This window comes from Arcobacter caeni, from assembly GCF_003063245.1.
Lineage (GTDB): Bacteria > Campylobacterota > Campylobacteria > Campylobacterales > Arcobacteraceae > Aliarcobacter > Aliarcobacter caeni.
This window is the reverse complement of the sequence record NZ_MUXE01000005.1, coordinates 1-57,671: the sequence shown is the minus strand read 5'-3', so window position 1 is coordinate 57,671 and position 57,671 is coordinate 1. Positions and strand designations below refer to the sequence as shown.

At 26.6% G+C, this 57,671-nt stretch carries 54 protein-coding genes (1 of these 54 running past the window's edge); 31 read left to right on the top strand and 23 right to left on the bottom strand.

The features are described from left to right. Positions 1-586: the end of an endonuclease MutS2 gene (locus tag B0174_RS04835; RefSeq protein WP_108558620.1), read on the top strand. The gene continues 1,616 nt to the left of window position 1, outside the view; only the last 586 of its 2,202 coding nucleotides appear in the window; its start codon lies beyond the left edge, outside the window; it ends in the stop codon at positions 584-586. A gap of 28 nt (positions 587-614) precedes the next feature. On the opposite strand, the gene B0174_RS04830 is transcribed toward B0174_RS04835, so the two are convergent. Both B0174_RS04830 and B0174_RS04825 read right to left on the bottom strand, forming a co-directional pair. Then, on the bottom strand, positions 615-1,175 hold the full coding sequence (locus B0174_RS04830) for a hypothetical protein (protein WP_108558528.1): 561 nt from the start codon (positions 1,173-1,175) through the stop codon (positions 615-617). Between the two features lie 80 nt (positions 1,176-1,255). After that, positions 1,256-4,162, bottom strand: a complete 2,907-nt coding sequence (locus B0174_RS04825) for a DUF748 domain-containing protein (RefSeq protein ID WP_108558527.1) — start codon at positions 4,160-4,162, stop codon at positions 1,256-1,258. 110 nt (positions 4,163-4,272) lie between these two features. On the opposite strand from B0174_RS04825, the gene dapE reads away from it, so the two are divergent. The 9 genes from dapE to B0174_RS04780 all read left to right on the top strand — a co-directional run bounded on the left by dapE (position 4,273) and on the right by B0174_RS04780 (position 12,538). Next, a complete protein-coding gene (dapE, locus tag B0174_RS04820) occupies positions 4,273-5,373 on the top strand; it encodes a succinyl-diaminopimelate desuccinylase (RefSeq protein ID WP_108558526.1) in 1,101 nt (366 codons plus the stop codon). 86 nt (positions 5,374-5,459) lie between these two features. Continuing rightward, positions 5,460-6,032 carry a recombination mediator RecR gene (recR, locus tag B0174_RS04815; RefSeq protein ID WP_108558525.1) on the top strand — a complete coding sequence of 191 codons (573 nt, stop codon included), beginning with the start codon at positions 5,460-5,462 and terminating at the stop codon, positions 6,030-6,032. A gap of 15 nt (positions 6,033-6,047) precedes the next feature. Continuing rightward, positions 6,048-6,224: a uracil-DNA glycosylase gene (locus tag B0174_RS04810; protein ID WP_108558524.1), complete on the top strand. Its 177-nt coding sequence runs from the start codon at positions 6,048-6,050 to the stop codon at positions 6,222-6,224. A 5-nt stretch (positions 6,225-6,229) separates the two neighbouring features. Beyond that, a complete protein-coding gene (locus B0174_RS04805; RefSeq protein ID WP_108558523.1) occupies positions 6,230-7,717 on the top strand; it encodes a PAS domain-containing sensor histidine kinase in 1,488 nt (495 codons plus the stop codon). A gap of 9 nt (positions 7,718-7,726) precedes the next feature. Continuing rightward, on the top strand, positions 7,727-8,653 hold the full coding sequence (locus tag B0174_RS04800; RefSeq protein WP_108558522.1) for a dUTP diphosphatase: 927 nt from the start codon (positions 7,727-7,729) through the stop codon (positions 8,651-8,653). A 178-nt stretch (positions 8,654-8,831) separates the two neighbouring features. Further along, positions 8,832-9,863: a sensor histidine kinase gene (locus B0174_RS04795; RefSeq protein ID WP_108558521.1), complete on the top strand. Its 1,032-nt coding sequence runs from the start codon at positions 8,832-8,834 to the stop codon at positions 9,861-9,863. Beyond that, complete coding sequence (locus B0174_RS04790; protein ID WP_108558520.1) at positions 9,860-10,561, top strand: winged helix-turn-helix domain-containing protein; 702 nt, start codon at positions 9,860-9,862, stop codon at positions 10,559-10,561. The genes B0174_RS04795 and B0174_RS04790 overlap by 4 nt, the downstream gene beginning before the upstream one ends. Before the next feature lie 7 nt (positions 10,562-10,568). Beyond that, positions 10,569-11,894: a TrkH family potassium uptake protein gene (locus B0174_RS04785; protein ID WP_205663492.1), complete on the top strand. Its 1,326-nt coding sequence runs from the start codon at positions 10,569-10,571 to the stop codon at positions 11,892-11,894. Further along, a complete protein-coding gene (locus B0174_RS04780) occupies positions 11,891-12,538 on the top strand; it encodes a potassium channel family protein (RefSeq protein WP_108558519.1) in 648 nt (215 codons plus the stop codon). The genes B0174_RS04785 and B0174_RS04780 overlap by 4 nt, the downstream gene beginning before the upstream one ends. Positions 12,539-12,592: 54 nt before the next feature. Here B0174_RS04780 and B0174_RS04775 read toward each other — a convergent pair whose 3' ends face one another. Together B0174_RS04775 and B0174_RS04770 are read right to left on the bottom strand one after the other, a co-directional pair. Continuing rightward, positions 12,593-13,093, bottom strand: a complete 501-nt coding sequence (locus B0174_RS04775; protein ID WP_108558518.1) for a gamma carbonic anhydrase family protein — start codon at positions 13,091-13,093, stop codon at positions 12,593-12,595. Positions 13,094-13,210: 117 nt separating this feature from the next. Next, entirely contained in the window at positions 13,211-14,452 is a 1,242-nt protein-coding gene (locus B0174_RS04770; protein ID WP_108558517.1) for an argininosuccinate synthase, read from the bottom strand. A gap of 550 nt (positions 14,453-15,002) precedes the next feature. Between B0174_RS04770 and B0174_RS04765 the strand changes: the two genes are divergently transcribed. The 4 genes from B0174_RS04765 to lptB are packed head-to-tail and all read left to right on the top strand — an operon-like array spanning position 15,003 to position 17,372. Then, complete coding sequence (locus B0174_RS04765; RefSeq protein ID WP_108558516.1) at positions 15,003-15,251, top strand: S4 domain-containing protein; 249 nt, start codon at positions 15,003-15,005, stop codon at positions 15,249-15,251. After that, positions 15,252-16,235 (top strand): anthranilate phosphoribosyltransferase, encoded by a 984-nt coding sequence (gene trpD, locus B0174_RS04760; protein WP_108558515.1) that lies wholly within the window; start codon positions 15,252-15,254, stop codon positions 16,233-16,235. 8 nt (positions 16,236-16,243) lie between these two features. Then, positions 16,244-16,657, top strand: a complete 414-nt coding sequence (gene tsaE / locus B0174_RS04755; RefSeq protein ID WP_108558514.1) for a tRNA (adenosine(37)-N6)-threonylcarbamoyltransferase complex ATPase subunit type 1 TsaE — start codon at positions 16,244-16,246, stop codon at positions 16,655-16,657. Next, positions 16,650-17,372, top strand: a complete 723-nt coding sequence (gene lptB / locus B0174_RS04750; protein WP_108558513.1) for an LPS export ABC transporter ATP-binding protein — start codon at positions 16,650-16,652, stop codon at positions 17,370-17,372. The genes tsaE and lptB overlap by 8 nt, the downstream gene beginning before the upstream one ends. A 17-nt stretch (positions 17,373-17,389) precedes the next feature. On the opposite strand, the gene B0174_RS04745 is transcribed toward lptB, so the two are convergent. From B0174_RS04745 to B0174_RS04730, 4 genes are all read right to left on the bottom strand, one after another. Continuing rightward, positions 17,390-18,706 carry a GGDEF domain-containing response regulator gene (locus tag B0174_RS04745; RefSeq protein ID WP_165790395.1) on the bottom strand — a complete coding sequence of 439 codons (1,317 nt, stop codon included), beginning with the start codon at positions 18,704-18,706 and terminating at the stop codon, positions 17,390-17,392. Beyond that, positions 18,699-20,690: an EAL domain-containing protein gene (locus B0174_RS04740; RefSeq protein WP_108558511.1), complete on the bottom strand. Its 1,992-nt coding sequence runs from the start codon at positions 20,688-20,690 to the stop codon at positions 18,699-18,701. Before B0174_RS04740 ends, B0174_RS04745 begins: the two co-directional genes overlap by 8 nt. A 122-nt stretch (positions 20,691-20,812) precedes the next feature. Then, positions 20,813-21,817, bottom strand: coding sequence for an aldo/keto reductase (locus B0174_RS04735; protein WP_108558510.1), 1,005 nt, complete (start codon positions 21,815-21,817; stop codon positions 20,813-20,815). A 10-nt stretch (positions 21,818-21,827) separates the two neighbouring features. After that, the gene (locus tag B0174_RS04730; protein ID WP_123059931.1) at positions 21,828-23,009 is read right to left on the bottom strand and encodes an MFS transporter; all 1,182 of its coding nucleotides are present in this window, start codon (positions 23,007-23,009) and stop codon (positions 21,828-21,830) included. Between the two features lie 274 nt (positions 23,010-23,283). Here B0174_RS04730 and B0174_RS04725 point away from each other — a divergent pair, with 274 nt between their 5' ends. Both B0174_RS04725 and B0174_RS04720 read left to right on the top strand, forming a co-directional pair. Beyond that, positions 23,284-24,147, top strand: a complete 864-nt coding sequence (locus B0174_RS04725) for a DUF3737 family protein (protein WP_108558509.1) — start codon at positions 23,284-23,286, stop codon at positions 24,145-24,147. A 10-nt stretch (positions 24,148-24,157) separates the two neighbouring features. After that, positions 24,158-25,336, top strand: a complete 1,179-nt coding sequence (locus B0174_RS04720) for a MalY/PatB family protein (protein WP_108558508.1) — start codon at positions 24,158-24,160, stop codon at positions 25,334-25,336. Between the two features lie 94 nt (positions 25,337-25,430). On the opposite strand, the gene B0174_RS04715 is transcribed toward B0174_RS04720, so the two are convergent. The 3 genes from B0174_RS04715 to B0174_RS04705 all read right to left on the bottom strand — a co-directional run bounded on the left by B0174_RS04715 (position 25,431) and on the right by B0174_RS04705 (position 27,913). Beyond that, the gene (locus tag B0174_RS04715; protein WP_165790394.1) at positions 25,431-25,784 is read right to left on the bottom strand and encodes a cyclophilin-like fold protein; all 354 of its coding nucleotides are present in this window, start codon (positions 25,782-25,784) and stop codon (positions 25,431-25,433) included. A gap of 81 nt (positions 25,785-25,865) precedes the next feature. Continuing rightward, positions 25,866-26,906 (bottom strand): NAD(P)-dependent alcohol dehydrogenase, encoded by a 1,041-nt coding sequence (locus tag B0174_RS04710; protein ID WP_108558506.1) that lies wholly within the window; start codon positions 26,904-26,906, stop codon positions 25,866-25,868. 95 nt (positions 26,907-27,001) lie between these two features. Then, a complete protein-coding gene (locus tag B0174_RS04705; RefSeq protein WP_108558505.1) occupies positions 27,002-27,913 on the bottom strand; it encodes an AraC family transcriptional regulator in 912 nt (303 codons plus the stop codon). A 219-nt stretch (positions 27,914-28,132) separates the two neighbouring features. Here B0174_RS04705 and B0174_RS04700 point away from each other — a divergent pair, with 219 nt between their 5' ends. The 4 genes from B0174_RS04700 to B0174_RS04685 are packed head-to-tail and all read left to right on the top strand — an operon-like array spanning position 28,133 to position 32,101. Then, positions 28,133-28,585, top strand: coding sequence for a (2Fe-2S)-binding protein (locus B0174_RS04700; protein ID WP_108558504.1), 453 nt, complete (start codon positions 28,133-28,135; stop codon positions 28,583-28,585). Between the two features lie 3 nt (positions 28,586-28,588). Continuing rightward, positions 28,589-30,730, top strand: coding sequence for a xanthine dehydrogenase family protein molybdopterin-binding subunit (locus B0174_RS04695; RefSeq protein WP_108558503.1), 2,142 nt, complete (start codon positions 28,589-28,591; stop codon positions 30,728-30,730). A 5-nt stretch (positions 30,731-30,735) separates the two neighbouring features. Continuing rightward, a complete protein-coding gene (locus B0174_RS04690; protein WP_108558502.1) occupies positions 30,736-31,518 on the top strand; it encodes an XdhC family protein in 783 nt (260 codons plus the stop codon). Further along, positions 31,505-32,101, top strand: a complete 597-nt coding sequence (locus tag B0174_RS04685; RefSeq protein ID WP_108558501.1) for a nucleotidyltransferase family protein — start codon at positions 31,505-31,507, stop codon at positions 32,099-32,101. Before B0174_RS04690 ends, B0174_RS04685 begins: the two co-directional genes overlap by 14 nt. On the opposite strand, the gene kdsB is transcribed toward B0174_RS04685, so the two are convergent. Then, positions 32,072-32,794 carry a 3-deoxy-manno-octulosonate cytidylyltransferase gene (gene kdsB / locus B0174_RS04680; RefSeq protein ID WP_108558500.1) on the bottom strand — a complete coding sequence of 241 codons (723 nt, stop codon included), beginning with the start codon at positions 32,792-32,794 and terminating at the stop codon, positions 32,072-32,074. The two genes, B0174_RS04685 and kdsB, sit on opposite strands and share 30 nt — an antisense overlap. A gap of 96 nt (positions 32,795-32,890) precedes the next feature. On the opposite strand from kdsB, the gene polA reads away from it, so the two are divergent. The 4 genes from polA (at position 32,891) to B0174_RS04660 (ending at position 36,890) form a co-directional block, all read left to right on the top strand. Beyond that, on the top strand, positions 32,891-35,578 hold the full coding sequence (gene polA / locus B0174_RS04675; RefSeq protein ID WP_108558499.1) for a DNA polymerase I: 2,688 nt from the start codon (positions 32,891-32,893) through the stop codon (positions 35,576-35,578). Between the two features lie 101 nt (positions 35,579-35,679). Next, a complete protein-coding gene (locus tag B0174_RS04670) occupies positions 35,680-36,384 on the top strand; it encodes a response regulator transcription factor (RefSeq protein ID WP_108558498.1) in 705 nt (234 codons plus the stop codon). A 39-nt stretch (positions 36,385-36,423) separates the two neighbouring features. After that, positions 36,424-36,618 carry a hypothetical protein gene (locus B0174_RS04665; RefSeq protein WP_108558497.1) on the top strand — a complete coding sequence of 65 codons (195 nt, stop codon included), beginning with the start codon at positions 36,424-36,426 and terminating at the stop codon, positions 36,616-36,618. Then, positions 36,618-36,890, top strand: a complete 273-nt coding sequence (locus tag B0174_RS04660; protein ID WP_108558496.1) for a DUF2116 family Zn-ribbon domain-containing protein — start codon at positions 36,618-36,620, stop codon at positions 36,888-36,890. The genes B0174_RS04665 and B0174_RS04660 overlap by 1 nt, the downstream gene beginning before the upstream one ends. Before the next feature lie 2 nt (positions 36,891-36,892). On the opposite strand, the gene lgt is transcribed toward B0174_RS04660, so the two are convergent. From lgt to B0174_RS04645, 3 genes are all read right to left on the bottom strand, one after another. Continuing rightward, positions 36,893-37,705, bottom strand: a complete 813-nt coding sequence (gene lgt / locus B0174_RS04655) for a prolipoprotein diacylglyceryl transferase (protein WP_108558495.1) — start codon at positions 37,703-37,705, stop codon at positions 36,893-36,895. A 2-nt stretch (positions 37,706-37,707) separates the two neighbouring features. Then, entirely contained in the window at positions 37,708-38,997 is a 1,290-nt protein-coding gene (locus B0174_RS04650) for a (Fe-S)-binding protein (RefSeq protein WP_407641246.1), read from the bottom strand. A 105-nt stretch (positions 38,998-39,102) separates the two neighbouring features. Then, on the bottom strand, positions 39,103-40,086 hold the full coding sequence (locus tag B0174_RS04645; RefSeq protein WP_108558493.1) for a hypothetical protein: 984 nt from the start codon (positions 40,084-40,086) through the stop codon (positions 39,103-39,105). 114 nt (positions 40,087-40,200) lie between these two features. Between B0174_RS04645 and rraA the strand changes: the two genes are divergently transcribed. The 4 genes from rraA to ovoA are packed head-to-tail and all read left to right on the top strand — an operon-like array spanning position 40,201 to position 45,555. Continuing rightward, positions 40,201-40,680, top strand: coding sequence for a ribonuclease E activity regulator RraA (rraA, locus tag B0174_RS04640; protein WP_108558492.1), 480 nt, complete (start codon positions 40,201-40,203; stop codon positions 40,678-40,680). A 1-nt stretch (position 40,681) separates the two neighbouring features. Next, a complete protein-coding gene (locus B0174_RS04635; protein ID WP_108558491.1) occupies positions 40,682-41,242 on the top strand; it encodes a gamma-glutamylcyclotransferase in 561 nt (186 codons plus the stop codon). A gap of 1 nt (position 41,243) precedes the next feature. Further along, on the top strand, positions 41,244-43,484 hold the full coding sequence (locus tag B0174_RS04630) for a tetratricopeptide repeat protein (RefSeq protein WP_108558490.1): 2,241 nt from the start codon (positions 41,244-41,246) through the stop codon (positions 43,482-43,484). Next, complete coding sequence (ovoA, locus tag B0174_RS04625; RefSeq protein WP_108558489.1) at positions 43,465-45,555, top strand: 5-histidylcysteine sulfoxide synthase; 2,091 nt, start codon at positions 43,465-43,467, stop codon at positions 45,553-45,555. Before B0174_RS04630 ends, ovoA begins: the two co-directional genes overlap by 20 nt. 11 nt (positions 45,556-45,566) lie before the next feature. Here ovoA and B0174_RS04620 read toward each other — a convergent pair whose 3' ends face one another. Continuing rightward, entirely contained in the window at positions 45,567-46,127 is a 561-nt protein-coding gene (locus B0174_RS04620) for a hypothetical protein (RefSeq protein WP_108558488.1), read from the bottom strand. A 58-nt stretch (positions 46,128-46,185) separates the two neighbouring features. Here B0174_RS04620 and B0174_RS04615 point away from each other — a divergent pair, with 58 nt between their 5' ends. After that, positions 46,186-47,427 carry a ComEC/Rec2 family competence protein gene (locus B0174_RS04615; RefSeq protein WP_108558487.1) on the top strand — a complete coding sequence of 414 codons (1,242 nt, stop codon included), beginning with the start codon at positions 46,186-46,188 and terminating at the stop codon, positions 47,425-47,427. Here the strand turns inward: B0174_RS04615 and B0174_RS04610 are convergent. The 6 genes from B0174_RS04610 to B0174_RS04585 all read right to left on the bottom strand — a co-directional run bounded on the left by B0174_RS04610 (position 47,424) and on the right by B0174_RS04585 (position 52,760). Further along, positions 47,424-48,164 carry a 3'-5' exonuclease gene (locus B0174_RS04610; RefSeq protein ID WP_108558486.1) on the bottom strand — a complete coding sequence of 247 codons (741 nt, stop codon included), beginning with the start codon at positions 48,162-48,164 and terminating at the stop codon, positions 47,424-47,426. The genes B0174_RS04615 and B0174_RS04610 overlap by 4 nt on opposite strands. Before the next feature lie 14 nt (positions 48,165-48,178). Further along, the gene (gene queA / locus B0174_RS04605) at positions 48,179-49,201 is read right to left on the bottom strand and encodes a tRNA preQ1(34) S-adenosylmethionine ribosyltransferase-isomerase QueA (RefSeq protein ID WP_108558485.1); all 1,023 of its coding nucleotides are present in this window, start codon (positions 49,199-49,201) and stop codon (positions 48,179-48,181) included. A gap of 2 nt (positions 49,202-49,203) precedes the next feature. Next, a complete protein-coding gene (gene tatC, locus B0174_RS04600; RefSeq protein WP_108558484.1) occupies positions 49,204-49,941 on the bottom strand; it encodes a twin-arginine translocase subunit TatC in 738 nt (245 codons plus the stop codon). Continuing rightward, on the bottom strand, positions 49,941-50,351 hold the full coding sequence (gene tatB, locus B0174_RS04595; RefSeq protein WP_108558483.1) for a Sec-independent protein translocase protein TatB: 411 nt from the start codon (positions 50,349-50,351) through the stop codon (positions 49,941-49,943). Before tatB ends, tatC begins: the two co-directional genes overlap by 1 nt. 83 nt (positions 50,352-50,434) lie before the next feature. Next, positions 50,435-51,118: a response regulator transcription factor gene (locus B0174_RS04590; RefSeq protein ID WP_108558482.1), complete on the bottom strand. Its 684-nt coding sequence runs from the start codon at positions 51,116-51,118 to the stop codon at positions 50,435-50,437. A gap of 49 nt (positions 51,119-51,167) precedes the next feature. Then, entirely contained in the window at positions 51,168-52,760 is a 1,593-nt protein-coding gene (locus B0174_RS04585) for a transporter substrate-binding domain-containing protein (protein ID WP_108558481.1), read from the bottom strand. Positions 52,761-52,890: 130 nt separating this feature from the next. On the opposite strand from B0174_RS04585, the gene B0174_RS04580 reads away from it, so the two are divergent. Both B0174_RS04580 and B0174_RS04575 read left to right on the top strand, forming a co-directional pair. After that, on the top strand, positions 52,891-55,503 hold the full coding sequence (locus tag B0174_RS04580; RefSeq protein WP_108558480.1) for a two-partner secretion domain-containing protein: 2,613 nt from the start codon (positions 52,891-52,893) through the stop codon (positions 55,501-55,503). 15 nt (positions 55,504-55,518) lie between these two features. Next, the gene (locus B0174_RS04575; protein ID WP_108558479.1) at positions 55,519-57,207 is read left to right on the top strand and encodes a ShlB/FhaC/HecB family hemolysin secretion/activation protein; all 1,689 of its coding nucleotides are present in this window, start codon (positions 55,519-55,521) and stop codon (positions 57,205-57,207) included. Between the two features lie 75 nt (positions 57,208-57,282). On the opposite strand, the gene B0174_RS04570 is transcribed toward B0174_RS04575, so the two are convergent. Then, positions 57,283-57,671: transposase (locus tag B0174_RS04570; protein WP_205663491.1), on the bottom strand; the 389-nt coding region annotated here is incomplete at its 5' end.

The following is a 57,671-nucleotide window of genomic DNA, read 5'->3' as shown; positions in this document are numbered from 1 at the left end:
ATCAAAACTTCATAAAGAGTATAACGATGCTAGAGATGAAGCAAAAAAAGCAATAAAAGCAAAACTTGTGGGAGAATCTCATCAACATTTAAATGTTGCTCATAAAATGGCTGTTGAAATAAAAACTGAAAAAGTTCAAGAAGCTGTGGAATTAAGTATTGGTGATAGAGTAAAATATCGAAATACAAAAGGAACAATTGTTTCAATCAAAGGTGCAAAAGCATTTATTGAAAATGATATGGGAATGAAAGTTCAAGTTCTTTTAGCAGACATAAGTAGAAGTGGAAATCCACCTCCAAAGATTCCCACAAAAAAAGCAACTATAACTATTGAAAAACCAGAAACAGGAAATATAAAACTAGATTTACATGGACAAAGAGCCGAAGAAGCCCTTGAAAATCTTGATAAATTTCTAAGTGATGCACTTCTTGCTGGTTTTGAAGAGGTTTTAGTTTATCATGGAATTGGAACAGGGAAACTAGCATTTGCCGTAAAAGAAGCTTTAAAACAACATCCAAAAGTTAGAGGTTTTGAAGATGCCCATCCAAGTAGTGGTGGTTTTGGAGCTAAAGTAGTTAAACTATAAGTTTAGCTACTTTAGTCATTTTCTTAATTTAATTAAGAGATGTGAATGAATTAATAACACAATCCATTCTTTCTTCTAAATCACTAGCCTCTAAATTCATATAATCTGTCTGTATTTTATAAACTAATTTATTATTATATTTAAATTCAAACATTAAATATCCAGCATAAAGTTTTGCTTCTTTATTTTTTTTACCCTTATCTTCTTTGTCATTTTCATAGACATAATAATTTATTAAGACTTTTTTATCATTTTTGTTTATATTAAGATTTAAATTTAAGTCTTTATCAAGATATTTCTCAATAATTTTTTCTAGTTTTTCATCACTTTGTTCTTTTGATAAAATATTAATTAAATGACTTTTCATATATTTTGAATATTCAACATATGAACTTATTTCATAATTATTTGATTTTAAAGATTTAATAGCATCTTTTATTGGTTCTTTAAAAAATATTTCTTCAAAAGTAGTTGTATTTGTTTGACACTCTAATCTTTTTATTTTTGAACTTTTACTAACTTCTTTAAATACAGCATAAAAAATTACACTTAATAAAACTATGATGATTATAGAAACGATTCTATTCATTTATTATCCTTTGTCTTGATATTATCAAAATAAAGAATAATAAGTCAAGCTTATTTAAATATCATAAATAAATATAATAATTATTTGCTTTTTGAGATATTTAAATTAATAGATGAACTACTATTTTCGATTTTATTTGTTATAACAATTTGTTTAGAATTTATTCCTTTTTCTTTTATTAAATAGTTATTTATATTTGTTACTCTTGATTTTGCTATTTTTTCTAAGTCTGCTATTTTTATATTTTCTTTTTGAATTAATGCTTCAATTTCTTCTCTTTTTAGATTTCTATCATCATCTTTTCTTGCTAAATAGTTTGCTTTTTTAAGTGCATAAGTTTCATCATTTTCTTTATATGAAGCTGTTAATTCAATAGCTATTTCACTTTTTGATTTTAGAATTTGAGCAATTTTATCTAAAGTCTCTTTTTGAATAGGTCCAACTTCTTGCTCTAATGGAGCAAATTTTACAGTTTTTATCTCATCTTCGCTAAAGTTAAATAATGCCCCAAGAAGAGAAAAAGGCGCTGTTACAGCTTTTGTCATTAGATTTATAAATGCGTTCCAAACAATAGAACCTATTGCAAATTGCGGGTCATCCACATTTCCTGAAACAGGAAGATTTATATCAATAATACCTTGTGAATCTTTTAATAAAGTAATAGCAATATCCAAAGGTAAAGATATTGCATCAGGACTTTCCACTTTATCTCCAAGTTCTAATTTTGTGATAACTATATTGTTTTTTGCTTCAAGATTTGATTTTTCAATATTATATTTTAAATCCAAATCTAATTTCCCATCTTTTATTTCTCTACCTACAAATTTACCAGAATAAGGAGTGAAATTTTTAATTGCGATGTTATTAAAAATTAGATTTATATCTGTTAATATTTTTATATTATCTGGATGTACAATTCCGGTAATCTTCGCAACTCCATATTCATCAACTACACCTTTTACTTCTAAATCTGTAGTTCCTGATCTTGTGTTTTTAAACTCTGAAATTTTCCCATTTAGTTTTGTAACAGTTGTTTTAAAAGGAAGTGGTAAGTTTTTATCTTCAAAAGTAAATATTGCATTTGTAATATTCATAGGTCCAATATCAATTTTTGTTTTTGGTGATTTAGTTTCTTGTTTATTCTTATTTGTTTCTACTTCTGTAGTAATTTTAGGTTTTTCAACACTTTTTTCTTCTATTTTTACAAAATCTTTTTTAGCCAAAATTACAGAAATATTTGGTTTATTTAGATTCGTATTTTCTATTTTAAAACCTTTTTTAGAATTAGAAAGTTTTTTTATAACTAAATCCAAATTTTTTGCTTCTATTTTTGTTTTATCACTTGTATTTAAAAAATCAAGATTTGATTCAAGAAGTTTTATTGAACTTATTGATAAATCATCTTTGTTATTTATCAAATTATCAACTTGGAGCTGAATATCTTTTACATTTAATTCTATATTATTTATTTTATCACTCATTTTTACAGATGGTTTGATAAGTTTTACAGTTTTTACTGAAATAACTTCATTATCAAGTAAAAAAGTATTTACATTAAGATTTAAATTTGAAGCATTTATTTGCATTTTTGATTTTGTATCATCAAAGTTAAGAGTTGAGCTTTTTAAACTTATATCATCAAAAGAAGTTTTATTATTCGCAATTTTTAATTTATTAAGAGATATATTTGTATTGTTTGATGAAATAAATAAATTATTTTTATTATCATCATATGAAAGTGTTGGAGCTTTTAAAAGTAAGTTATCCAAATTTATATCTGAATTTACTATTTTTAAGTTATCTAAGTTTATATTAAAAGCTTTGCTTTGAGCTGTATTATTATTTATTTTATCAGCAAAACTAAAATCACTATTATTTAATCTAAAATTTGATAGATTTATATTCCAAGGTTTTGATATTTCTTCTGTTTTAGTGCTTTTAATAGTAGGCATTTCATCTTGTTTTTCAACTTTTGTTGTATTTTTTTCTTTAATAAGTTTTGCAAAATTTATCCCATTTTTATCTGAAATCATATTTACTTTTAAGGTATTAAAATCAATATTATCAAAATTTATATCTTGTTTTTGTAAGTCAAAGGTAAAAGTTTTAATATCAAGTTTATCAAGACTTGCTATTGAAGTTTTGTTTTGATTAAGATTTATTTTATTAAACTCAAATTTATCACTTCTTAGTTGTAAAGCTAAATCTTCAGTAGTATCAAGGTTATAATTTAGTATTAAATTTAAATTTGCTTCTTCATTTATATCAAAATTAAAGAAATCTTTTTTATAAGCTAATAACTCTTTTATTCTTAAATCTTCAATAGAAATTTTCCCATAGGCTTTAAATGGTACTAAATTAAAAGCTCCACCTATTGAAATATTTGTATGTTCATTTAGTTTAAAATTTAAATCATTTGATGAAAGAATATTTTTATAAGTTCCCAAATCATATAAAGTATAATTTATATTATTTAAGTCTAATGAATAAGGAATATCATCTTCTTTTGCATATCTTATATTGGCATTGTCAAGTACAAACTTTGAAACTAAAAAATCAATATTTGAAGAAGTAGTTGGTTTTTCTTCCTTTTTTTCATCCATTGGTAATGGTTTTATAAGTTTTGTTAAATTTATACTTCCATCTTTTTCTTCAAGAATATTTACAAAAGCATCTTTTAACACAATATCTTTGAAGCTAATATTTAGATTTTTTATTGATTTCAAAAAAGCAAACTTTACAGCAAATTCTTTAAAATATATTGTGGTTGTATCTTTCTCATCTGCTAATCTAAAATTATAAATTACTACTTTAAAGGTAAAAGGATTAAACTCAATTTTTGCAATATTTGTTTTTTGAGTTAGATTTTCATCTAAATTTTTGATTAATTCATTTTTTAAAACAACAGGAATAAGTGTAAATCCTACTATTGCATATATTGCTAATACAAAACAGAGCCAATAAAATGATTTTTCTAATTTTTTCATAAAAGACCTTTGTGATTAAATAATAATAAATAATTCTTTTTTAATAAATTTTATTATAACAAAATAAAGTTAAGTTAGCTAAAATTCCCCACAACCAAAAGGATATATAAATGACTATTATAGAATTATTTCAAAAATTATTAAGATTCAAATCATTAACTCCAAAAGATGATGGGGCATTTGATTTTATAGAAGAATATTTAGGTGACACATGGACTTGCATAAAAATTGATATGGAAGATGTAAAAAATAGATTTTATTATAAAAAATTCAACGCCAATCCACAACATCTTTGTTTTGCAGGGCATATTGATGTAGTTCCTGTTGGTGAGGGCTGGATGATTGACCCCTTCTCAGCTGATGTTGTAAATGGAGTAATAAGTGCAAGAGGTGCCCAAGATATGAAAAGTGGAGATGCTGCTTTTTTATATGCTTGTAAACACGCTCAAAATTTTGATGGAACATTAAGTATTTTAATGACAAGTGATGAAGAGGGTGAGGGAACTTATGGAACTATAAAAATGCTTGAACATTTAAAAGAAATAAATATGATTCCAAACTATGCAGTTGTTGCAGAACCCACTTGTGAAGAGGTTTTTGGTGATGCCATAAAAGTAGGACGAAGAGGAAGTATAAATGGATATTTAACAATCCAAGGAAAACAAGGACACGCAGCATATCCAGAAAAAGGAATAAATCCAGTTCATCAAATAGCCTCACTTTTAGAAAAAATTGCAGGATATGACTTGGATAATGGAGATGAATATTTTGCTCCAAGTAAACTAGTAATCACAGATATAAGAGCAGGAATGCAAGTAACAAATGTAACACCAAATAAACTAGATTTGATGTTTAATGTACGAAACTCAACAAACACAAAAAAAGAAGATGTAGAAGCCTACATAGAAAAAATATTTGGACATCTAAACTATACTTTAAGAACAACACAAGGCTCATATCCATTTGTAACAAACAAAGAATCAAAAGTGGTTCGTGCAATGGAAACTTCAATCAAAGAAGTTTTAGGAGTAACAACAAAACATAGCACAGCAGGTGGAACAAGTGATGCCAGATATTTTGGAGCATTTGGAATCGAAGCTATAGAGTTTGGAGTTATAAACGATACTATTCATAGTATTGGGGAGAGAACTACTGTTAAAGAAGTTGAGGGATTAACGGCTGTGTTTGAGGATTTGATTAAGAAGTTTTAGATGTACTTAAAAGTTTAACAATATAGCCTCAAAAGTAACATTGATATTTAATATAACTTATAAAAAATCTTAGATATAATCCGACTATGAATAAAGGATTAGAAAAATTTTACGAACTTGTTGAAGCATTTGAATCTTTACCTACTATTGGAAAAAAATCAGCTCTTAGACTTGCTTATCACATTGTTATGAATGACAATTATTGTGGAATTAAAATTGCTCACAGTATTGAAAATGCACTTAAAAATATCACGAAGTGTGTTCGTTGTGGTTCTATGAGTGAACATGAGATTTGTGAAGTTTGTTTAGATGAATCAAGAGATAATACAAAACTTTGTATTGTTCAAAGTGCTAAAGATATTTTTGTAATCGAAGATTCAAGACAATTTGATGGAAAATATTTTGTTATTGATGAGTTGGATCAAGAAGTGCTTGATTCTTTGCATAAATTTATAAATGATAATGAAGTTGAAAATATATTATTTGCTATAACTCCATCTATTGCAAATGATGCGTTTATTTTGTTTATTGAAGATAAATTAAAAAATCATAATATAAAGTTTACAAAAATTGCTCAAGGTGTACCAACAGGCGTTAGCTTAGAAAATGTAGATATTTTATCACTATCTAAAGCTATACAAAGTAAAGTCGAAATTTAAAATTAGAATAAGAATATGGAAAAAAGAATAGCTTGTCAAAAATGTGTTTATTATTTTGTTACATGGGAAGCAGGGAAACCTCATGGCTGTAAAGCTTATGGTTTTAAGTCTCAACTTATTCCCTCAATATCTGTAAAAAGAGCAAGTGGTGAAGATTGTAAATTATTTTCGTTAAAAAACATAAAACAGTAGGATATATGGAAATAAATGATTTTGTTGAAAAAATAGAAAAAGATAAAATATTAATTATTCGAACTTGGATAAGTTCACCTGCTGTTATGAAAATAATAAATGATTATTCTATTGATAAAGATTTATTTATTAAAAGATACGCTTTTGGTGTTATTGAAAACTATATTCAAGTTGTAAGAAATCAAGAAAAAGTTGAAAATTCTATTGTTATTATGGATTTTATTAAATATTTAAAAAAACAAAATATTAAATCAAGTGAATTTTTTTTGTTATATTCTTCTTTTAAAAGTGCTTTAGTTGATTTTGCTTTTAAATTAAAATTTCAATCAAAAGAGTTAATTCAAAAAATAGTTCTTTATTTTGAAGAGATTTTTTCTAGTATTTTAGATATTTATTCAAAATCAATAGCTCAAATAGAGAGTGCTTTAAATAAATCTATTGATATTGTTGATAAATATGTAATTATGTCAAGAACTGATATAAATGGAATTATAATAAGTGTTTCAAGTGCTTTTTGTCGAATTTCTGGTTTTGAATCTTTTGAATTGATTGGAAAAACACATAATGTTTTAAGAAATCCTGATATGTCAAAGAGAGTTTTTGAAAAATTATGGGATACTATAAAAACTGGTAATATGTGGCAAGGTGAGATTCAAAATTGTAAAAAAAATGGTGAAGTTTATTGGGTGAAAACTACAATTCATCCAAATTTTGATCATATTGGAAATATTATAAGTTATGATGCGATTGGAGAAGATATAAGTTCTCAGATTGAGCTGAAAAATCAACAAAATTTATTGGTAGAACAATCAAAATCAGCAGCAATGGGTGAGATGATAAGTATGATAGCTCATCAATGGCGACAACCTTTACAAGCTGTTTCTATTTTGATTCAGAAACTACCATTATTAAAAATGGTTGATGGAGAAATTTCAGATGAATTACTTGAAGATGTAGTTTGTCAAGTTGGTTCTCAGCTTGATTATATGTCAAAAACAATAGATGATTTTAGAGATTATTTTAAACCAAATAAGAAAAAAGAAGAAGTTTATATAAAAGATGTTATTGAAAAATCTATGGATTTTCTAGCATATTCATTTAAACTAAATTCTATTAAAATAAACTATGAAAATAATTCAACTTCAAGTTTGGAAATATATTTAAATGAGATAGTTCAAGTTTTTATAAATTTAGCAAAAAATTCTTCAGATGCAATGATGGAAAAAAAGATTGAAAATAGATTTATAAATATTCGTAATTATGAAAAAAATAATAGTTTATTTATCGAATTTGAAGATAATGCAGGTGGAATAAAAGAAACAGTTATTGATAGAATATTTGACCCATATTTTTCAACTAAAAATAATAAAAATGGAACAGGATTAGGATTATATATGAGCAAAACTATTATTGAAGAACATAGTGGTGGAAAAATAAATGTATATAATACAGATTTTGGAACAAAATTCGTAATAAAATTACCATTAAAATAGGAGCTAGAGTTGTTATATAAAGATTTTAAAGAGAATATTAGGTCGTTGGGTTTTGGAAGTATTGAAAATTTTATGCAGTATGCTGGTGTTACATCAGATGATGTTTTATCTTGGGAAGAAAAAAATGAAATTCCTTATTTAGTTTCATTAATTTTGCATATATTAAAAGGTGAAAAAGAGTTATTAGTAACAAATTCTGCTTTAGATAATGTAATAGAAGAGTGTTTACCACTTGCTTCACTTCTTGAAGAAGTGTCTTCTTTCCCTCATAAATTAGAAGAAATGTTTTTACTACAAAAAAAACTAAATGATTCTACAAATGGTAATAATTGGGAGTTAGGTGTAACTAAGTTTGGAAAAGAGATAAATTGGCTTAGATGTATTCATATGGAAGTTGCAGAACTTATTGAATCAACTCCTTGGAAACATTGGAAAAATATCAATTCTGAACCTGATATGAATAATATTCATGTGGAACTTGTGGATATTTGGCATTTTTTAATGTCTTATATTTTACAAGAAACAAATGTTCCAAAAGCAGTTTCTTTGGTAAATACACATTGTATTTATGAAGTAGCTCATGATATTGATGTAAAACTTATGGTAAATGAAGCTGAAAAACTATCTTATATTTCACTGGCAATTGACACAGGAAATATGCCATCTTTTAGTGGAATTGAAAGATTTATTGACCAATTTTTTAGATGTTGTAAAATTTCTGGATTATCTTTTATGTGGTTACAAAAACTTTATATTGGTAAAAACTGTTTAAATCAATTTAGACAAGATAATGGATATAAAGAAGGACATTACATCAAAGTTTGGAATGGAAATGAAGACAATGTTGTAATGGTTGATTTACTTGAAAAAATGGAAGATGTAGGTTTTGATGACTTATATGGAAAACTAAAAGAAGAATATAGTAAAAACAAATAAGCATCTTTATAAAATTTTGATATTATTTTTAAAATTTTGATTCGCTCTTTACAAAACTTCCAATATAATGGACATAATATCTCATAGGAGAATAGGGTGTCCATTTCTAATATTATTATGTTAAGTGTTTTAGGTATATTAACTTTGATTTTAATAGTTAAATTAATAAAAGCCTAATATGAAAAATCTTTTAATTAAATACAAACAATATTCTTACATACTAAAAGCTTTAGGAATGTTACTAATAATTACATTAATTAGTTATATTTTTAGAGGTTCGTTAGCTATTATAAATATTACACTAATCCATGTTATTCCTGTTATTGTTGTGGCAATTCATGGAAATGTTAAAGCAACTTTATTTATGACATTATTAAGTGTTATTTTTTTGAATTTTTTATATATTCCACCACTTTATAGTTTTTCTGTTCATAATGAACTTTATGTTTGGAGTTTTTTTATATTTGGAATTGTTGGTTGGATTATTACAATTCAAGCAAAAAATCTGAATTCTCAAACTAAACAAAATGAAATACGAGAGAGTTTATTACATATTATTTCTCACGATTTACGAACTCCACTTTCTACAATTCATGGAAGTATAAATTTAATATTATCAAATGATAATCTTGATGAAAAAAGTAAACATAATCTTTATGAAGATATAAATTATGCTTCACATAGAATGAAAAGACTAATTACAAATATTTTAGATAGTACAAGATTATCAAGTGGAAAAATTGATTTAAAACTTGAATGGTGCGATTTTGAAGATATTGTAGGAGTTGCATTAAATGAATTCTCACAAATACAAAGTGAAGAAAAACTAGATTTAAAAATAGATGAACTTAGCCTGTTTTGGGGCGATAATACTCTTTTGACACAATTGATTGTAAATTTACTTGATAATGCTTTTAAGTACTCTAAAACTGATACAAAAGTTTGTTTTGAAGTGATAAATTTAAATAATTTCATAAGAATCAAAATATTCAATGAAACGCAATATATTGATAAAAAGAAATTAAAAAATATCTTTGATAAGTTTTATAGATTTGAAGACACAAATGATATTTCAGGAAGTGGAATAGGTTTGGCAATTTGCCAAAGTATAGTTAAACTTCATAATGGTGAAATAAAAGCTATTTCTCAAAATGAAGGTATTTTAATTCAAATAGAATTACCAATGGTAAAAAGAGCAAAATTATTATGAATAAATATTTAATACACATAATTGAAGATGATTTATCCGTTAAAAAATTATTAGAAATTACTTTTAAAGAGTATGAATTTGATTATATTTCAAGTGAAAGTAAAAAAAATGCTTTAATGATGTTTTTAAGTCATAATCCGGATTTATTAATAGTAGACTTGGGATTAAGTGATGGTGATGGAAAGGATTTGATAAAACAAATAAGAGAGATTTCAAAACTTCCAATTATTGTTTTAACAGCAAGACATGATGAAAAAGAAATAGTTGCAGCTTTGGATGCTGGAGCTGATGATTATATTACAAAACCTTTTTCTGTAAATGAATTACTTGCAAGAATTAGAGCAAATTTAAGAAGAAAAATCAATAATATTAATGATGAAATGACAAGTAAATTTATTTGTAATGAATTAGAACTTGATATTACTTCAAGGGATATATTTTTAAGATCTGAAAAATTAAAACTAACTCCCATCGAGTATGAATTACTGAAATATTTTATGTTGCATACAAATAAAACTTTAACTCACAAACAAATACTTCAAGAAGTTTGGGGAACAGGTTATCAAAATGAGATGCAATATTTACGAACTTATGTAAATACACTTAGAAAAAAAATTGAAGAAAATTCTACAAGACCAAAATACATAAAAACAGAATCTGGTATTGGTTATAGATTTTCTTATAACCAAGACTCATAGGAAAATTATGGAACATAAATATGTAAGATCGATATTTTTAGGTTATGTATTAATAATCTTTATTGGAGCTATAATTTTAAGTTTACCAATTTGTCATATTGGACAACTTAAATTCATAGATGCTCTTTTTACAGCAGCAAGTGCCACAAGTGTTACTGGATTGATTGTCACAAGTACTTCTGAAAATTTTACTTTTTTAGGAGAATTTATCATTTTAGGGCTTATTCAAATCGGTGGGATTGGATATATGTCTTTGGTAATAATCTTTTTTATATTTATTAGACAAAAATTAAATATTGATGAAAAAAGAGCAATGAAACAATCTATGGATTTACCAAATCTTCATGTTGGAGGTTTTGCAAAAAGGATTTTGTTTTTTGTATTATTTATAGAATTTATTGGAGCGATCATTTTAACAATCCAATTTCTTGATAAATATGAATTTAGTAAAGCTCTTTGGTTTGGAATATTTCATAGTATAAGTGCTTTTAATAATGCAGGATTTTCACTTTTTACAGATGGATTAAGTGGATATAAAAGTGACACAATTACTTTAATTACTATTTGTTTTCTAATAATTTTAGGTGGTTTGGGATATTTTGTTTTAATTGAAATTTATGAAAATAGAAAATTCTCAAAAAGATTTACTATTCATACAAGAATTATGATTTATGGAACAATTATTTTAATCTTAGCTGGTATGGTTTTATTTTTATCAATAGAGTGGAATAATCCAAAAACTTTTGGAGAATTGAGTTTTTATGACAAAATATTAAACGCTTTTTTTCTCTCAGTAAACTTTAGAACAGCTGGATTTAATAGTATAGATCTTTCTTCATTAAAAGACTCGTCGTTGTTTTTCTCAACCTTATTTATGATGACAGGAGCTGGACAGGGAAGTACAGCTGGTGGTATGAAAATTACTACGGTTGCTATTTTGATAATTACCGTGGTTTATATATTAAAACAAAGTAATCAAGAACCAAGTATTTTTAAGAGAAGAATAGAGCAAAAAGTTATAAATAAGGCTTTGGCAATTATTATTTCTTCTTCATTTTTTGTACTTTTTGCTGTTTTAATTTTGGTTGAAACACAAAATTTTCCATTTATAAAAATTTTATTTGAAGTAGTTTCAGCTTTTGGAACAGTTGGAGTCTCAACTGGAAATGGTGATATTTTGAGTTTATCACAACAATTTGATACTTTTGGGAAAAGTATCATAATTATTTTAATGATAGCAGGAAGATTAGGCGTATTTGCTTTTGGATTAATTTTAGTTGGAAAAGCAAAAACAAAACATTTTAAATACCCAGTAGGAAAGATTATAATATGAAAACAGTAGCTGTTATTGGTTTAGGAAAATTTGGATTTTATATTGCAAAAAGTTTGTCAAGATTAGATGTGAAAGTAATTGCAGCTGATAATGATGAAAAAAAAGTACAAGAAATAAGTGAATATGTGGATAATGCTTACATAATTGATAGCACAAGTAAAGTAGCCTTAGAGGAAATAGGAGTTTATAATTTAGAAACAGTAATCGTAAGTATTGGTGAAAATATTGAAGCTAGTATTTTAACAGTAATGGCTTTAAAAGATTTAAATAACAAAAGAATTATTGCAAAAGCTATAAATTCAACACATGGTGAAATATTGACAAAAATAGGAGCTTTTAAAGTTATTTATCCTGAAAAAATCGCAGGAAGAATGCTTGTAAAAAAACTTATTGATAATATGACAGTTGAAGAAATAGATGTTAGTAATACTATAAAAATGTTAAAGTTTGTTGCTACTGATAATTTTATATATAAAAAAATCTCTGAAATTGAATCAGAATTTGAGAATTTAAAAATTATTTCATATAAAACAGGTGGTATTTGGAGTATGCAAATTGATCCATTTTATCAAGTAAAAAAAGATGATTTATTAGTTTTTTTAGGCGAATCAAAATATATTAAAGAGTTTTATAAACAAATCTAAAATAAGATTTAAAGAAATAATAGGATTTTAAACCTATTATTTCTTTACTAAAATTTATCTATAGTTATTTTTATATTCCACATAATGTGCAGCATGAGCAATAAGCTTATCCACATCTTCTTGTGTTAATTGTTTAACAACTTTTGCAGGACTTCCCATAATCATACTTCTTGGTGGAAATACTTTTCCAGAGGTTACAAGTGAATTTGCTCCTACGATACTTCCTTCACCAATAACCGCATCATCTAAAATAGTAGCACTCATTCCTATTAGACAATTGTCTTCGATTTTACAGCCATGAAGCATAACTTTATGACCGATTGTTACATTATCACCGATTATTGTTTTTGTGTTTGTATCTGTGTGAATACATGATAAATCTTGGATATTTGTATTTTTACCGATTCTTACTTCATTTACATCAGAACGAATCACACAACCAAACCAAACCGATGAATCTTCACCTATTTCTATATTTCCAATTAAATCAGCACTTGGTGCAATCCAAGCTGATGGGTGAATTTTTGGATAAAACTCTTTAAATTTTAAAATCATAGCTTTCTCTCCTTAGCTTTATTGAATTGATTATATCTTTTGACTAAAAAAAATGCAATAAAAAAAGGTGACTTAAAATAAGCCACCTTTTTTAGAAATAAAATAGAAAATAAAAGATTATTTTCTATTTTTATTTTTTCCAGCAATAATAAATCTTAAAGCATTTAATCTAATAAATCCTTCAGCATCTTTTTGGTTATAAACTTCATCTTTTTCAAAAGTAGAGTAGGCATCATCATATAAAGAGTTAATTGATTCTCTTCCTACAACCATAACATTACCTTTGTAAAGTTTAATTTTTACAGTTCCCTCAACATTTTTTTGAGTTGCATCAATAGCAGCTTGAAGCATTTCTCTCTCAGGTGAGAACCAATATCCTTGGTAAATTAACTTAGCATATTTTGGCATTAACTCATCTTTTAAATGTGCAGCTTCTCTATCTAAACAAATAGACTCAATAGCTCTATGTGCTTTTAACATGATAGTTCCACCTGGAGTTTCATAACAACCACGAGCTTTCATCCCAACATATCTATTTTCAACAATATCAACTCTTCCAATACCGTGTTTATTACCATATTCATTTAATTTAGTAAGTAAAGTTGCTGGTGACATTTCAACACCATTTAGTGCGATTGGATCTCCATTTTTATATGTTAAAGTTAAGTATTCAGCTTTATCAGGAGCTTTTTCTGGTGGAGTTGTCCATAACCACATAGATTCTTCTGGCTCATTTGCTGGATTTTCTAAATGTAATCCCTCATAAGAAATATGTAATAAGTTTGCATCCATAGAATATGGACTAACAGCTGGATTTCCGTCTTTATCAAGATGTTTTTGAGCGATTTCAATACCATGTTTTTTTGCGTATTCAAGTAAACTCTCTCTTGAATTTAATTCCCATTCTCTCCAAGGTGCAATAACTTTAATATCAGGTCTTAAAGCTAATGCTCCAAGTTCAAATCTTACTTGGTCATTTCCTTTTCCCGTTGCACCATGAGATACAGCCTCAGCACCTGTTTGGTTTGCAATATCAATTAATTTTTTTGCAATTAAAGGTCTAGCAATCGAAGTTCCAAGTAAATATTCACCTTCATAAATAGCATTTGCTCTAAACATAGGGAAAACATAATCTTTTACAAACTCTTCTTTAATATCTAAAATGAAAACATTTTCAGGTTTAATACCACAAGCGATTGCTTTAGTACGAGCTGGTTCAACTTCTTCACCTTGACCTAAATCAGCTGTAAAAGTAATAACTTCAGCATTGTATTCATCTTGAAGCCATTTTAAAATAATAGAAGTATCAAGCCCACCACTATAAGCTAATACAACTTTTTTAATATCTTTTTTACTCATAAATTTATCCTATATTGCTTTATTTTTAAGGTGCTTATTTTAACAAATTTTTACTATAAACAAATTTAATCTATTAAATAGTAGATGGCGTTAGTTACTGATATGTAATTTTTGATATTTTTTGTTAAAAAAATCATATTGTGTTATAATTTTCACAATATTAAAAAAAGGAGTATCAAGTGTCATTTAGAATTACTGGTAAAGGTAAAGTTATAGAATCGCCACTTCCTACTTCTCCAATCAACTTTCAAACAAGCATTAAATAGAAATATAAAACTTTATAGAGTAAAAGACAAATCAAAAGAAGTAACAGATAATTAATGAAAATAGTTTAAAAAATTTATGTTAGATTACTTTGAGTAATTGTTAAAATAAATAATAAGTAAAATAGTAAAACATAAGTATTGATTAATTTAAAAAAATTGAATTAAATTGTAAAGCAAAGTCATAGTAGTTATGGTAGAGAATGATTAATTTGAGGAGTTGATGGAATGTTATTTTAACATGAGTATAAACACTCATTTAGTTAAAATTAGTTATAATCTATCTTATGAGAATAGATAAATTTTTAAATGCCGTTAATATTACAAAACGAAGAGCTGTGGCTGAGGATATGCTTGAACATAAGGTTGTTTTTATAAATGACCAAGCTGTGAAAAAAGCAAAAGAGGTTAAAGTTGGAGACACGATTGAGATTAGGTATTTAGAAAAAACTGAAAAATTTAAAGTACTACAAATACCAAATACAAAATCAACTCCAAAATCAAAAATCGAAGAATATGTGCAAAGGATAGACTAAATGTTTAATGCAGCTAAATTAAAATTTGATGATATTTTTGAAAATAGATTATCACAAGTAGAAATTAGAGAATATTTATTAGAACTTTATGAAAGAGGTGAAACAGCTGCTGAAATTGCAGGGGCTGCAAGTGCTATGAGAGATCATCTTATACCACTTCCTATTCATGAAGATTTAAGAGCAAAAGCAATTGATGTAGTGGGAACGGGTGGAGATAAAAGTTATAGTTTTAATATTTCTAGTACAGTTTCAATTTTACTAGCAGCTTGTGGATCTTATGTGGCAAAACATGGAAATAGAAGTGTTACGAGTAAATCAGGAAGTGCTGATATGCTTGAAGTTTTAGGAATAAATTTAAATTTAAGTTTAGAAAACAATGCAAAAATGCTTGAGGAAACTGGATTTGCTTTTATGTTTGCAAATAATCATCATCCAGCAATGCAATATATTACACCTGTAAGAAAAACAATTCCCCATAGAACTATTATGAATATTTTAGGACCTTTATGTAATCCAGCTGGTGTTACTAAACAAGTAATTGGTGTATTTGATAAAAGTTATATAAATAGAATTGCAGCAGCTTTAGATATGTTAGATACAAAAAGAGCCATGATTTTATCATCAAATGACGGAATGGATGAAATTTCAGTTTCAGATATAACTTACGCCACACTTTTGATAAATGGGAAAATTACAGATATTGAAATAAATCCTGAACATTACGGTATTCCTCTTGCTTCTAAAGATGATATTATGGGTGAGGGTCCTGAATTTAATGCCAAACTTACATCTGATATTTTATCTAAAAAAATAGTTGGTGCAAAACTTGATATTGTTCTAATAAATACAGCAGCGGCTTTGATTATAGATGAAAAGGCTAGAGATTTTAAAGATGGTATTGATATGGCAAAAGCAGCAATCATTAGTGGTGCAGCAAAAGAAAAATTAGAACAAATTATAAAAGTATCTAATCGATTAAGTTAGGGTTTAGTTTGCAAAAGAAGTTTGAATTAGAATTAAATCAATTAGATATTTTAATGAAATATTTAAAAGAAATTATATATGAAGATTGTATTGTAATTTTAAGAGGTGATTTAGCAAGTGGTAAAACTACACTTGTGAAAAATTATGTAAAAGCTTGTGGTTATGATGATTTGGTTACTTCTCCTACTTTTTCACTTCAAGCTATTTATTCAAATGATATTTTTCATTATGATGTTTATAATAAAACTTTGAGTGAATTTATTTCATTAGGAATGCTTGAAGAGTTTGAAAAACATGGTGTTCATTTTGTGGAGTGGGGCGATGAAAGATTGGAAGAGATTTTAAATGATTATGGATATAAAGTGATTTTAATTGAAATAGAAAAAAAAGATAATAAAAGGCTATATAAAATAAATGCATAAATTACATATACAAGATATAACAAAAACTATCAAAAAAACGCAAATTCTTCATGGTATTTCAATAGAAGTAAAATCAGGTGAAATTGTTGGATTATTAGGTCCAAATGGAGCTGGAAAAACAACTACATTTTATACTGTTTGTGGTTTAGTAAAACCAACAAGTGGAAAAGTTTTTTTTGATGATGAAGATATTACATCACTTCCTTTACATAAAAGAGCTTTAAAGGGAATTGGTTATTTACCGCAAGAATCATCTATCTTTAAAGATTTATCAGTTGAAGATAATCTAATGTTAGCTGCTCAAATTGTTACAAAAGATAAAGATGAACAAAATAAAAGAGTAGAAGAGTTACTTGAGCTTTTTAATATTGAACCAATTCGTCAAAGAATGGGTGTTTCGCTTTCTGGTGGTGAGAGAAGAAGAACGGAAATAGCACGAGCATTAGTTTCTAAACCAAAATTTTTACTTTTAGATGAACCATTTGCAGGAGTTGATCCAATTGCTGTAAAAGATATTCAAGAAATTATTCATCAATTAACAAAAATAAATATTGGAGTTTTAATAACAGACCACAATGTAAGAGAAACTTTACAAATTTGTGATAGAGCTTATGTTATGAAATCAGGAAGTTTATTGGCAAGTGGAACAAGTGATGAGATTAAAAATGATGATAAAGTTCGAGAACACTATTTAGGTGATAATTTTAATTTTTAGCTAAAAATAAGTAATATCTATGATATTACTTTATCTTTTCCTGCTTTTTTTGCTTCATATAAAAGAGTATCGCTTCTTGAGATAAATGTAGTTTCATTATCTTCACTTAAAAGTTGACTAACACCAAAACTTGCAGTAATTTTCAAATCTTTATTACTAAAAAGGTGTTCTTTTATAGCCATTCTTATTTTTGAGGCAACTGTGGCTGCACCTGTTAGATTTGTTTCTGGTAAAAGGATTAAAAACTCTTCTCCTCCCCATCTTACATTTATATCTTGCTCTCTAACTTTGTTTAAAATAATTTTTGCAATCTCTTTTAAAACTTCATCTCCAATTTGATGACCATAATTATCATTTACTAATTTAAAATCATCTATATCAAAAATAATCATTGATAATTCGTTATTGTATCTTTTTGAGCGTTTTATCTCTTTTGTATAAACTTCATCAAATTTATTTCTATTAAATAATCCTGTTAATTTATCGTGACTTGCTTGATATTCAAAAAGATTAGATTTCTCTTTTAATTTTGTAATATCTGTTAATGAAAAGACATAATAGTCTTCTTTATTTTCATAATAATCTACATTTATTGCAAATATTTTTTCTTCATCAAAAGCATCTTTTATTTTAACAATTCTATCTATTTCATGTAATTCTTTTATATATTTAATCCAAGATTCTTGTTTACTTATTTGTTCTTTTGATATAAAACCAAAATCTTCTTTAAAAAAATCAAAAATATTTCTTTTACTTTTTATAAAGTCATTAAAATTATTTATTCCAAAAAAATCTAAGAATTTTTTATTTACATTAGTTATTTCTTCTTTGTTTGTAACAATTATAATATTATCTTGTGCATCTAAAATAGATTTTATTTTAGATATTTCTTGTTCTATTTTACTTTCAAGAGATAGATTTAATTCTACTAATTTTTTCTTTAATATTATTGGTTCCATCGCTTTTATGATACTTTCCATTAGCTGATATAAATCAATTGGTTTCATAGCATAAGTAGTAACTCCAATTTCAATAGATCTTCTTAAAAAATTTGTGTCACTATGAGCGCTTGTAATTACAAGAGGGATTTCATTATTTATTTTTCTGATAGCTTCACACATAGATAAACCATCCATTTTAGGCATATTAATATCAGAAATTATTAAATCAATATTATTTTTATTTTCTTCAAATATTTTTAAACCCTCAAGTCCATCTTGTGCAACATAAACCTTTTTTAGTAATGAATCAAGTAATTTTGCTGTAAATTCTCTAACATCATTTTCATCTTCCACATACAAAACGCAGATGTCTTTTAGAATTTCTTTATTCATGACTTTTATCTCCATTTTCATTGTATTCTTTTATATTTGGAGCTGATATTGGAGCTGAAAAAAAGTAACCTTGTGAATAATCTGCACCTAAGTTTCTAACAATATTAAATATTTCTTCATTTTCAACAAATTCTGCAATTGTTTTTAGATTTAGATTTTTTGCAAATTCAATTATAGTTTTAGTGATTTTATAAGAGTTTTCATTTGTTGCAATATTTTTAATAAGTGAAGCATCAATTTTTAGATAATCAATATTCATTTTTAAAAGATGTTCAAAGTTTGAATATCCACTTCCAAAATCATCAATTGCAACTTTACATCCCAAAGCTTTTACTTCATCTACAAATGAGATTAATAGATTGTAATTTTTTATACTTTCATCCTCTAAAATCTCAAATACAACTTTAGGTGCAATATCATATTTTTTTAATAAACCTTTTATAAAATCCAAGAAATCAGGACTTTCTATATCTTCATAAGAAATATTTACTGAAAATTCAAAAGGTAAATGTTCAAATTTTTGAAAAGATTTTTCTAAAACTATTTTTGTAAGTTTTGTATATTGATTAGATTTTTTTGAAATATCCAAGAAAAAGTAGGGTGCCACAACTTTTCCATCTTCTTCTATTAATCTTACTAAACATTCATATTTATCAACTTTTAAAGTTCTATTATTTACAAGTGGTTGAAAATACACTTCAATATTGTCATTTATAAATGCAGATTTTAATTTTTTTGTCCATAACATATTATTTTCATATTCTCTAAATTTATCCAATTCATCATAAAAAACAATATAATCTTTATGGTCTTTTTTTGCAGATTGCAAGGCAATATCCGCTGTAATTAATTTATTATTTTTATTTGAAAAAGATATTCCAGCTGTTATTCTAATATCAATTTCATATAATTCATAAATAAATACTTTTTTATAAACTGATTCAACAATATTTTTTATTAAACTTACAAAACTTTCTTGACAATCTTTTGTATTTGTAATGCAATAATTATCAGAAGGAAATTTATATAATTTAAAATGTTCACCTTCATTTTTGATTTTTTCTTGAATTAATTTTGCTACATCAATTAATATAGCATCACCAACTTTATGACCAAAAAAATCATTTACTTCTTTAAAAGAGTTGATATTTAAAAGACAAACTGCTTCTAAAACTAAATTATTATTTTGTAACTCTTCGATTAATTTTGCTCTATTTGGAAATGCAGTTAGATTATCAGTATATAAAAGTTTGTATAATTCGTGTTTATGTTCGATTTCATGGCTAATATCATGTAATATTATAATTGAAGTGTTATTATGAGTTAATGCAATTTTTTGTAATGAAAAATATTTTTTGATATTATTGCTATTAATACAAACTTTAATATTTTTATTTTCACATTTTTCAAATATTCTATTATCAAAGTTTGTAATACAGCCAATCTCTTTTTCAAAAATGTCAGCAATATTTTTATATTTTTTATTTATTTCTTCCAAAGATGCACAACTTAGAAGTTTGAAAAAGTGATCATTTGAAAAAATCACTTTTTCACTATCAATAGAAAAAATAGGATAGTCAATATTATTTATTATCGAATTTGAAAATTCTTCTTCTTTTTTTAGAACAATATTTGAATGAACTAAATTTGTATAATGTTTTATTTTTAAGATTAATTTATCTAAATCCAAAGGATAATATAAAATATCATCTTTGTTGATAATAGAGTATTTTTCTAAATGTAAATTCTCTTCAACCAAAAATATTGTGTGAATTTTCTTTTCAAGATAATCTTCTAAAGGGTTAAAATAGTTATGTACATTTATATCAATTATTAGTATATCAGTGTACTCAATAGCTTCATAAACATCATCACACTCAAAAGAGAGAGTTATGTTTATATTCTTCATTATTTTAGAAGCATATCTTTTGAAATCTTTAAATTGTTTTTGCTCATCACTTACGATTAGTACATCATAACGCATTAACTACCTTAGTGTATATTTTAATATTTTAAGTTTTACATAAAATTACTTCAACATTACTTTATCGGATACTTAATGATAATAAAGATACTAAAAAAATTATTTATTTCTAAATTTGTCTTTTATGATTTTTTAACAAACTTATTTTCTCTTGCTGAATATCTAGGTCCGACATTTGGATACATCTTTAATATATCTTCGATTTTTTCTAAATCAGATGAATCTAAATTTAAATTAACAGAACCTACATTTGATTCTAAATATTTTCTTTTTTTAGTTCCAGGAATTGGAATAATGTTGTCACTTTGAGCAATTACCCAAGCAATTGCAAGTTGTGCTGTTGTTGCATTTTTATTAATTGCCAATTCTTCTAAAGCTTGTGATAACTTCATATTATTTTCTAAATATTCACCCTTATATCTTGGAAGATTTTTTCTAAAATCATTGTTTGAAAGAGAACTAATATCCAGCTTATTTGACATTAAACCTCGCCCAAGTGGTGCAAAAGGAACAAAAGTAATTTCCAGCTTTTTCGTCAAAGGTAAAATCTCTTTTTCAACTTCTCTATATAAAAGGGAATATTCACTTTGAAGTGCTGAAATAGGGTGTATATCATGGGCTTTTTTTAATTCATCAGCCGTACATTCACTAAGACCCAAATATTTTATTTTTCCCTCTTTTACAAGTTCTGACATTGCTCCTATTGTATCTTCAAGTGGAATATTTGGGTCAATTCTGTGGGCATAATATAAATCAATAACATCAACTTTTAATCTTTTTAGACTTTTTTCAACAGCTTCTTTGATATGTTTTGGTGAACAATCTATATAAATATCTCCACTAAAAGAATTACCTGTGTCATTTGGCATTCTAAATCCAAATTTTGTGGCAATAAATATTTTGTCTCTATTATTTTTAAGAACTTGTGAAATCAACTCTTCATTTACACCCTTTCCATAAATATCTGCTGTATCCCAAAAATTAATTCCCAGTTCAATTGAACGCTCTAGTGTTGCGATACTTTCTTTGTCATCTTTATCCTCTCCATAAGCTGCACTCATTCCCATACAACCTAAACCAATTTTTGATAACTCTATATTTGTATTTGCAAATTTTGTGTATTTCATTTTTTATCCTTTACTTTTTATAAGTGTAAAAAGCCGTAATACTTGCCATTAAAGTTGCCATAGCTAATATTATTGCACTAAATACAAATGTGATTTCGTATCCATAAATATCAAAAAATATTCCCCCAAATGATGCTCCTAAAGTAATCGCTAATTGAATAATTGCAACCATCAATCCACCACCAGCTTCTGCTTCATGGGGTAAAGTTTTACTAAGCCAAGTCCACCAAGCAACAGGAGCAGAAGTTCCTAAAAATCCCCAAAGAGCCATCAAAATAAATATTGCTATTAAAGAATGTGCAAAATAAATAAGCCCAATAACAATCAACATCATTAAAAATGGTGTAATAATCAATAAACTATAAAGTCTAGTTTTTAAAATATTTCCAATAATAAAAGTTCCAATAAGTCCACCAATTCCCATAACTAATAAAATTAAAGATAATATTTCAAAATCAACTTTTGTTTGAGTTTCTAAAAAAGGGCGAAGATAAGTAAAAAGAGCAAATTGCCCCATAAAAAATAGCATAGTTGAAAACATTCCTAAAGTGACTTTCCATTGTTTTAACAGTTTAAATACACTACTTAATTTTGGTCTGTGACCATAAGTGTGTCTTGATGGTAGTGATGGCATAGTTTTATATAACCAAATAAAAGCAATAATCGCAAAGGGAACAATGCAAAAAAATGCTCCTCTCCAACCAATAATTCCTCCCAAAAAACTTCCAAGAGGTGCTGCTATCATCGTTGATAAAGCATTGCCACCATTTAAAATTGCCAATGCTTTAGGAACTAAATTTGAGGGAACAAGACGCATAATAGTTGCTGCGGACATTGACCAAAAACCGCCAATACATATTCCTAAAATAGCTCGTCCTATCATTAAAATCATCGCATTTGGAGCAAATGCCACAATAACACCTGATATTCCCATTAAAACAGTAAAAAACAGCAATACCGTTCGTCTATTTGTATGTCCAATTATTGAAGTTAAAAAAAGACTAGTTACTAATGCAAACAGACCTGAAATTGATATAGATTGCCCAGCATATCCCTCTGTTATAGTTAAATCTGTGGCAAGTGGTGTTAGTAAACTAACAGGCATGAACTCAGATGCTACCAAAACCATAGCACATAAAGACATTGCCCAAACTGCACTCCATAAGGGAGTGGTTTTTTCATTTTCTTTCATTAAATACCTTTTTTAATAATCTCTTCATATAATTTTTTTACAAATAAATTATATCAGTTGGTAATTATTATAGATAGAATAATTATAGATATTTATAGCCTAATTCTACAAATTTAATTTATTTATATTATTGTGCAATCATTTTATAATATTGTTCTATAAGCAATTTAGCATTTATTATATACTGACATAAGATTTAAGACTATATTAAAGCCTTTATAATCATTTCGACAAAGAAACTAATATTATATAAAGAAAGGTACATAAACACAAAATGAAGAATTGTACTATTAATAAAAACATACACTTATTGGAAAATAAAATTTTTGAAGGTGAAAGACCTTTATTTAAATCACACCATATCGATTTAAAAAACTGTCAATTTGTTCAAGGTGAATCTGGTTTGAAATTTGTCAATTATATTAATGCAATACAATGTGAATTTTCAAGTAAATATCTTTTTTGGCACGATACACGTGTTCATATATTTAAAAGTATTTTCAATGATGGAGCAAGAGCTAGTATTTGGTATTCTGATAGCATTTTATTAGAAAACTGTGAAGTTAATTCTGCAAAAATATTCAGAGATGCTAAAAATATTACCATAAAAAACAGCACTCTTAATACAAATGAAACTTTATGGGATTGTAATAATATTATTATTGATAAGGTTGATTTTCAAGGAGATTATTTATTATTTCACAGTAATAATATTGAGATGAATGATTTTCATTTGGAGGGCAACTACTCTTTCCAACACACACAAAATATTGTTGCAAAGAATATTAAGATTAAATCGAAAGATGCTTTTTGGAACAGTGAGAATGTAACCATATATGATTCTATTATTGAAGGCGAATATCTTGGATGGTATTCTAAAAATCTTAAATTTGTAAATTGTACAATTATTGGTACGCAACCTTTATGTTATGCAAAAAATCTTGTATTAGAAAATTGTGAAATGATTGATACAGACTTAGCTTTCGAAGATTCTACTATTAATGCAACGATTACTTCTTCTATTATGAGTGTTAAAAATCCATTGAGTGGTTATTTAAAAGCAAAAGAGATAAAAGAACTTATTTTAGATGAACAAAATGACCTTTTACAAATTGAAATTGAAAATAAAATAGACTAAGGTTTTTTAGATGAACTATAACTTTAATAAAATTATAAATAGACTCCATACCAATAGTTCAAAATGGGATACAACAGAAAATGGTGTACTTCCTATGTGGGTTGCTGATATGGATTTTAAAGCAGCAACTCCAATTATTGATTCCATATTATTTAGAGCACTTCATGGTGTATTTGGCTACACCATGATTCCAAAAGAATATTATGATGCTGAAATATACTGGTGGAAGAAAAGACATAATATCAAAATAAAAAAAGAGTGGATTGAACCCACTGTAGGTGTTATTCCATCACTAAGTGCAAGTGTACAAGCTTTTTGTAATAAAGGAGACAAAGTACTCATACAATCACCTGTTTACAACTACTTTAACAGCTCTATTACTAACAACAAATGTGAACTAATAAGCAATAATTTAATTTATGAAAAAGAAAAATATCACATTGACTTTGTTGATTTTGAAGAAAAAGTTAAAGATGAAAAAGTAAAACTTTTTATTTTATGTAATCCTCACAATCCAGTGGGACGGGTTTGGAGTAAAGAGGAATTGACAGAAATGGGAGAGTTATGTTTAAAATATAATGTCATTGTAATAAGTGATGAAATTCATAGAGACTTAGTCTTTAGTGATTCAAAATATACCCCCATGGCTTCTATTAATGATAGATTCTTACAAAATACTATTACTTGTACATCACCAAGTAAAACTTTCAATCTTGCAGGTTTAAAGACTTCAAATATTATTGTTGCAAATCAAGAGTATAAAGGCAAAATTAACCGTTCACTTAATATTAATGAATCCATTGAACCTAATGTATTTGGTATTGAAGCTTTAATCAGTGCCTATATGCGAAGTGAAGATTGGTTGGATGAACTTTTAATTTATCTGGAAAATAACAGAGATTATCTTATGGAATATATTGGACAAAACATACCTGAATTAAAAGTCATTAAATCAGAAGCAACTTATCTTATGTGGATTGATTGTTCTGCACTAAAAATAGAATCTGAAGCTTTAGTTGAACAAATCAGACAAATTGGAAAACTTCGTATTGCATCTGGAACAACCTATGGAGAAAATGCTAAAGAGTTTATCCGTATTAATATTGCTTGTCCAATGGATACACTTAAAGATGGACTAAATAGACTTTACAACTCTATTGATACTATCAAATGTAAAAAAGAATTGTAAGACAATATAAACCTTATAAACCTTTGAAAATTTATAAATTATTTATGTAAGATTAACCATACAAGAAGAGTTTTTATTCTTGTATGGTTAGAAATTATTCTAAATCAAAAGTAATTTTTATATCATCACTTCCAAGAGTTTGAGCTAACATATTGGGATTATCAATTTTTCCAACTTTTGTATATTGATAGTTAGTTGAAAAAGTTTTATAAAAAAGAACTAAACTATCATCATTCCATAACATTAAATCACCAGAATTAATCATTTCCGGACTGAACTTATCTTTGGGAAAACTTTTAGAAAAATGAAAATATTTTTCATTTTTATTCAAATCATTCATATTAAGTGTTATGGGTAACATTTTTTTAAACTCTTTGGCTGTTTCATTTTCAAACAAAGTTGCAACAAATACATTTGTTCCTATGATTACTTTTATTTCATTTGCCATTCCAATCGTAAAACTTTGTATAAATAGAAACAAGCACAAAATAATTGAATATTTAATTTTCATGTTTTATTCAAAAATCCATTAAATTGTTGCTACATCAATAACATATCTGTATCGAGCTTTTTTATTTTCTACATTTTTCCAAGCTTGATTTATCTCATCTGCTTTTATAATTTGGATTTCAGGTAATACATTGTTTTTTGCACAATAATCAATCATCTCTTGAGTTTCTTTCATTCCACCAATTAATGAAGCATTAAAATTAACTCTACTTACAGATAGTCCAAGATTATTTAGAGTAATTTGAAAATTCTCAGGCATTCCAACTTGTGTAAAAAAACCATAAGGTTTTACAACACTAGCATATGAAGCCACATCAAATTGATAAGGAATTGTAGAAATCATATAATCCATTTGTCCTTGGTATGCTAAGAATTTTTCTTTATTATCTACAACAATTACTTCTTTAGCCCCAAAAGCTTTAATATCTTCTACTTTATCAGCACTTGTAGTAAAGGCATAAACTTCTGCTCCTTTTGAAACAGCTAGTTTTACAGCCATATGTCCTAATCCTCCAATTCCAGCAACAGCAACTTTATCACCTTTTTTAATTTTGGCTTTCATAATTGGTGAATAAGTTGTAATTCCTGCACATAAAAGTGGAGCTGCTTTTTCAAAACTTAAATTATCTGGAATATGTACTGCAAAATGATTATTTACAACAATATGAGTTGAATATCCTCCTTGAGTAATTTTTGTAGGTTCTCTTTCATCAGAATATCCATAAGTAAATTTTGTACCATCTTCATATTGTTCTTCCTCACAAGTAGTGCAACCATCAACCATACAACCAACTCCTGCTCTATCACTCACTTTGAATTTTGTAACATTTTTACCAATAGCAGTTACAACTCCTACGATTTCATGTCCTGGAACTTGAGGATATTGTTGTTTTCCCCAATGACCTTTTTCTTGATGAATATCAGAATGACAAATACTTGCAAATTTGATTTCAATTAAAATATCATTATCTCCAACAGTTCTTCTTTCAAAAGTCCAAGGTTTTAATATTCCTGATTCATCAAAAGCAGCATAAGCTCTTGTTTTTACATAATTATTCATTTTTATTCCTAAAATATTTGATATTTTAATTATAATTGATTTGTTAAGATCATTGTTAGATAAATACTCTATTTTAATTGTCTAATTCTACAAATTTAAATATTTGTTTGTATTTTTAGTGATTCTGTATGAGCTTTTGGAGACATCCCAAACATTCTTGAAAATTCTCTACTAAATTGTGAAGGACTTTCATACCCAACCATAAAAGCTACTTGAGAAACTTCTATATTTCGAACAAGTAAAAGCTGCTTTGCTTCATCTAGTCTAAGTTTTTTTTGAAATTGAATTGGTGACATTGATGTTATAGTTTTAAAATTTTGATATAAAGAAGATTCACTCATTTCAATGGAATCAGCTAATTCTTTAATATTGAGTTTTTCACTAAAATTGTTTTTTATTTCACTTATGGCTTTAACAATTTTATTTGATGTTGTTCCCTCCATTGCAAATTTATTCAAGAAAAAGCCACTTTTATCATTAACCAAAACATATAAAATTTCTTTAATAATAAATGGGGATAAATAATTTATATCTTCATCTGGTTTATCCAAAAGTTTTATAAGTCTTGAAATTGGCTCATATAATCTCAGGTTTAAATCATCAAAAAAGAGACCTTTTTCAGATTTCTTTTGAAATAAAAGTTTATCTGGGTTTGTATTTTTTAAAACTTGATAAATATCTTCAATATTAAATCTAATTCTAAATGACATATAAGGTTCATTTTGTGATGCTTGGGTTATTTTTACATTTGCAGGAAGATGGGTTGAAGAAAGCAAATATTCCTTGTTATTGTAAGCATACATTTTATTTCCAAATCCCACTGCTTTACTTCCTTGTAAAATAATACATAAAGAAGGCTCATACATAATACTATTAAATTCTGATTGAATATTTGAAAAATAAAAATCTAAACAAGGTATTTTTGATTGAATAGCTCCACTTAAATCATATTTGTCTTTTAGAAAATTAATCAAATCAAATCGATATTCATCTAAATTGGTATTCATAAATTTTCCTTACATTGTATAGCTAAGTTTATTATATTATATAAAATAACTAAGAAAATTGATATAAAGATTCTCTAATTTATTTGCCTAATCCTCCAATTTTAATAAAATAAATATATTTAGAGAATTAGGCAAGTTATTTGTAATATTGTTCTATTAGAAATTTTTTTATTAATCTATAATTAAAATAGATAAAATTTTTATAGTATAGGAGAAAATATGAATAATGTAATTATAAATAATAAAAAATATGAATTAAAAGATGTGCCAGAAGATACACCGATACTTTGGGTATTAAGAGATTATTTAAATATGACAGGAACAAAATTTGGTTGTGGAGTAGGGCAATGTGGTGCCTGTACAGTACTTTTAGATGATAAAGCAATTAGAAGTTGTTCAACTTCTATTAGTGAAGCTTTTAATAAAAATATTACAACAATTGAAAATAAAGATGATAAAGAGATAAAATCTCTAAGAATTCAATGGAGAGACCATGATGTGGCACAATGTGGATATTGCCAGCCAGGTCAGATTATGAATGCAAGTGCTCTTTTAAAATCGAATAAAAATCCATCAACTGAACAAATTAAAGAAGCAATGCAAGGAAACATTTGCAGATGTGGTACTTATAATAAAATATTAAAAGCAGTTTCTGCTGTGGCAAAAGGATAAAAGATGAAAGTAGAAAGAAGAGAATTTATAAAAAATAGCACACTTTTAACATCAGCATTTGTCATTGGATTTAATTTGCCTACAAAAGGTAAAGCAGCAACTATTACACAAAAAAGTAATATTTTAGAACCAAATGCTTTTATCAAAATTGATGTAGATAATAAAATTACTTTTATTTTAGGTCAAGTTGAAATGGGACAAGGAATATATACAGGAATGGCTCAATGTATTGCAGATGAATTAGATGCAGCTTGGGATAAAATAATTTTTGAACCAGCAAAAGTAAATCCAGTTTATAATAGACCAGGAATGCCACTTATGATTACAGGTGGTTCAGGTTCTATTCAATTTCATAATGAAAGTGTTCGAAAAGTGGGAGCTGCTGTAAGATTGATGTTAAAACAAGCAGCTGCTAAAAAATGGCAAGTAAGATTATACGATGTTGAAACAAAAGATTCATATGTAATAAATAAAAGAACAAAAGAAAAACTCTCTTATGGAAGTTTAGTAAATGATATTAAAAAAATGCAAGTTCCAAGTGATGTGGATTTAAAAAATCCAAGTGAATTTAGACTTATGGGAAAAGCACTAAAAAGACATCCAATTGAAGTTGAAGAGAAAATCACAGGAAAAGGTATTTTTGGTATTGATGTAAGAGTTAAAGATATGAAATTTGCAGCACTTGTTCAACCAAAAGTATTTGGAGCAAAAATCAAAAGTTTTGATGACTCAAAAGCTAAAAATATGCCAGGTGTTTTAAAAATTAAACAACTTCCAAATGAAAAAATTGCAGTAATTGCATCTCATTGGTGGCAAGCAAAAAATGCAATGGAACAAATCACAGTTGTTTGGGATAATGGAGAATTTGAAAAAGTAAGTACCTCTGATTTAGAAAAAGAGTATAAAGATTATCTTAAAAAAGATATAAATATTATGAGAAAAGATTCAGATATAGATGAAGCATTTAAGAATGCTTATAAAATAGTAGAAGCCCAATATTCTTTTCCATTTTTAGCCCATGCTCCAATGGAACCTTTAAACTGTACAGTTCATCATAAAGGTGATAAAGCATTTATGTCAGTTGGTAGTCAAATGCAAGGTTTATTTAGAGATACTTGCGCCAAAATTTTAGGCGTAAATCCTGAAAATGTTGAGTATTACACAAACTATTTAGGAAGTAGTTTTGGAAGACGAGCACCTGCAAATCTTGATTTTGTAATTGATGCTGCTTATGTAGCAAAAGATGAGCCTTGGGCTGTTCAAACTTTATGGACAAGAGAAGATGATATTAAAACTGGAAATTACAGACCAATGACTGTAAGTAGTGCTTCTTTAAGTGTTGATGTTGATGGAAATATTACTGGATTTAAAGGTGCGGTTATAAATCAATCAATCACAAGAGGGACGTTTCTTGAGGGATTTATGTTTAAAAATGGAATTGATGATACTCAAAAAGAGGGTTTTGCAAATCATCCGTATAAAGTTGCTAGTCATGAATTAAAATCATTTTGTCCACAATCTCCTATTCCTGTTTTATGGTTACGATCAGTTGGGCATACAACATCCGCTCCATTAGTTGAAAATATTATTGACCAAGCTGCGGTTGCTTTAAATATGGACCCAATTGATTTTAGAATCAAAAACCTAGAAAATCCAAGATTTGTGAAACTTTTAGAAAATGTAGCAACTCAATCAAACTGGAAAAATAGAGAAAAAAATAGCGGTTATGGTGTGGCTATTGTTGAATCATTTGGAAGTATTGTGGCAATGGTTGTTAAAGTAAGAGTTGAAAATAAAGACTTTAAAATACAACATGTATGGAGTAGCGTTGATAGTGGATTTGCTATTAATCCACTTGGAGTTGAAAATCAAATAGAAAGTGCTGTTAACTTTACAATTGGTTATTGTAAATATGCTCAAATTACTTTAACAAATGGAGCAGTTGACCAAAATAACTTTTATGATTTTGAAGTAAATAGAATGGCAGATGCACCAGAAAGTATCAGTGTTGAAATCATAAATTCAGGTGCAAAAATAGGTGGAATAGGTGAAGTTGGAGTTCCTCCAATGTTTGCAGCAGTTATTAATGCACTTGCAGATGCCACAGGAAAAAGATATACAAGTTTTCCAATTAAATTGGGATAAACTTTATGTTTACAAATAAAGATTATTTAAAATTTATTGAAGAATCTAAAGATAAAAAACTTGATATTGTAATAACAAGTGTAGTTGAAACGAAAGGTTCAACTTATGCCAAAGTTGGAAATATGATGCTTGTAAATTCACAAAATGAATTTACAGGTGTTTTAGGAAGTAAATATTTACAAAATAAAATACTAGAATCTTCAAAAGAAGCAATGATTAGTAAAAAAACTCTTTATTTTGAATCAATTCCTGCTGATGAATCATCAGGACATGGAAATTCAAAGTTCAAAATAGAGCCTTTTTTTTATGAAAATAATTATAATAATATTTCAGAATATATTAAAAGACCTTATTCAATTTTGATTTTTGGTTCAGGCGCTCATGTTACTTCGCTTATTTCTATGGCAAATTTGATGGCTTGGGAAACAACTATTATTGATATTAAAATCAATAAAAATTATGTTAATGAAGCTGATAATTTCATTGAAATACAAAATATTGAAGATATTTTGTCTATGGATTTAAATTTATATAATGCAGCGATTATCTTAAGTCATAATCCAAAAACTGATAATACTTACTTAAAAGCACTTATAAATTCAAATATAGAATATATTGGAATGATGGGAAATAAAAAGAATATGAAAAGAATTACAGAAGAATTTAATTTAAACAATGACAAAAGATTTTATGCTCCAATTGGATTAGATATTGGTGGAAATACTCACCAAGCTATCGCTCTTTCAATTTGTGCACAAATCGAGGCAAAAAAAAATGGAAAAATCTAAAAACTTAGCAGTAATTATTTTAGCTGCAGGAAAGTCATCAAGGCTTGAGGGAAAAACGAAACAACTTTTGAAATATCAAGATGAAAGTTTAATAAAAATTGCTGTAAAAAAAGCATTAAAAATTTCTTCTGATGTTTTTGTTGTACTTGGGCATGAAAAAGAACAATGTATGAAAGAGTTAAAAGATTTTAATATTAATATCGTAATTAATGAAAATTATCACCAAGGAATGGGAACTTCTATTTCAAAAGCAATAAAATATACCCAAGATTTTGAAAATAGTATGATTATGCTTTGTGATCAGCCTTTTATCCCAACTTCTCATTATGAAGAACTTAAAAGTTCTTTAATTTCAGAAGTAATAATTGCCTCAAAATATAATAATAATTCCTTGGTTCCAGCAATCTTCCCTAAGAAATATTATGAAGAACTTTTAAAACTCAATGAAGATAAAGGAGCTAAATCTTTATTGAATAAACATTCCCATATAACTTTAGAATTATCTTCTGAAATGGCAATTGATATTGATACTTCAGAAGATGTGGATTTATATTTAAGAAAAGATTCTAATAGCGTTATCTAAATCAGCTTGTGTATCAATTCCAAAAGATTTAGAAATGACTTTTACCATAGCGATTTTTTGTCCATTATCAATGGCTCTTAATTGTTCTAATTTTTCAATATTTTCTAATTCTGATGATTTTAACTCACAAAAAGCATTTAGTGATTTTTTTGTAAATCCATAAATTCCTAGATGTCCACTATAATTTGTATTTTCATGATGATCTCTATGATATGGAACTTTTGCTCGTGAAAAATATATTGCATTTGAGTGTTCGTCTAAAACTACTTTTACATGATTTGGATCATCTGCTAATTCAGAGCTTATTTCTTTATAACAAGAAGTTATCATAATATTTTCATCGTTTTCTTTTATTTGTTTTACTCTATTAATAACTGCTTGAACCACTTCAATTTCAATAAAAGGTTCATCACCTTGAACATTTATAATTATTTCATCTTCACTTAAATTTAAAATATTTACAGCTTCATTTATTCTATCTGTTCCACTATTGTGAGAACTTGATGTCATAACTGCATCAAAGCCGTATTTTGAAGCTAAATCTATAACTTTTTGAGAATCTGTTGCAATTACTACTTTATCCAAACTGCTTACTTGCTTTGCAGTTCTAATTACCATTGGTAATCCTAAAATATCAACTAAAATTTTATTTGCAAATCTACTAGAATTTAATCTTGCAGGTATAATTATCATTTATCTTCCTTTTGGCACTTTATAATTTCAAAACCTTATTTTTAGTGACATTATTATAATATAAAATCTTTAAACAAGCATATGAAAAGAGATTTTATGAAAAAAACAATCACAGTTATTGATACATTTGGATTTTTATTTAGAAGTTATTTTGCCCTTCCACCACTTAGATCAAAAGATGGTTTTCCAACAGGTTTATTAACAGGTTTTATTAATTTTATAGCAAATATTGGAAAAGATTTTCAAACTGATTATATAGTTTTTGCACTTGATGCAAAAGGTGATACTTTTAGGAATGAACTTTATGATGGTTATAAAGGTCAACGACCTGATGTTCCTGAGGATTTATTAAAACAACTTCCAATTGCAATTTCTTGGATTGAACAAATGGGATTTAAAACAGCAATTAGAACAGGTTTTGAAGCTGATGATATTGTGGCATCAATCGCCCACGATGCAAAACTAAAAGGTTTAGAAGTAAGAATTGTGTCTCATGATAAAGATTTATATCAATTAATTGAAGATGAAAATGATATTTATTTATTTGATCCAACAAAAAAAGTTATTATAAATGAAGCAAAATGTCTTGAAAAATATGGAGTTAAAGCTTCACAATTTACAGATTATCAATCACTTTTAGGTGATAGTGCTGATAATATTCCAGGAGTAAAAGGAATAGGAGCAAAAACAGCAGAAGCATTGATTCAACAATTTGGAACTTTGGAAAATATTTATGCAAACTTAGAAAATATTGAGAAAAAAAGATGGAAAACTTTACTTGAAGATAGCCGTGAAATGGCTTTTATTTCTAAAAAACTTGTTACTTTATCAAAAGATTGTCATCTAATTGATGATTTGAATACTTTTTTATTACCAGTTGAAAATCCAATTTTAAAAATTAGCGATATTTTACACCAATATGATATGGCAAAAGTTCTTGATAGAGTAAATAAAAATGGAATGAGTTTTAAAACTGAAATTCCAGTAGAAAAAGAAAAGAATGAAGAAATAAAATATGTTTTATTAAATGATGAAAGTAAATTATCTTTTGTAATTAATACAATTCCAAGAGATGCAATAGTTGCCTTTGATACAGAAACTACAGATATAGATACACAAAAAGCGCAAATTGTAGGATTTTCTTTTGCTTATGAAGAAAATATTGCTTATTATGTTCCTATTTCTCATTTTTATTTAGGTGCTCCTGTTCAAATCTCAAAAGATGCAGCGCGTCAAGCAATAATTCAACTAAATAGACATAAATTAGTTTTACAAAATTTCAAATATGATTATGAGATTATCAAAAATAATTTTGATATAGAGTTAAAACTTTATGCTGATACTATGATTTTATCGTGGCTTTTAGATACAAATGAAAAAGTAGGGCTTGATTATCAAGTTGATAAATATTTTTCTCATAAAATGATCGCTTTTAAAGATGTTGTAAAAAAAGGTGAAAATTTCTCAAATGTAGATATTTCAAGTGCGTGTGATTATGCTGCTGAAGATGCTTTGATGACTTTGAAACTTTTTAACAAACAACTTGAAGTTTTCAAAGAAAAAAATGAAGAAGAACTTTTAAAATTGGCTTTTGAGATGGAATTTGATTTTATTTATGTATTAGCAAATATGGAAAATAATGGAATAAAAGTTGATGTAAATTTATTAAAAGAACTAAAAGAAACAAATAATAAATATATTCAAGAACTAACAGCTCAAATCTATAAAATTTCGGGTGTTGAGTTTAATATTAATTCTCCAAAACAATTAGGTGTTGTTTTATTTGAAACTTTAGGCCTTGCCACATCTAAAAAAACAAAAACAGGTTATAGCACCGATGAAGCTGTTTTAAGTGGTTTAATAAATGACCATGAAGTTATTTCTTGGTTATTAAAATATAGAGAGGCTTATAAACTTCAATCAACTTATATTGAGCCACTTTTAGAGCTTGGACTAAAAAATAGTGATAATAGAATTCACACCTCTTTTTTACATACAGGAACAGCCACAGGAAGATTAAGTTCGAAAAATCCAAATTTACAAAATATTCCAGTTCGTGCTGGAAGTGGTTCTAAAATAAGAGAAGCATTTATTCCAAAAGAGGGTTATAAACTAGTAGGAATCGATTATTCTCAAATAGAATTAAGATTATTGGCTCATTATAGTGGCGATGTTGCTTTGGTTGAAGCTTTTAGAAATGATTTAGATATTCACTACCAAACTGCTGTTAAAATTTTTGGAGAGGAACTTGCAAAAGAAAAAAGATCAATTGCAAAATCTATAAATTTTGGATTATTATATGGAATGGGAAGCAAAAAACTAGGTGATACTTTAGGAATTCCATCAAAAGAAGCAAAATTTTATATTGATTCATATTTTGAAGCATTTAAAAGTGTAAAAGATTATTTAAAATCAATTGAAGATTTTGCACATATAAATGGTTACATTAAAACATTATTAAATAGAAAAAGATTATTTGATTTTGACTCAGCAAATGCCATGATTAAAGCTGCATATTTAAGAGAAGCTGTTAATACTTTATTTCAAGGAAGTGCAGCCGATTTAATAAAATTATCAATGATAAAAATTTATGAGAAATATAAAAATAATAATAATATGAGGATGTTATTACAAATCCATGACGAACTTATCTTTGAGGTTAAAGAAGAATTTGTTGAAGAAATAACGAGTGATTTAAAAGAAATAATGGAAAATGTGTATAAATTAAATATACCTTTAAAAGTGTCTGTATCAATAGGTAATTCTTGGCAAGAATTAAAGTAACTTTAATTTAATAAAATATTTAATATTTATTAATAATATTTTGACAAATTATTAAAATTTAGTTATTATTAGAAATAAACCAATATATAAAGAGAATTATTATGTTAAAAACAGTGAAAAATATTAGAAAGTTATATAATGCAAAACTACTTTTTTTAAGTAGTGATGAGAAAATAAATGAAGAAATTGGAAAAGAATTTGACGACTATTTTAAAGAACTAAAAGTAGCTTCAACTCTGAAAGATGCCTTAGCATTGGCATGTTCAAACACTTATGATATGGTTATTATAGATACAGATATTAAAGGTGTTTCTTTTTCTGAATTATGTTCTGAATTATCAAGTTTAGCTCCAACTTTACCAAAAATTATTATCTCAGAAACAGATGATAATGAAAATATCGTTACAGCAGTTAATTCAGGTGCATATACATTTTTATCAAAACCTTTAAGAGCAAAAGATTTAAAACTAGCAGTTATTATGTGTTTGAACCAAACAAAAAGAGGCGATAAAATAGAATTTGAAAATGGTGTGTATTTTGATGAATATAGAGATCAATTTTTTAAACCAGGTGGAATATTAATTGATTTCACAAGATTAGAAAAATCTTTTTTAAAATTATTAATCACAAGACGAAATGACATAACAGATTATGATACAATAAAAGATATTGTTTGGAAAGGTAAAGATATGTCTATTTATACTATGCGAAATATAGTAAATAAAATCAGACAAAAAACTTATTATGAAATTATCAAAAACCACTCAAACAAGGGCTATACAATAGATATTCTTAAGTCAAATTAAGAATGGCTATTTGCAAAATCTTAATAAAAAAGTTATAATATGAAAGAACAGGTTGTTTCTAAAGAAGAATTAATCCAATTGTTTGAAAACCAAATCATAGAAGATACAGGACGAGGTTGGTTAAAAGAGGGTAAAGTTATTGATATAATAGCTTTACATGATATAGAACCGAAATTTCTTCAAGATGTTACTAATGCAAAGTTCTATAAACTAATAATCAAAGGTAATAAATAATGTCGCATTGCCCATTCTGCAAAAAAAAGATTGCTATGAGTAAGGCTTTTTGCTCAAGAAGCTGTAAAGAAAATTATTTTCAATTAATAGCTATTCAAGTACCAAAACCTTTTTTAAAGAGAATTTTTGTATTTTGCACTCCTGAAGAAAGAGATGCCGAAATAGATAATTTTGCAAGTAGGCATGGCTGGAGATTAGATTTACTAAAAAATAAAATAGCTGAATTGGCTATTCAAGCTGGATATACCAAAGAGATTAAAATAAATAGTTAAAATTAACTATTTATTTTTCTTGTTTTTACATATAAAATCACACAAATTCCTAAAACTACAAGAGATTGTAAAATTCCCATTGTAAGCCAATTACTATAAATAAATCCTAATTGTGTGTCTGGTTGTCTAAAGAATTCAGCAATTATTCTTGCTATTGAATATGAAATTCCGTACATTAAAGCTAATTGCCCATCAAAAGTTTTTCTTTTTCTAAGATAAACTAAAATTGCAAAAACTACTAGTCCCTCAAGAATTGCTTCATAAATCTGTGAGGGATGTCTCAATACTTGTCCTACATAAATTCCCCAAGGAACATCAGTAGCACGACCTACTAACTCTTGATTGAAGAAGTTTCCAATTCGTCCAAATACATATGCTGCACTAATTCCAATTACTGCAATATCTGTTATAAACCAAAATGATATTTTATTTTTTCTACAAAATAAGTATGAAGCCAAAATAAAACCAAAAAAAGCTCCATGATAACTCATCCCTGAAATTCCAGCATAAACACCATCTATATAAGGATTAAATATTTGCCATGGATGAGTAAGATAATACATTGTATGTGTATCATAAAATAAAATATATCCAATTCTTGCACCTAAAATTACACCAATTTCAGCCCACCAAACATAAGAGTCAAATAGTTCATTTGTAATTGGTAATTTATCTCGTTTTATAAACCATTTTGCTACATATATTGCACTAATTAATGCAAGTGCATACATAATTCCATACCAATGAACAGCAATAGGTCCTAAATTAAAAGCAACAGGGTTAAAGTGTGAATATATATTTTGCCAAAATTCCATTTTTACTCCAATGCTTCAGCGATTAGTTCAATCGGATTTTTAAATTGAACATCTACATCTGCTAAAAATAAAGAGTTTGTAATTTGCATTCTACATGCACTACATTCAGCACTTACAATTTGTGCTTTTGTCTCTTTTATCATGGCAGCTTTTGGAGCACCTGCTGCTTTTGCGAAACTATATTTTTCTGTTTGCATAGTAACTCCACCAAATCCACAACATCTATTGGGATCACTCATCTCTTTTAACACATAATTTTGTTTTAGTAATTCTCGTGGTTCTTTCCAAATACCTTGCATTTTTTTAGCATGACATGGATCATGATAAGTTACAAGTTGGTCAAATTTTTTGCCACTGTTTGCTAACATATTTTTTAAATCTGTACTATTTTCTAGCCATTTTGTGGCCATAAATATTTTTGCTGATAATTTTTCAGCTCTTTTTTTCCATTCTGGTTGATTGTGGAAATAGTGCGCCCAATCTTGATTAATCATTGCGCTACATGTAGCTTCTGGAATAATAACAGCATCAACTTCATCAATCCAAGTTTCAAAATATTCGATATTTTTTTTAGCAAGAAAATCAACTGTATCAAAATCTCCTGTAAAATATGCAGGAGCTCCACAGCAAAGTTGTTTTTTTGGAATCATAATATCAAGTTCAAGTTTTTTTAGAATCTTAACTAATGAATCTCCTGTGTTTGTGTAAGTATAATTACTCATACAACCTATAAAAATAGCAACTTTATTTTTTTTAGTTTCTTCTATTTTTTTATTAGTAGCTGGAATATTTGCTGGATATTTGTTTAGAAAACTTCTTGAATCAGCAAAGGGTAAAACTCTTCCTTTTTTTACAATTGGTAAAGAAAAGCGAGGAAGTGCAGATTGTTTTTTTTCATCTATTTTTAAAGCACATGTTTGAAATACCCAACCTAATTTTGATAATAAATCCATAGTTTTTCTATGTCTTAATAAAAAGAAAAATAATCTTTTATACCAAGCAATACCGAATTTTTTTGCAATATCGCTTCTTACTTGCTCAATTATCATATCCGTTGGTAAATCATTTGGACAAACTTCTACGCAGTTTGTACATAAAAAACATGATTCAAATATATCTTTTGCTGTTTGGTCAAGCTCTAATTCATTTCTTTCATAAGCTCCTAATAAATCAATAAATCCTCTAGGACTTGTAGCCTCATCTTGATTTATATTAAAGATTGTACAAACAGGTTTACATTTTCCACATTTTACACAGTCATCTGAGATTGCTGTGTAATTAAATTTATTCATTGACACCTTATCTAACCTTTTTTTGTTTAAAAATTTTAATATTTACAATAAAAATTTAATATACAAAAATAATGGTTAAAAGTTGGTAAATGGCTATTTTATAAGCTATGGTAATTGTGATTTGGCTTTTATTTTTTGCTCTAAATTTCTATTTGTTCTACTTATTCCATAATTAGCTAAATCTAAATATTTTGTATTTAAAGTTAACATTTTTGCTTCATTATAAAGCTCATTTGCAATTTTTAGTTGATTATATGCTTCATTTATTAGTGCTAAATTATAGATAACTTCAAAACTTTTTTGGTTAAATTCTTTATCTAAATTTTCAAGTTGTGTTTTTGCTAAATCAAGATTTTTTGTTAAAATTAATTCAACAACTTTTTCAAATCTTTTTTCTTGTTCTTTTGAAAAAACTAAAGTATCTTTATCTAATTCATCAATTATTTCAATATCATAATATACATAATGTGGTGAAATATCATCTAAAATATCACTTGAAATATCATTTGCTATTTGAGTGTTTACTCTAAATTTATCCCTTGAATCAGGATAGAAAGGATAATAAGGATGTCTATCATAACACATATCATCAAAACTTGATTTATCATATGTTTTAGAGAATATTAAGGCATTTGTTATTGGTTTGATTAGTTTTATACTTGTTGTAACATTGTATTCTCTTTTTTCACAAGGAATACTTCTTATTTGGTATTCTATACATTCTCTGGTTCTGTTTTTTTCATCATATCTATAAAATCTACATCTTGAATAATCTATTTCACTTCTATAATAAACATAACTATTTAATGATGAATTTAAAACTTCCCCTGTTAATACAGCATCTGCTCCAAAGTCATTATATTTGACTTCGAATACTCTTTGATTATCAACTATTTTATTTGCTATTTTGTTTGCTATGCTTTCAGTTTGATTTACATCGTCTCTATAAAATCTATCAATTCTTATTGTATGAATTTTTTCATTTTCAATTTTTGAGGGTTGAAGAGCTTTTATTGTTAATTTTTTTGAGCTACAACCACTAATAAATAAAATAATAAGTACTAAGAATGTATTAAAAATAAGTTTCATTTAATTCCTTTAAAAAATTGTATTGTAGCTAATTTGTCTCAATAATAAGAAGAATTTAATACTAAAATGAGATAATAATAGATTCTAATGAATTTAAATAAAAGGAATTATATTATGGGCTTTTTTACAGCAGATTTGTGTGATAACTTTAGTGATAAAACAGAAGTTTTAGGAGCTGATTTTAAATCTTTTGGTGGAAGTAAAAAATTTAAAGGTGAAGTAATAACTGTAAAACTTGATAAAAACAATAAAGATTTAGCTACATTCTTAAAGAATAATGATGGAACTGGAAAAGTTGTTATTGTTGATGTAAATATGAGATATTTTGCTGTTGTTGGCGATAATTTGATGAAATTTGCAAGTGATAATAAATTTGAGGGAATAATTGTAAATGGTTATGTAAGAGATACTGTTACAACTAAAGAGTTTGATATTGGGCTTATTGCCAAAGGAACTTGTCCTAGAAAATATATTCCTGCTCAAGATGGACAAATAAGAGTTCCTCTTGTAATTGATGATGTTGAGATTAATTCAGGTGATTTTGTTTATGTTGATTCTGATGGAATAGTAATTTGCAAAGAAAGATTGGTTTAAAATGTATTTATTTGGTTTTGGTTCTTTAATAAATTTATCATCTGCACAAAAATCTTTTAAAAGAGTTTTAAGTCAAAATGATTTAAAACCTGTAAAAATAAAAGGTTATGAACGAGTTTGGAATGCAATAGAATCTATTGCTTTTGAAGATAAGAGTGTAAATGGAGTTTTTTTAAATATTCAAAAAAATAAAAATTCTATTTTAGATGGAGTTGTAATAGAAATTTCGCAAGAAGAATTAGAAGTTTTAAAATTAAGAGAAAAAAATTATAGTTGTATAGTTATAAAATCAACTGATGTTTTAGATGAAACAATAAAAAGCGATTTAATAGCTTTTATGACAACAAAAAAAGAAAAAATTGCATTTATTGGGCAAGAAAATACATTTATTCCAGTTAAATATATAGAAACTGTAAAAGAAGCTTTGAAAAATTATGATGATAATTTTATTAAAGGTTTTCAAAAAACTTTTGAAAATTATGATTTTCCTTTAAAAAATGGTTCTTATGTATTTACAGATCCACTTCAAAATAAAATAGCGCGAGAGGGAATAAAAAACTAAAATGAATCAAACTAATTGTTTTATCCATATTTCAAAACTTTGTAATTCAAAAAGAAAAACTGTAGATGAAAGTTGTGTTATAAAGAAAAATAACGATTTATACATAACTTATTGTGAAAATGATACTTTGGATAAATTTGAATATGATATGAATTTATTAGCTGGAAGTTCATCTTTTTTTTATTTCTTAAAAAAGAAGTTTTCATCAACTTTTATTTCTGTATTTTCTGTTTTTGTTATTCTTATAGGATTTTTATCAGTTTCTATATATGAAGATTTTTTAAAAAAAATTGTTTTTGAAATACCTTTTTCTTGGGAATTTAATGATTATATAGCTTTTGCTTTTGTTATTATTTTCTTTCTTGGTTTATTGATGATGCCATCAATTTTAGAAGCAGAGGGAAATGAATTTAAAAATCTAATTTCTTCTTGGTTTAATAAAGATATTAGAAAATTAAAGAAATTAAAATTAACGCTTTTTAATTTTGATGAAAAGATAAATATTCATCTTTATAATTTTGATTTAGAAGATGCAAATCATTGGCTTTGGAAGATTTTTACAAGTACGATTTTAAATAGATTTTTAAGTGTAAATTTTTATGTTAGAAATGACAAATTACAAAATATAACTAAAAGATTAAAAAAACTCGGAGTTTTAGATATTGAGATAATCAGAAATGAAAGTAGTTCTAAAAAGTGTGATATCGAAATTTTATTATCCTCAAAAGAGCAAAAACTATACTCTTTAATGCAACTTTGCTCAACTGTTATTTTAAAACAAAGAGATAAAAAAACTTTTATATCTTTGGAGCTTTTTGAGTATTGTGGTAAAAATTTTATAAAAGAGGAACAAGATTCCAAAAATCAACTTATTTTTGGATTTCAAAACTTTATAAATAGAAGTTTTGATGACTTTAAATTTTTAGCTCAAGAAAAATCATTACAAGTTTTTTTTACTTCAAATGTTACTTTCAAAGATTTAAGTGATGAAGAAAAAAGATTAGCTTATTACCTACGAAATCATATTGAAGAGTGTGTTGCAACTTTTGAAAATCCAATATCTTTTTTGATTTTATATTATTATGTAAAAGATATTGTATTAGATCAAAGACGAACTATAAAGATTTTGGAAAAACTAATTAGTTCGATTAAAAATAAACAACAATATGAATTAATTAATTTTTATTGGTTTGAAATAGCTGGATTTATGTTTGATTTTAATGATGTGAATACTTTTGAAAGTTCAAATAACTCTTATTATAGAAAAATTTCAATAGAAGCTTTAAATGATTTAGCATTTTTATTTGAAAGAAATGGTCATTTTGAACAAGCGATATTGTTAAATCAATATTTATATGAGATAAATCCAAATAAATATGCTTTAAATATTTGTTCATTATATGAAAGAATGGGTTTGTTTGAACAAGCTTATAATAGTTTACCAAAAGAGCTTAATTTAGGAAAAGATTTTAAACCAAATGATATAGAAGTTAGATATTATCAAAGAAAAGCTGTTTGGATTATCATTTCACAAAGAAATGAGAGTTTAAAACAAGAAGGAATAGAATCTTTAAATAAGTTAGAAAGTTTACTGTTTTCTCATAGTGAAGATAATAATCCTTTATGGTTATGGCATTTTTATAATATAAAAGCAAATTTACAAGAGTGGAATGAAAATTATGATGAAGCAATAAGTTTTTATAAAAAATGTTTATCAATACCAACTTTAGGAGCTTTTGAATATGGTGGAACTTTTGTAAATATGGCTATTTCTTATAGATATAAATATATTTTACAAACTTCAAAAGATGAAAAAACTATTGATAAATCAATAAAATTTGGGCGACTTGGAATGATTTTAAAACAATCAGTTGGAGATAGGGATGAAATGCCAGTTGTTTTACATAATTTTGCATTAAATATTTTATATAAAATTTCAAATATTATGGATTTATCTTTATGTAATGAAGCTTTAGAAACTACAAATGAAGCTTTAATTATACTTGACAAAACAAAATCAATAAAAAGATTAGGAATGGTTTTAATTGAAAATTATATTGTAAAAAGTTTATTGAAAATTGATACAAAAGATATAGTTTTAAGACTTGAAAATCATTTAATAAATTTAGGGCAAAGTGAGTTAAAACAGCTATTAAATGTATACAAAGAGTTTGAAAAAACCAATAAAATAAAAAAATTAGAATTTTTAGATAAGGAATTTGATGAATTATATAAAAAATAGCGTAAACCTAACAATAGGTACGATTGAAGAAAAAAGAGAAGAGATTAAAAAGCAGTTTTTACAAACTTATGAATTGGATGAAAAGCTTTTTGATTTATTAGAAGATAAAGAATTTTTGTTCCAACAACCAAATAGATTAAGACATCCTTTGATTTTTTATTTTGGGCATACAGCAACATTTTTTATAAATAAATTAGCTCTTGCAAATGTAATAAAAAAAAGAGTTAATCCTAGATTTGAATCGATATTTGCAATAGGTGTTGATGAAATGTCTTGGGATGATTTAAATTCACGACATTATACTTGGCCAACTTATGAAGAAACAAAAGCTTATAGAAATGAAGTAAAACAAATAGTTTTAGATTTGATTGATACTTTGGCTTTTACAATGCCAATAAATTGGGATAGTTCTATGTGGATTATTTTAATGGGAATTGAACATGAAAATATACATATTGAAACAACTTCGGTTTTACTAAGAGAGTTAGATATTAAATTTCTAAAAACAGAAGAAATTTTTTCTTATAAAAATGAAGCTTCAAACACTTATCCCAAAAATGAATTATTAGAAGTAAAAGGTTCAACCGTAACTTTACAAAAGAATAGAGAAAATCCTATTTTTTATGGATGGGATAATGAATTTTCTTTTCACAAAGCTATCATAAAAGATTTTCAAGCATCAAAATATCTTGTTTCAAATGGTGAATACTTAGAGTTTGTAAAAGAGGGTGGTTATAATAAACCTGAATTTTTTTCACTTGAAGGAAAAGAGTGGTTGGATTTTACTCAAGCTAAATATCCAACTTTTTGGATAAAAAAAGATGACAGTTATTTTTTAAGAGAAATAAATAGAATTATTCCTCTTGCTTTAAATTATCCAGTTGATATAAATATTTATGAAGCAGAAGCATTTTGTAAATATAAATCTTCAAAATTAGGTTTTGAAGTAAGACTTCCAAGTGAAGATGAATATTATGCTTTATATAATCACACAAATGCCCAAGAAAAAGAGGCAAATATTGGACTTATTCAATTTAATCAAAGTAGTGTAGATAAGTATAAATTTGATGATTTTTATGATGTAATAGGAAATGTTTGGCAATGGAGTATAACTCCTATTTATCCTTTTGATGATTTTATTACACATCCTATTTATGATGATTTTACAACTCCTACATTTGATGATAGACACGCTTTAATGAAAGGTGGCTCATTTATCTCTTTAGGAAATGAAACTTTAAAAGAGGCTCGATATGCCTTTAGAAAACACTTTTTCCAACATGCTGGATTTAGATATGTAAAATCTTCAAATGAATATAGAACAAAATTAAATGACAATGTTTATGAAACAGATGAATTAATTGCTCAATATTGCGATTTTCATTATGGAAGTGAAAATTTTGGAGTTAAGAATTTCTGTTTAAATTCAGTTGAACTTTTAAAACCTTATTTAAAAGATTTAAATAAGAAAAAAGCTTTGGATTTAGGTTGTTCAGTTGGAAGATCTACTTTTGAAATAGCTAAAATATTTGATGAAGTTATGGGAATTGATTTTTCTACAAATTTTATAAATGTTGGGATTAAACTCAAAATTTATGATTCTTTAATTTATAAAGTCAAAAAAGAAGGTGAAATTTTTGAAGAAAAAACTGTTTCTTTAAAAGAATTAGGACTAGAAAAAATCAAAGATAAAGTGACATTTATGCAAGGTGATGCTTGTAATTTGAAAGATATTTATACAGGTTTTGATTTAGTATTTTGTTCAAATTTAATAGATAGATTATATTATCCTCAAAAATTCTTAGATGATATTCAATATCGAATAAATAAAGATGGATTATTAGTTCTTTTAAGTCCATATACATGGCTAGAAGATTACACACCAAAAGAAAACTGGCTTGGTGGATTTATTAAGGATAATAAAGAAGTAAAAACTTTAGATACTTTAAAACTGAATTTGATAGGTAATTTTGAGCTTTTAGAAACTATTGATGTTCCCTTTGTGATAAAAGAAACATCGCGAAAATATCAACATACAATTTCTCAAATGAGTATTTGGAAGAAAAAATAGAGTTTTAAACTCTATTTTTTAGTTTGTTTCAATTGTGATAACAATTTTAATTGTTCACCAGCACTTGCAACTAATAATTGATTCTCTTTTAACACTGAACCATCTTTTATATTATTTAGAGTTTCTTTAGAATTAGAAATTTTTATTTGGGGTTCTTGATTTATTGATAATGTATTATTTAAATTACTATTCGTATCTAAATTTTGAGCAGATCTTCCAGTTGCTTTTTCTTGAGCTTCTTTTAAATGTGCTTGAAGTTGTTTAATCTTATTTTCAATATCTATTAATGAATTAGAATTTGCTGACGATTTATCCTTATTTAAGGCTTCTAATTTTCTTAAAGTCTCTTCAATATCTTTTAATTCTTGCTCCGTAAATCCAGTTTTTAATAATGACATTAGGTCTTTTACTAGATTTTCTGTTGTTTCTTTATGAATTACTACTGATGAATCTTCTTTTTTTTCCATTAAAGAATCAAAAGAAGTTTTCTCTGCTTCATTTGTTTCTTTCGATAAAAGATTTTCACTTGAAGTATTAAATAATGATGTTTGTGTAGTTGTTGATATTTGCATAATTTATCCTTTTTGAAAATGACTTAACATTGTAACAATTTTTTGTATAATAACTACTATGATTATTAAAATAAAAAACTTAAATAAACAATACTTCGCAATTATTTCTTTACTTTTTATTTTTATAATAAATGTTTCCATTGAATATAATAAATATTTAGATTTAATTGATGAAGAGATATACGAAGTAAAAGTTGAAGTTTTAAATATTTATGAAAAACCAACAAAAAATATTTTGAGACTAAAATCAGCTAATTTTGATTTTTTCACTGATGCAGATAAAAATGAAAATATTAAAAAATCTGACTTATTAAATATGACAATAATTTCTCAAAATATTACTTTTTTAGATTATTTAAAAGGTTTTTATACCAAAGCTATTTATTTTGATTATTTAGAAAAAACTCCAAAATTTAGTGATAAAATAGCAAAAAAAATAGATTTAAATCATCAAGATGAAATGATAAAAGAGCTTTTTCAAGCTCTATTTTTAGCAACTCCAATTTCAAAAGATTTAAGAAATATTTGTACAAATTATAGTATTAGTCATTTGATTGCACTTTCTGGGTTTCATTTGGTTGTTTTATCTTTTGTGATTTATTGGTTTTTGTATTTTCCTTATTCATTTTACCATCAAAAGTATTTTTCTTTTAGAAATAAAAAATACGATTTACTTTTAGTTTCAATATTTTTACTTTTTTGTTATTTGATTTTAACAGGAATTGTAGCATCGCTTTTACGAGCTTTTGTAATGTTCGTTTTAACAATATTTTTACTTCGTTCAAATATAAAAATTGTTTCATTTATGAATCTTCTTTTTACTTTTTTAATAGTGATTTCATTATTTCCAAAATTTTTATTTTCTTTAGGATTTTGGTTTTCTATAATGGCTGTATTTTATATCTTTTTATTTATAAAATATTTTTCAAACCTAAATAAATATCTTCAAATAGTTGTTTTTAATATTTGGATGTTTTTGATTTTTAATCCGATAGTTCATTTTTATTTTCCTCAAACCTCTTATGAACAGTTTTTGTCAATAATAATTACAATATTTTTTACTTTCTTTTATCCATTTGAAATATTCGCTCATATTTTTGATTTTGCGATTTATTTTGATAGTTTTATAAAGATTTTTTTGGAGTATAAAATGTATGTTTATGAAGTTTTTACGCCTTTTTATTTTTTTGCAATTTTTTTGATATTTTCATTTCTTTCGATATTTTATAAAAAGGCTTTTTGGATTTTGAATATTTTGATGTTAGGTTTTAATTTGTATTTATATATACAAATTAATTAAGCTTTTAAAACCTTATCCAAAGTATATTTTAAATCTTCATCAAGTTCCATATTACTTCTCATCCAGTTTAAATAACTTGCATCTTCTTTTGCCACAGTTTCGACATCTTTACCTTTGTATTTTCCAAATTTAAAAGTTTGAATAAACACAGGAGTTTTTGTTAAATCTACTAATTTTTCTATTGGATTGTAATCAGGATAAAGTTCTCTACATTTTCCTACAAGTTTTGTTAAAAATAGTTTCATTACTAAAACATCACCTATTGCATCGTGAGCTTTTATAGTGATATTGTGTTTGGCTGCTTCTATTTCTTCAATTTTGTAAAGTTCAAGTGCATATCTTATATATTGAAGTCTATGGTATGGAAGCTCTGGAAATAGATGTTTTGCGCATCTTAAAGTATCAATTAATTGATAGTTATTTACAAATCCCTCTTTTTTTATCATTCCCATATCAAAAGAAATATTATGAGCTATTAGATAATTTTCATTTGAATTTAACTCTTCTAGTTTTTTGTAAAAGTTTGTTTCAACTGCTTTTGGTTTTCCTATTAATAAATCAGGAGTGATATTATGAACTTCCATAGCTTCTAGTTTTATAGCTACACTACTTGAACATAATTCATCAAAAGCTTCAACTTTTCCTGATTTGTCAACAATCATTGCTCCAAATTGGATAACTTTATCATCTTCTTGATTTCCTGTTGTTTCTGTATCAAATAAAACATAATATGCCATTTTTTATTGCCTTTTTAAATTATTAACATACCATCACCATAAGAGTAAAATCTGTAATTCTCTTTTATGGCTTCATGGTAAATTTCAAGTGTTTTTTCTAATCCTACAAATGATGCAACAAGCATGATTAATGTAGATTTTGGTAGGTGAAAGTTTGTAAGTAAATAATCAACTTTTATTGGTTTATTTGCTGGATTTAAAAACAAATCACATTCACCTTGGATTTTATTTGTTCTTTGATAATACTCAACAGTTCGTGTAACCGTAGTTCCAACTGCTAGAACTTTTGAAGCTTTATCCAAAGCTTTTTTAGCATCAATTCCTATTTCAAAATATTCGCTGTGCATTGGATGATTTAAAATATCATCCACATCAACTGGTTTAAAAGTTCCAGCTCCAACATGAAGTGTTAGATAATTTACACTATATTTTGCATTTATTTTTTCTAAAAGTTCTGGTGTAAAATGAAGTGATGCTGTAGGAGCTGCAACTGCTCCATAGTTTTTTGCAAACAAAGTTTGATAATCTTTTTCATCTTTTTCTTCATCATCTCTATTCATATAAGGAGGAAGAGGTAAATGTCCGATTTTATTTAAAATATCTACAAGAGTTAAAAAATCTAATTTCTTATCATTTTGAAAAAACTGTACAACACGACTTCCATCTTCATTTACTTCTAAAACTTCAGCGTTTAGATTTTCATCAAAAAATAGTTTTGTTCCAATTCTTACTTTTCCACCTATCATTACTAAATATCTATCCATAAATAGAGGTTTATTCAATAATAACTCTATTTTTCCACCTGTTTCTTTTGTTCCAAAAATTCTAGCTTTTATAACTTTTGTATCATTTAAAAAAATTGATAAATTTTGTGGTAAAAAATCAAGAAGATTCTTAAAAGTTGTATGAGTTATTGAGTTTGTAGTTCGATTATAAACCAAAAGCCTAGCGTTATCAGCTGGGCTTACTGGATGAGTTGCTATGAATTCTTTTGGTAAATCATAATCATAACTTGAAGTCTTTAGTGGGTCAAGCAATTTTACTCTTCCTCATCTTCTTCGTCTTCTTTTGGTGCTGGATTAAATACTTTTGCTATATAAATAGATACTCCATAAAGTAAAAGTAAAGGAGCTGCCATTAAAAGTTGACTTAAAACATCAGGAGGAGTTAATATTGCAGCAACTATAAAGATAATAACAATTGCATATCTAAAGAAATCTTTTAGCATTCTATCATCAACAAGACCAATTTTTGCAAGAAAAAAGGTAATAACAGGTAATTCAAAAGCAATACCAAATCCAAATAATAATTTAGTAAAAAAGTCAACATATCTTCCAATACTTGGTAATACAGTAACAACAGTTGAACCAAATGCAATTAAAAAATCAAAACCAATTGGCACAACTACATAATAAGCAAATGAAGCTCCAACTAAAAACATAACTGTTCCAAAGAATACAAAAGGAATAACTAGTTTTTTTTCATGGTCATAAAGCCCAGGAGCTAAAAATAACCATAATTGCCAAAATATTACAGGTAAAGAAATAATAAAACCAGCAAAAAAAGCAACTTTTAATGCCGTGAAAAATGTTTCTTGAATTTCAACTGCAACCATTTGTGAATTTTTAGGAAGTACCGCTTCAACAGGAACCATCATCCAATTTAAAATAGGTTCGTAAAAAGAAAAACATACAAAAAACATAACTACAACAGTAACTACTGATATAACTAATCTTTTTCTCAAGTCCGCAATATGCGGTTTTAAGTCTTCAAACATTAAGCATTATCCTCTTTTTTTTCATCTAATTTAACTTTGAATTTATCATCATTTTTAAAAGAAACTTTTTCTTGTTTTGGTTCTTTTGGCTCTTTTGCTTCTTCTTCAACTTTTGTAGTTTCTTTTAAATTATCTTTCATAATATCATTTAAACCTAAATCTATTTTTGAATCAACTTTTAATGAAGTTTTTGTTTCTTCAATTTGTGTTTTGAATTTAGTGGCTTCTGCTTTTAGTTCTGAAATATTAAGTTCATTATCTAAAGTCGTTTTGGCATCTGCAAGACCATTTTTTATCTTATTGATAAACTTTGCGATTTGTATCATAGTTGTAGGAAGTTTTTCAGGCCCCAACGCAATAATTGCAACCATTGCAATTAGTAAAATTTCTGTAAAACCCATTCCAAACATTTAGAACTCCATTATATAATTAAAGGATACGATTTTAACTAATAAGTTTAAAAATATTACTTAAACACATCAATTTAAATTGATTAAGATTTTATTAAATATCCTAAATCTTTCACTGTTACTATTATTTTAGAATCAAGCTTCTTTCTTAGCCTATAAACCATATTTCTAATAGTATTTTCATCCACTGGCTCTTCAAAAACATTGGTTTCAATAAGTTCTTTTGAAACCAAAAGATTTGCTTTACTTAAAAGTAATTCTAAAAATAGTATTTCATTTTTTGTTAAAAATATTTCTTCATTCATTTTTATGATTTTTTTTGTAATAAATGAATAAAAAACATCTTCATCCAATTTTATTTGAAGTAAATTATTCTCTTCTAAAGATGAAATAACACTATTAAAAACATTCATTAAATCATCATATAAAATAGGTTTTTCAATATATCTTATAAGATTTAACTCAATTGCATTTAAAAGTTTATCTTTATCTGTATATGTACTTACAAGTATTATTGGGATTTTTTTATTTATTTCTCTGATTAGTTTTGCAGTTTGATAACCGTCTAAATTAGGCATTACATAATCTAACATTAGAATATTTGGTTTATATCTTTGATAGGTTTCTATAGCTTCATTTCCATTATTTGCGATAAATACTTCTTTAAAAAACATTTTTAAAATTCTTGAAGTACTTTCTTGTATTACTAAATCATCTTCTGCGTAAAGAATCGTTAATGATTTTAAAATATCTATATTTTTTATCAATTTTTAGCCTTTAAAATAAGTTAGCAATTATATATTTCTAATATCATTTCTATATCACATTTTTGTTTTTATCATATAAAATAAATTTTGCTCCATTTTCAGAGTTTTGGATTGTCATTATCCAGTTATTTTTTCTTAATATTTCAAAAGACATTTTTAAACCTAAACCTCTTTGTTCATTATTTAAAATATTTTCTAAAACTTTGTTTTCAAAACCTTTGCAATTATCTGTAAAAATAACACTATTTTCATTTATAGTTATGTTTATTTGTGGTTTTATTATATTTTCTATTTTTGCTGATTTTATAGAATTTGTAATAAGATTCAACCAAATATGCATCCACTCATTTTTATTGGCTGTCATATTTAAAGAAAAGTTTTCTACTATTTTTACTTCTAATTTAGAGTTTTTTATTTCCACATCAATGAGTTTTAAAACTTGTTTTATATTTTCTTTTATTTTAAAGTTTGAAAAATCATCATCAATTTTATAATATCCTAAAAAAGTATTCATAGTTTCAACCATAAATTTTATAGAATTTTCTGTATCTTTTAGTCTTTGATAAAACTCTTTATTATCACTTAGTTTTTCTTTTAATTCGTACATAAATATCATTTCTAAATTTAATGATGATATTTGTGATAAACCATTTTTCCATTGGTGTGAAATATTTCCTAAAAGTTCTCCTATTTCTGCTTTTCTTTTTTGTTCTATTAAAATAAGTTGTTGTTGTTGTTTTTTTTTGATTTCTTTTTTTACTTTTTGATTAAGCATATAATTCCACAATAAAATCATAAAAAAAGCTATTAACAAAACCCATAAAACCCATAAATCAGTAATAAATTTACTAGTTTCTTCTATAATAATTGTTACATATTCATTTACAATATCATCGGTATCTTTTTGTGTAATAGTAGTAATGGCTTTATTTAAAATATCTCTTAAAATAGGTTCATCATTTCTTACACCTATTCGAAGATAATTTTCATAACCTTTTGGTTGACCTATGATTTTTAGATTAAATAGACCATTTTTTTTGATTGTATATGCTGTTATAATCATTGACCTCAAAGTTATATCAGCTTTTCGTTCTTCCACAAGCTTAAATGCTTCATCTTCACTTGATGTGGGAATTATCGTAAGATTTGGAAAATCCTTTGCAAATCTTTCACCCATTGCTGTTTGTCGTGGAAGTGCGATTGATAGATTTTCCTTTGAAATATCATCTATATAACTTTTTTCACTTCTTCCTATTAGAACATTTGGGTCTTTAAAAATAGGTTTTGTAAAAGTTAGCCACTCTTTTCTTTTAGCAGTTTCATTTAAAAAACTCAAAATATCACATTTTTTTCCTTTTGAAAAATCTATACTTTCATCCCAGTTTTTTGTAGGAATTAGTTTTATTTTAAGATTAAGTTTGTCTGAAATAAGTTTGATTAAATCAGCAGAAATTCCTTCATGTAAACCATTTTCATTTATTTTTTCAAATGGTTCCCAGTCTGGATCTACACACATAGTAATAATTTTTTTTACTTTTAAATAAGATAACTCTTCTTCATTTAGTTCTATATTATCTGCAAAAAGTGAAGATAAAAAAACAAACAAAAAAAGAAATAATAATAATAAGAAATTTTTTTTCATTTTAACTCAAATAATAAATTTTATAAGACATTTTACATAAATAATTTAAATTATTAGTAAATGTGATATTGAAATGATATTGGTTGTTTATAATTTGTATATAAAATATAAAAATAAAGGACTGGAACCAATGACACGATTTAATCATGACTTTAGCTCAAGATTTAGAATCTTAAAAGGTGGGAAAGTTAGCCTTGTAGTTTCTGCACTTCTAGGAAGTGCAATAATAGCAAGTGCAGCACCAACAGGTGGAGTTGTAACAAGTGGAACAGCGAATATTTCACAAAATGGCACAACAACCAATATAAATCAATCCACACAAAAAGCAAGTATTAATTGGAATAACTTTTCAATAGCTCAAAATGAAACTGTAAATTTCAATCAACCAAATGTAAACTCAATTACTTTAAATAGAGTAGTAGGTAATGAAAAATCAATCATAAATGGTGCTTTAAACGCAAATGGACAAGTTTGGTTATTAAACTCTAATGGTGTTTTATTTGGGAAAAATGCAAGTATAAATACATCAGGTATTCTTGCAACTACTGCACAACTAAGTGATGCTGATTTTAATGCAGGAAATTATAAATTCAAAAATGCAACTTCAAATTCAGTAGTAAATCTAGGAACAATAGAAGTATCAAATAATGGATATGTAGTATTAGCCTCAAATGAAGTAAGAAATGAAGGAACTATCGAAGCAGTTAAGGGAAAAGTACATTTAACAGGTGCTAGTGAATATACAATAAACCTAAATGGAAACTCAATAGTAAACCTAATAGTAGATAAAGGTGTTCTTGATGCAATGGTTGAAAATAAAGGAACAATTACTGCAAATGGTGGAGAAATTTATTTAACAACAAATGCTGTAAATGAACTTTTAAAAGGTGTAGTAAATAACATAGGTATTCTTGAAGCAAGTAGTTTAGATGGAGTAACAGGTAAAATTGAAGTGTTTGCTCATGGTGGAACTGCTGAAATTGGAGGAATAATAAAAGCCGAAAATGGATTTGTTGAAACCTCAGGAAAGAATTTTAACTTTTTAGGAGCAGATATAAAAGCTGGAAAATGGCTTATTGATCCTGTAAATATTATCATTGATACAACTTTAGCTGGTGCAATTCAAACAGCTTTAGGTAGTGGGAATGTAATTATTTCAACAGATAGTGGAAACACTCCTGATACAAGCTCTGGAGAAAGTGGTGCAGATGGTAATATTAATGTTAATTCAGCAATTTCATGGTCTTCTGATAATACATTGACTTTATCGGCATATAACGATATCAATATTAATGAAAATATAACTCATACAGGTACATCAACAGGTGGAGTGATTTTTCTCTATGGTCAAGGGTCTGCAAATGGTGGAATGAGTACATATACACTTGCGAATAGTAAAACAGTAACATCTCCATCTATACAATGGCGTAAAGGGAGTGATTTGGCAAGTACACGTTATGCGATTGTAGATGGAAGTGTATTTATAGGTGGTAAATATATTGAGATAGGAATTAATGATGATGCTGGAGGTAAATTTGGTACTACAAATAAACCAAGTTTATTTTTTGGTCGTCAAGGTGGACTATCTGGTATTGGAATGACTGGTGATGCTGATGGTTTTGGAATAGGTGTTGATTTAAGAATTGATTATTTTCTTCCAGGTTCTCCTTATGAAGAATTTGCTGCTGGATATACATTGTCAGGTACACAAACTCAAGGTAGCAATTTTGCAACAGGAGCAGGTATTACATTAGTTGGATTGGATTCAAATAACAAATTAATAGCGAATGTACTATCAACATTGGGTGGTAATCTTGAAGTTTCTCAACAAATTAGTTTAAGTCTTAATGACAAATATTTTAATAATTCTGTGAGTTTACATAATATTGGTGCATCAGGACTTGATAATGTAGTATTTGTAAGAGGATTTGATCCAGATAATACTAAGGATATTGGTGGTGACTTCACGACTATAAATACAATAGATCAGCTTAAATCTGCTGGTGATAGTGCAACAGTTATCAGTGCTACAAGTATATCTGGTGATGCTTACTCTACGGCAACAGGTGGTAGTCAGTCAAAAATCATATATTACACTACAAATTCAAGTGCTTCAGTCGGATTTAATGTGGGTAGAAATAATGCATATGGAATGTTGGCTGGAACAACATCACAAAATAAAGGTGATACTTCTACAAGTGATGTAGGTATCGCAATAGCATTTAATTTAGGCAGTATTGCTGCTGGAGATTCGAAAACCCTTAACTATTTGACATCACTTGATAACCGAGATATGTCAACTATTTTATCAGAACTTAATGCAGCTTCAACGCCAACACCAGCAGCAACGCCAGCAGCAATAAATACTGAAGGTGTAAATAAAGTTATTTCAGCTATCGCAAATACAGCTGCTGTAAAAATAGATATTCCAAAAATAACACCACCAGTATTTCAACCACAAGCAAGACCCGTAATTGCATCTAATATTAATCTAGGATTTGGGGAGGGCGCTAATGTAAATCTTGTTTCAAAACCATTTGATGGAGAACCCACAAAAGCAATAACATTGACTGAAATAAAAGCTATGCAACCAGAAAAGAAAGATCAAAGTGGAAATCCTATTGTTCAAGATACAAGAGTATCACTTTCTGATAATTCAGTAATAGATTTAGTAAATGGTGGAGTTAACCTACCAGATGGTGTAGAACAAGAGTTCTATGTTGTAGAAGATAAAAGAAATTAAGAAGTAGGAAGAAATATGAAACATATAAATAAAATTATCACACTATCACTTTTAACATCAAGTGTACTTCTAGGCGCAACTCCAAATATAGGAGATATAGAAAGACAAGTACAACCTCCAAAAGAAGTACAACAAAAACAAACTCCATTAATAGAAATTAATGGAGTAAAAAAATATGCTCCTACTATGAAAGATGATAAAAGTGGGAAAACAATTTTTGTAAAAAACTTTAAAATAAACGGTGCTATTCATATAGAAGAATCTAAACTTCAATCTTTAATTTCTTCTTATAATGGAAAAGATTTAACTTTTACACAATTAGAAGAAGTAACATCTGTTATTACAAAAAAGTATAGAAATCAAGGATACTTTGTAGCAAGAGCTTATATTCCAGTTCAAGATATAAATAAAAATAATGGTATTTTTATGATTGACATTATTGAGGGAAATTATGGAGAATTTAAATTAAATAATAAATCATTAGTAAAAGACTCTGTTGTTCAAGGTATGCTTGATGATGCAAAAGCTAGAGATAATGTTGTTTCAACAAATACTCTTGAAAGAAGTATGCTTATTATCAATGATACTCCAGGTGTAGTAGTAACTCAAGCTGATGTAAAACCAGGAAGTGAAGTTGGAAGCTCAGATTTTATTATTACAACTGAAAAAATAAATAGAGTAAATGGATATGTTTTAACAGATAATGTAGGAAGTAGATATACAGGTAAAAATAGATTAATGGCTGGATTAAATATTAACTCGCCATTTGATATAGGTGATAAAATTGCATTAAGTGGATTAGTATCAAATGAAACTAATTTACTAAATGGAAGAGTAGCTTATAGCGCACCATTGGCTTCAAATGGACTTTTGGGAGAAATTTCTTACTCTCAAACAAATTATGATTTAACTAAAGAATATAAAGATTTAGATGCACAAGGAACTGCAAAAACTATAGATGCAACTTTAAAATACCCAGTTATTAGAACAAGAAGTGAAAATCTATATGTTAATTTAAATGTTGCAAATAAAGATTTAGAAGATAAAGTTAATTCAACAAATGATGTTACAAAAAAAGATACTCAATCTTTAACAATAGGGACTGATTATGATAAATCTTATGTTGTAAATAATTTTGATTTTCTGTCAAAAATAAGCTTTAATGTAAAATATGGAAAATTAAACTTTGATGATGTAGCTGATAAAACAACAGATGAAAATGGCGCAGATACTAATGGTAATTACTCAAAAGTAAATTTAGATTTGTCAAATACGATAGCTTTTACAAACCAAATATCTTTAGATACAGCCTTAAAAATGCAATATGCTCTAGGAAATAAAAACCTAGATGGAAGTGAAGATATTTCTATTGGTGGAAGCTCAGGAGTTAAATTATATCCAGATAGTGAATCAAGTGCTGAAAATGGATATGTATTTAATATAGAAGCTAAATATAAACTTCCAACTTTCCAAAATATAAATAATAGTGTAGGAATATTTTATGATAGAGGAAGAGTTTGGATGGCAAATAATAATGTAGGCTTTGAAACAAAAGCACTTCAAGATGCAGGAGTAGGATATTATGCTTCGTATGATAAATATTTCGGACAAGCACAAGTTGCGTGGAATGTAAATAGTAAAGAAGTTACAAGTGAACCTGATAGAAATAGTAAAATATTATTTCAAGCTGGGATGACTTTTTAGAAGATAGATTAGTAAAAAACTCTTAATTTCGGAGACTGTAAAATAAACTGTGTAAACCCACCAGTTACCCTTTAATTACTTAGTATATTTTGACACAATTTCACTGAAAAATATACTAAGTTGAGGGTAAATTTCAAACCAATTTCTAACACTAGACATATTCCACTTTTCTTGTTGTTCCTGGATTGCTAAATATAATACTTTAAATGCTGATTCTATCGTTGGGAAAGATCCTTTTGATTTTGTCTTTCTTTTTATTGTAGCATTTAAAGATTCTATAGGATTTGTTGTATAAATTAATTTTCTAACTGTATCTGGATATTTAAAAAAAGTTGATAATTCTAACCAATGGTTAGTCCAAGACATAGTAATATTTGGATACTTTTTACCCCAAATATCATTAAATTCTGTGAGTGCTAATTGTGCATCTTCTTCATTTAAAGCTGAGTAAACAGATTTCAAAT

Bases quoted from the DNA above. Each gene is read 5' to 3' on its own strand.
- B0174_RS04830 (WP_108558528.1), bottom strand. From the start codon at position 1,175: ATGAATAGAATCGTTTCTATAATCATCATAGTTTTATTAAGTGTAATT.
- B0174_RS04825 (WP_108558527.1), bottom strand. From the start codon at position 4,162: ATGAAAAAATTAGAAAAATCATTTTATTGGCTCTGTTTTGTATTAGCA.
- dapE (WP_108558526.1), top strand. From the start codon at position 4,273: ATGACTATTATAGAATTATTTCAAAAATTATTAAGATTCAAATCATTA.
- recR (WP_108558525.1), top strand. From the start codon at position 5,460: ATGAATAAAGGATTAGAAAAATTTTACGAACTTGTTGAAGCATTTGAA.
- B0174_RS04810 (WP_108558524.1), top strand. From the start codon at position 6,048: ATGGAAAAAAGAATAGCTTGTCAAAAATGTGTTTATTATTTTGTTACA.
- B0174_RS04805 (WP_108558523.1), top strand. From the start codon at position 6,230: ATGGAAATAAATGATTTTGTTGAAAAAATAGAAAAAGATAAAATATTA.
- B0174_RS04795 (WP_108558521.1), top strand. From the start codon at position 8,832: ATGAAAAATCTTTTAATTAAATACAAACAATATTCTTACATACTAAAA.
- B0174_RS04790 (WP_108558520.1), top strand. From the start codon at position 9,860: ATGAATAAATATTTAATACACATAATTGAAGATGATTTATCCGTTAAA.
- B0174_RS04785 (WP_205663492.1), top strand. From the start codon at position 10,569: ATGGAACATAAATATGTAAGATCGATATTTTTAGGTTATGTATTAATA.
- B0174_RS04780 (WP_108558519.1), top strand. From the start codon at position 11,891: ATGAAAACAGTAGCTGTTATTGGTTTAGGAAAATTTGGATTTTATATT.
- B0174_RS04775 (WP_108558518.1), bottom strand. From the start codon at position 13,093: ATGATTTTAAAATTTAAAGAGTTTTATCCAAAAATTCACCCATCAGCT.
- B0174_RS04770 (WP_108558517.1), bottom strand. From the start codon at position 14,452: ATGAGTAAAAAAGATATTAAAAAAGTTGTATTAGCTTATAGTGGTGGG.
- B0174_RS04765 (WP_108558516.1), top strand. From the start codon at position 15,003: ATGAGAATAGATAAATTTTTAAATGCCGTTAATATTACAAAACGAAGA.
- trpD (WP_108558515.1), top strand. From the start codon at position 15,252: ATGTTTAATGCAGCTAAATTAAAATTTGATGATATTTTTGAAAATAGA.
- lptB (WP_108558513.1), top strand. From the start codon at position 16,650: ATGCATAAATTACATATACAAGATATAACAAAAACTATCAAAAAAACG.
- B0174_RS04745 (WP_165790395.1), bottom strand. From the start codon at position 18,706: ATGAATAAAGAAATTCTAAAAGACATCTGCGTTTTGTATGTGGAAGAT.
- B0174_RS04740 (WP_108558511.1), bottom strand. From the start codon at position 20,690: ATGCGTTATGATGTACTAATCGTAAGTGATGAGCAAAAACAATTTAAA.
- B0174_RS04735 (WP_108558510.1), bottom strand. From the start codon at position 21,817: ATGAAATACACAAAATTTGCAAATACAAATATAGAGTTATCAAAAATT.
- B0174_RS04730 (WP_123059931.1), bottom strand. From the start codon at position 23,009: ATGAAAGAAAATGAAAAAACCACTCCCTTATGGAGTGCAGTTTGGGCA.
- B0174_RS04725 (WP_108558509.1), top strand. From the start codon at position 23,284: ATGAAGAATTGTACTATTAATAAAAACATACACTTATTGGAAAATAAA.
- B0174_RS04720 (WP_108558508.1), top strand. From the start codon at position 24,158: ATGAACTATAACTTTAATAAAATTATAAATAGACTCCATACCAATAGT.
- B0174_RS04715 (WP_165790394.1), bottom strand. From the start codon at position 25,784: ATGGCAAATGAAATAAAAGTAATCATAGGAACAAATGTATTTGTTGCA.
- B0174_RS04710 (WP_108558506.1), bottom strand. From the start codon at position 26,906: ATGAATAATTATGTAAAAACAAGAGCTTATGCTGCTTTTGATGAATCA.
- B0174_RS04705 (WP_108558505.1), bottom strand. From the start codon at position 27,913: ATGAATACCAATTTAGATGAATATCGATTTGATTTGATTAATTTTCTA.
- B0174_RS04700 (WP_108558504.1), top strand. From the start codon at position 28,133: ATGAATAATGTAATTATAAATAATAAAAAATATGAATTAAAAGATGTG.
- B0174_RS04695 (WP_108558503.1), top strand. From the start codon at position 28,589: ATGAAAGTAGAAAGAAGAGAATTTATAAAAAATAGCACACTTTTAACA.
- B0174_RS04690 (WP_108558502.1), top strand. From the start codon at position 30,736: ATGTTTACAAATAAAGATTATTTAAAATTTATTGAAGAATCTAAAGAT.
- B0174_RS04685 (WP_108558501.1), top strand. From the start codon at position 31,505: ATGGAAAAATCTAAAAACTTAGCAGTAATTATTTTAGCTGCAGGAAAG.
- kdsB (WP_108558500.1), bottom strand. From the start codon at position 32,794: ATGATAATTATACCTGCAAGATTAAATTCTAGTAGATTTGCAAATAAA.
- polA (WP_108558499.1), top strand. From the start codon at position 32,891: ATGAAAAAAACAATCACAGTTATTGATACATTTGGATTTTTATTTAGA.
- B0174_RS04670 (WP_108558498.1), top strand. From the start codon at position 35,680: ATGTTAAAAACAGTGAAAAATATTAGAAAGTTATATAATGCAAAACTA.
- B0174_RS04665 (WP_108558497.1), top strand. From the start codon at position 36,424: ATGAAAGAACAGGTTGTTTCTAAAGAAGAATTAATCCAATTGTTTGAA.
- B0174_RS04660 (WP_108558496.1), top strand. From the start codon at position 36,618: ATGTCGCATTGCCCATTCTGCAAAAAAAAGATTGCTATGAGTAAGGCT.
- lgt (WP_108558495.1), bottom strand. From the start codon at position 37,705: ATGGAATTTTGGCAAAATATATATTCACACTTTAACCCTGTTGCTTTT.
- B0174_RS04650 (WP_407641246.1), bottom strand. From the start codon at position 38,997: ATGAATAAATTTAATTACACAGCAATCTCAGATGACTGTGTAAAATGT.
- B0174_RS04645 (WP_108558493.1), bottom strand. From the start codon at position 40,086: ATGAAACTTATTTTTAATACATTCTTAGTACTTATTATTTTATTTATT.
- rraA (WP_108558492.1), top strand. From the start codon at position 40,201: ATGGGCTTTTTTACAGCAGATTTGTGTGATAACTTTAGTGATAAAACA.
- B0174_RS04635 (WP_108558491.1), top strand. From the start codon at position 40,682: ATGTATTTATTTGGTTTTGGTTCTTTAATAAATTTATCATCTGCACAA.
- B0174_RS04630 (WP_108558490.1), top strand. From the start codon at position 41,244: ATGAATCAAACTAATTGTTTTATCCATATTTCAAAACTTTGTAATTCA.
- ovoA (WP_108558489.1), top strand. From the start codon at position 43,465: ATGAATTATATAAAAAATAGCGTAAACCTAACAATAGGTACGATTGAA.
- B0174_RS04620 (WP_108558488.1), bottom strand. From the start codon at position 46,127: ATGCAAATATCAACAACTACACAAACATCATTATTTAATACTTCAAGT.
- B0174_RS04615 (WP_108558487.1), top strand. From the start codon at position 46,186: ATGATTATTAAAATAAAAAACTTAAATAAACAATACTTCGCAATTATT.
- B0174_RS04610 (WP_108558486.1), bottom strand. From the start codon at position 48,164: ATGGCATATTATGTTTTATTTGATACAGAAACAACAGGAAATCAAGAA.
- tatC (WP_108558484.1), bottom strand. From the start codon at position 49,941: ATGTTTGAAGACTTAAAACCGCATATTGCGGACTTGAGAAAAAGATTA.
- tatB (WP_108558483.1), bottom strand. From the start codon at position 50,351: ATGTTTGGAATGGGTTTTACAGAAATTTTACTAATTGCAATGGTTGCA.
- B0174_RS04585 (WP_108558481.1), bottom strand. From the start codon at position 52,760: ATGAAAAAAAATTTCTTATTATTATTATTTCTTTTTTTGTTTGTTTTT.
- B0174_RS04580 (WP_108558480.1), top strand. From the start codon at position 52,891: ATGACACGATTTAATCATGACTTTAGCTCAAGATTTAGAATCTTAAAA.
- B0174_RS04575 (WP_108558479.1), top strand. From the start codon at position 55,519: ATGAAACATATAAATAAAATTATCACACTATCACTTTTAACATCAAGT.